Source organism: Albidovulum salinarum (assembly GCF_025673475.1).
GTDB classification, from domain to species: domain Bacteria; phylum Pseudomonadota; class Alphaproteobacteria; order Rhodobacterales; family Rhodobacteraceae; genus Albidovulum; species Albidovulum salinarum.
This window is the reverse complement of the sequence record NZ_JAOVQO010000022.1, coordinates 1-55,127: the sequence shown is the minus strand read 5'-3', so window position 1 is coordinate 55,127 and position 55,127 is coordinate 1. Positions and strand designations below refer to the sequence as shown.

At 67.9% G+C, this 55,127-nt stretch carries 55 protein-coding genes, 2 tRNA genes and 1 other RNA gene (1 of these 58 running past the window's edge); 41 read left to right on the top strand and 17 right to left on the bottom strand.

What is annotated here, in order from left to right:
- The 6 genes from OEZ60_RS19450 to OEZ60_RS19425 form a co-directional block, all read left to right on the top strand.
- Positions 1-224 carry the 3' portion of a trimethylamine methyltransferase family protein gene (locus OEZ60_RS19450; protein WP_263339868.1) on the top strand. Its footprint begins 1,324 nt before the window's first position, so the window shows 224 of its 1,548 coding nt (coding positions 1,325-1,548); the start codon falls outside the window, past its left edge; it ends in the stop codon at positions 222-224.
- Positions 225-255: 31 nt separating this feature from the next.
- Positions 256-2,673, top strand: coding sequence for a GcvT family protein (locus OEZ60_RS19445; RefSeq protein ID WP_263339865.1), 2,418 nt, complete (start codon positions 256-258; stop codon positions 2,671-2,673).
- 2 nt (positions 2,674-2,675) lie between these two features.
- Positions 2,676-4,655: an FAD-dependent oxidoreductase gene (locus tag OEZ60_RS19440; protein WP_263339863.1), complete on the top strand. Its 1,980-nt coding sequence runs from the start codon at positions 2,676-2,678 to the stop codon at positions 4,653-4,655.
- Between the two features lie 75 nt (positions 4,656-4,730).
- Positions 4,731-5,201, top strand: a complete 471-nt coding sequence (smpB, locus tag OEZ60_RS19435) for an SsrA-binding protein SmpB (protein WP_263339881.1) — start codon at positions 4,731-4,733, stop codon at positions 5,199-5,201.
- A 76-nt stretch (positions 5,202-5,277) separates the two neighbouring features.
- On the top strand, positions 5,278-6,129 hold the full coding sequence (sseA, locus tag OEZ60_RS19430) for a 3-mercaptopyruvate sulfurtransferase (protein WP_263339860.1): 852 nt from the start codon (positions 5,278-5,280) through the stop codon (positions 6,127-6,129).
- 13 nt (positions 6,130-6,142) lie between these two features.
- On the top strand, positions 6,143-7,324 hold the full coding sequence (locus OEZ60_RS19425) for an amino acid aminotransferase (RefSeq protein ID WP_263339858.1): 1,182 nt from the start codon (positions 6,143-6,145) through the stop codon (positions 7,322-7,324).
- Between the two features lie 90 nt (positions 7,325-7,414).
- On the opposite strand, the gene OEZ60_RS19420 is transcribed toward OEZ60_RS19425, so the two are convergent.
- A complete protein-coding gene (locus OEZ60_RS19420; protein ID WP_317852851.1) occupies positions 7,415-8,737 on the bottom strand; it encodes an ammonium transporter in 1,323 nt (440 codons plus the stop codon).
- Positions 8,738-8,763: 26 nt separating this feature from the next.
- The gene (locus OEZ60_RS19415) at positions 8,764-9,102 is read right to left on the bottom strand and encodes a P-II family nitrogen regulator (protein ID WP_263339855.1); all 339 of its coding nucleotides are present in this window, start codon (positions 9,100-9,102) and stop codon (positions 8,764-8,766) included.
- Between the two features lie 254 nt (positions 9,103-9,356).
- On the opposite strand from OEZ60_RS19415, the gene OEZ60_RS19410 reads away from it, so the two are divergent.
- Positions 9,357-11,549: a transglycosylase domain-containing protein gene (locus OEZ60_RS19410; protein WP_263339853.1), complete on the top strand. Its 2,193-nt coding sequence runs from the start codon at positions 9,357-9,359 to the stop codon at positions 11,547-11,549.
- Between the two features lie 20 nt (positions 11,550-11,569).
- Here OEZ60_RS19410 and OEZ60_RS19405 read toward each other — a convergent pair whose 3' ends face one another.
- Together OEZ60_RS19405 and OEZ60_RS19400 are read right to left on the bottom strand one after the other, a co-directional pair.
- Positions 11,570-12,175, bottom strand: a complete 606-nt coding sequence (locus tag OEZ60_RS19405) for an MlaC/ttg2D family ABC transporter substrate-binding protein (RefSeq protein ID WP_263339850.1) — start codon at positions 12,173-12,175, stop codon at positions 11,570-11,572.
- Positions 12,165-12,920, bottom strand: coding sequence for an MlaA family lipoprotein (locus OEZ60_RS19400; RefSeq protein WP_263339847.1), 756 nt, complete (start codon positions 12,918-12,920; stop codon positions 12,165-12,167). The genes OEZ60_RS19405 and OEZ60_RS19400 overlap by 11 nt, the downstream gene beginning before the upstream one ends.
- Positions 12,921-13,124: 204 nt before the next feature.
- On the opposite strand from OEZ60_RS19400, the gene OEZ60_RS19395 reads away from it, so the two are divergent.
- The 5 genes from OEZ60_RS19395 to OEZ60_RS19375 all read left to right on the top strand — a co-directional run bounded on the left by OEZ60_RS19395 (position 13,125) and on the right by OEZ60_RS19375 (position 16,677).
- On the top strand, positions 13,125-13,589 hold the full coding sequence (locus OEZ60_RS19395; RefSeq protein ID WP_263339844.1) for a RidA family protein: 465 nt from the start codon (positions 13,125-13,127) through the stop codon (positions 13,587-13,589).
- Positions 13,586-14,368: a glycerophosphodiester phosphodiesterase family protein gene (locus OEZ60_RS19390; RefSeq protein WP_263339842.1), complete on the top strand. Its 783-nt coding sequence runs from the start codon at positions 13,586-13,588 to the stop codon at positions 14,366-14,368. The genes OEZ60_RS19395 and OEZ60_RS19390 overlap by 4 nt, the downstream gene beginning before the upstream one ends.
- A 49-nt stretch (positions 14,369-14,417) precedes the next feature.
- Positions 14,418-15,596, top strand: coding sequence for a GNAT family N-acetyltransferase (locus tag OEZ60_RS19385; protein WP_263339839.1), 1,179 nt, complete (start codon positions 14,418-14,420; stop codon positions 15,594-15,596).
- 99 nt (positions 15,597-15,695) lie between these two features.
- Entirely contained in the window at positions 15,696-16,310 is a 615-nt protein-coding gene (locus tag OEZ60_RS19380) for a glutathione S-transferase family protein (RefSeq protein ID WP_263339836.1), read from the top strand.
- A 4-nt stretch (positions 16,311-16,314) separates the two neighbouring features.
- Positions 16,315-16,677: a 4a-hydroxytetrahydrobiopterin dehydratase gene (locus tag OEZ60_RS19375; RefSeq protein WP_317852850.1), complete on the top strand. Its 363-nt coding sequence runs from the start codon at positions 16,315-16,317 to the stop codon at positions 16,675-16,677.
- Between the two features lie 3 nt (positions 16,678-16,680).
- On the opposite strand, the gene OEZ60_RS19370 is transcribed toward OEZ60_RS19375, so the two are convergent.
- Both OEZ60_RS19370 and OEZ60_RS19365 read right to left on the bottom strand, forming a co-directional pair.
- Entirely contained in the window at positions 16,681-17,163 is a 483-nt protein-coding gene (locus OEZ60_RS19370; protein ID WP_263339833.1) for a peroxiredoxin, read from the bottom strand.
- 2 nt (positions 17,164-17,165) lie between these two features.
- Positions 17,166-17,651 carry a peroxiredoxin gene (locus OEZ60_RS19365; protein WP_263339831.1) on the bottom strand — a complete coding sequence of 162 codons (486 nt, stop codon included), beginning with the start codon at positions 17,649-17,651 and terminating at the stop codon, positions 17,166-17,168.
- Positions 17,652-17,730: 79 nt separating this feature from the next.
- Between OEZ60_RS19365 and OEZ60_RS19360 the strand changes: the two genes are divergently transcribed.
- The 5 genes from OEZ60_RS19360 (at position 17,731) to OEZ60_RS19340 (ending at position 24,100) form a co-directional block, all read left to right on the top strand.
- Positions 17,731-18,933 (top strand): NAD(P)/FAD-dependent oxidoreductase, encoded by a 1,203-nt coding sequence (locus OEZ60_RS19360; RefSeq protein WP_263339830.1) that lies wholly within the window; start codon positions 17,731-17,733, stop codon positions 18,931-18,933.
- Positions 18,934-19,497 (top strand): 16S rRNA (guanine(966)-N(2))-methyltransferase RsmD, encoded by a 564-nt coding sequence (rsmD, locus tag OEZ60_RS19355; protein WP_263339827.1) that lies wholly within the window; start codon positions 18,934-18,936, stop codon positions 19,495-19,497. It abuts the gene before it with no gap.
- Positions 19,498-19,619: 122 nt separating this feature from the next.
- Complete coding sequence (locus OEZ60_RS19350) at positions 19,620-20,609, top strand: LysR family transcriptional regulator (RefSeq protein WP_263339824.1); 990 nt, start codon at positions 19,620-19,622, stop codon at positions 20,607-20,609.
- Between the two features lie 127 nt (positions 20,610-20,736).
- On the top strand, positions 20,737-23,157 hold the full coding sequence (locus OEZ60_RS19345; RefSeq protein WP_263339822.1) for a GcvT family protein: 2,421 nt from the start codon (positions 20,737-20,739) through the stop codon (positions 23,155-23,157).
- Positions 23,150-24,100 carry a GlxA family transcriptional regulator gene (locus OEZ60_RS19340; RefSeq protein WP_263339819.1) on the top strand — a complete coding sequence of 317 codons (951 nt, stop codon included), beginning with the start codon at positions 23,150-23,152 and terminating at the stop codon, positions 24,098-24,100. Before OEZ60_RS19345 ends, OEZ60_RS19340 begins: the two co-directional genes overlap by 8 nt.
- A gap of 7 nt (positions 24,101-24,107) precedes the next feature.
- On the opposite strand, the gene OEZ60_RS19335 is transcribed toward OEZ60_RS19340, so the two are convergent.
- Both OEZ60_RS19335 and OEZ60_RS19330 read right to left on the bottom strand, forming a co-directional pair.
- Positions 24,108-25,466: an MmgE/PrpD family protein gene (locus tag OEZ60_RS19335; RefSeq protein ID WP_263339816.1), complete on the bottom strand. Its 1,359-nt coding sequence runs from the start codon at positions 25,464-25,466 to the stop codon at positions 24,108-24,110.
- A 208-nt stretch (positions 25,467-25,674) separates the two neighbouring features.
- A tRNA-Thr gene (locus OEZ60_RS19330) sits at positions 25,675-25,749 on the bottom strand.
- Between the two features lie 90 nt (positions 25,750-25,839).
- On the opposite strand from OEZ60_RS19330, the gene OEZ60_RS19325 reads away from it, so the two are divergent.
- From OEZ60_RS19325 to OEZ60_RS19295, 7 genes are all read left to right on the top strand, one after another.
- A complete protein-coding gene (locus OEZ60_RS19325) occupies positions 25,840-25,992 on the top strand; it encodes a hypothetical protein (RefSeq protein ID WP_263339813.1) in 153 nt (50 codons plus the stop codon).
- Between the two features lie 3 nt (positions 25,993-25,995).
- On the top strand, positions 25,996-27,264 hold the full coding sequence (gene murA, locus OEZ60_RS19320) for a UDP-N-acetylglucosamine 1-carboxyvinyltransferase (RefSeq protein WP_263339811.1): 1,269 nt from the start codon (positions 25,996-25,998) through the stop codon (positions 27,262-27,264).
- Positions 27,264-27,743: a DUF2948 family protein gene (locus OEZ60_RS19315; RefSeq protein WP_263339808.1), complete on the top strand. Its 480-nt coding sequence runs from the start codon at positions 27,264-27,266 to the stop codon at positions 27,741-27,743. The genes murA and OEZ60_RS19315 overlap by 1 nt, the downstream gene beginning before the upstream one ends.
- Positions 27,740-28,219: a GNAT family N-acetyltransferase gene (locus OEZ60_RS19310; RefSeq protein ID WP_263339806.1), complete on the top strand. Its 480-nt coding sequence runs from the start codon at positions 27,740-27,742 to the stop codon at positions 28,217-28,219. Before OEZ60_RS19315 ends, OEZ60_RS19310 begins: the two co-directional genes overlap by 4 nt.
- 63 nt (positions 28,220-28,282) lie before the next feature.
- Positions 28,283-30,250 (top strand): DNA primase, encoded by a 1,968-nt coding sequence (dnaG, locus tag OEZ60_RS19305; protein WP_263339804.1) that lies wholly within the window; start codon positions 28,283-28,285, stop codon positions 30,248-30,250.
- Between the two features lie 108 nt (positions 30,251-30,358).
- Positions 30,359-32,341: an RNA polymerase sigma factor RpoD gene (gene rpoD, locus OEZ60_RS19300; RefSeq protein ID WP_263339802.1), complete on the top strand. Its 1,983-nt coding sequence runs from the start codon at positions 30,359-30,361 to the stop codon at positions 32,339-32,341.
- Positions 32,342-33,267: 926 nt separating this feature from the next.
- Complete coding sequence (locus tag OEZ60_RS19295; RefSeq protein WP_263339800.1) at positions 33,268-33,660, top strand: hypothetical protein; 393 nt, start codon at positions 33,268-33,270, stop codon at positions 33,658-33,660.
- Positions 33,661-33,706: 46 nt separating this feature from the next.
- Here the strand turns inward: OEZ60_RS19295 and yghX are convergent, their stop codons facing one another.
- Positions 33,707-34,594, bottom strand: coding sequence for a YghX family hydrolase (gene yghX / locus OEZ60_RS19290; RefSeq protein WP_263339798.1), 888 nt, complete (start codon positions 34,592-34,594; stop codon positions 33,707-33,709).
- A gap of 164 nt (positions 34,595-34,758) precedes the next feature.
- Here yghX and ubiT point away from each other — a divergent pair, with 164 nt between their 5' ends.
- The 4 genes from ubiT to OEZ60_RS19270 all read left to right on the top strand — a co-directional run bounded on the left by ubiT (position 34,759) and on the right by OEZ60_RS19270 (position 37,678).
- Positions 34,759-35,241, top strand: coding sequence for a ubiquinone anaerobic biosynthesis accessory factor UbiT (ubiT, locus tag OEZ60_RS19285; RefSeq protein WP_263339796.1), 483 nt, complete (start codon positions 34,759-34,761; stop codon positions 35,239-35,241).
- Positions 35,238-36,236 (top strand): ubiquinone anaerobic biosynthesis protein UbiU, encoded by a 999-nt coding sequence (gene ubiU, locus OEZ60_RS19280; RefSeq protein ID WP_263339794.1) that lies wholly within the window; start codon positions 35,238-35,240, stop codon positions 36,234-36,236. Before ubiT ends, ubiU begins: the two co-directional genes overlap by 4 nt.
- Positions 36,227-37,156 carry a ubiquinone anaerobic biosynthesis protein UbiV gene (gene ubiV / locus OEZ60_RS19275; RefSeq protein ID WP_263339791.1) on the top strand — a complete coding sequence of 310 codons (930 nt, stop codon included), beginning with the start codon at positions 36,227-36,229 and terminating at the stop codon, positions 37,154-37,156. The genes ubiU and ubiV overlap by 10 nt, the downstream gene beginning before the upstream one ends.
- 102 nt (positions 37,157-37,258) lie before the next feature.
- Entirely contained in the window at positions 37,259-37,678 is a 420-nt protein-coding gene (locus OEZ60_RS19270) for a secondary thiamine-phosphate synthase enzyme YjbQ (RefSeq protein WP_263339786.1), read from the top strand.
- 1 nt (position 37,679) lies between these two features.
- Here the strand turns inward: OEZ60_RS19270 and OEZ60_RS19265 are convergent, their stop codons facing one another.
- Positions 37,680-37,883, bottom strand: a complete 204-nt coding sequence (locus OEZ60_RS19265) for a dodecin family protein (protein WP_263339783.1) — start codon at positions 37,881-37,883, stop codon at positions 37,680-37,682.
- 185 nt (positions 37,884-38,068) lie between these two features.
- Here OEZ60_RS19265 and nrdR point away from each other — a divergent pair, with 185 nt between their 5' ends.
- Entirely contained in the window at positions 38,069-38,536 is a 468-nt protein-coding gene (gene nrdR, locus OEZ60_RS19260) for a transcriptional regulator NrdR (protein ID WP_263339780.1), read from the top strand.
- Positions 38,537-38,556: 20 nt separating this feature from the next.
- Positions 38,557-39,627 carry a bifunctional diaminohydroxyphosphoribosylaminopyrimidine deaminase/5-amino-6-(5-phosphoribosylamino)uracil reductase RibD gene (gene ribD / locus OEZ60_RS19255; protein ID WP_263339876.1) on the top strand — a complete coding sequence of 357 codons (1,071 nt, stop codon included), beginning with the start codon at positions 38,557-38,559 and terminating at the stop codon, positions 39,625-39,627.
- Positions 39,628-39,690: 63 nt separating this feature from the next.
- Here the strand turns inward: ribD and OEZ60_RS19250 are convergent, their stop codons facing one another.
- The 3 genes from OEZ60_RS19250 to OEZ60_RS19240 form a co-directional block, all read right to left on the bottom strand.
- Entirely contained in the window at positions 39,691-41,751 is a 2,061-nt protein-coding gene (locus tag OEZ60_RS19250; protein WP_263339777.1) for a capsular polysaccharide biosynthesis protein, read from the bottom strand.
- Positions 41,751-42,884 (bottom strand): polysaccharide biosynthesis/export family protein, encoded by a 1,134-nt coding sequence (locus OEZ60_RS19245; RefSeq protein WP_411709818.1) that lies wholly within the window; start codon positions 42,882-42,884, stop codon positions 41,751-41,753. The genes OEZ60_RS19250 and OEZ60_RS19245 overlap by 1 nt, the downstream gene beginning before the upstream one ends.
- An 80-nt stretch (positions 42,885-42,964) precedes the next feature.
- Positions 42,965-44,218 (bottom strand): capsule biosynthesis protein, encoded by a 1,254-nt coding sequence (locus OEZ60_RS19240; protein ID WP_263339771.1) that lies wholly within the window; start codon positions 44,216-44,218, stop codon positions 42,965-42,967.
- Positions 44,219-44,456: 238 nt separating this feature from the next.
- On the opposite strand from OEZ60_RS19240, the gene OEZ60_RS19235 reads away from it, so the two are divergent.
- The 5 genes from OEZ60_RS19235 to nusB all read left to right on the top strand — a co-directional run bounded on the left by OEZ60_RS19235 (position 44,457) and on the right by nusB (position 48,015).
- Positions 44,457-45,059 (top strand): riboflavin synthase, encoded by a 603-nt coding sequence (locus OEZ60_RS19235; protein ID WP_263339769.1) that lies wholly within the window; start codon positions 44,457-44,459, stop codon positions 45,057-45,059.
- A 157-nt stretch (positions 45,060-45,216) separates the two neighbouring features.
- Positions 45,217-45,810 carry a hypothetical protein gene (locus tag OEZ60_RS19230; protein WP_263339766.1) on the top strand — a complete coding sequence of 198 codons (594 nt, stop codon included), beginning with the start codon at positions 45,217-45,219 and terminating at the stop codon, positions 45,808-45,810.
- Positions 45,811-45,886: 76 nt separating this feature from the next.
- A complete protein-coding gene (ribB, locus tag OEZ60_RS19225; RefSeq protein ID WP_263339762.1) occupies positions 45,887-46,981 on the top strand; it encodes a 3,4-dihydroxy-2-butanone-4-phosphate synthase in 1,095 nt (364 codons plus the stop codon).
- A 3-nt stretch (positions 46,982-46,984) separates the two neighbouring features.
- Positions 46,985-47,536 (top strand): 6,7-dimethyl-8-ribityllumazine synthase, encoded by a 552-nt coding sequence (locus tag OEZ60_RS19220; RefSeq protein WP_263339760.1) that lies wholly within the window; start codon positions 46,985-46,987, stop codon positions 47,534-47,536.
- Complete coding sequence (gene nusB, locus OEZ60_RS19215) at positions 47,533-48,015, top strand: transcription antitermination factor NusB (protein ID WP_263339757.1); 483 nt, start codon at positions 47,533-47,535, stop codon at positions 48,013-48,015. The genes OEZ60_RS19220 and nusB overlap by 4 nt, the downstream gene beginning before the upstream one ends.
- Before the next feature lie 3 nt (positions 48,016-48,018).
- Here nusB and OEZ60_RS19210 read toward each other — a convergent pair whose 3' ends face one another.
- Positions 48,019-49,050: an MBL fold metallo-hydrolase gene (locus tag OEZ60_RS19210; RefSeq protein WP_263339754.1), complete on the bottom strand. Its 1,032-nt coding sequence runs from the start codon at positions 49,048-49,050 to the stop codon at positions 48,019-48,021.
- A 139-nt stretch (positions 49,051-49,189) separates the two neighbouring features.
- Here OEZ60_RS19210 and OEZ60_RS19205 point away from each other — a divergent pair, with 139 nt between their 5' ends.
- Positions 49,190-49,495, top strand: coding sequence for a hypothetical protein (locus OEZ60_RS19205; protein ID WP_263339752.1), 306 nt, complete (start codon positions 49,190-49,192; stop codon positions 49,493-49,495).
- An 89-nt stretch (positions 49,496-49,584) separates the two neighbouring features.
- Here OEZ60_RS19205 and ssrS read toward each other — a convergent pair.
- Positions 49,585-49,742, bottom strand: a non-coding RNA gene (gene ssrS, locus OEZ60_RS19200) — 6S RNA.
- 104 nt (positions 49,743-49,846) lie between these two features.
- On the opposite strand from ssrS, the gene OEZ60_RS19195 reads away from it, so the two are divergent.
- On the top strand, positions 49,847-50,299 hold the full coding sequence (locus OEZ60_RS19195; protein ID WP_263339749.1) for an MmcB family DNA repair protein: 453 nt from the start codon (positions 49,847-49,849) through the stop codon (positions 50,297-50,299).
- Here the strand turns inward: OEZ60_RS19195 and OEZ60_RS19190 are convergent.
- A complete protein-coding gene (locus OEZ60_RS19190) occupies positions 50,274-50,489 on the bottom strand; it encodes a DUF6324 family protein (RefSeq protein WP_263339747.1) in 216 nt (71 codons plus the stop codon). The two genes, OEZ60_RS19195 and OEZ60_RS19190, sit on opposite strands and share 26 nt — an antisense overlap.
- 302 nt (positions 50,490-50,791) lie before the next feature.
- On the opposite strand from OEZ60_RS19190, the gene OEZ60_RS19185 reads away from it, so the two are divergent.
- Positions 50,792-50,868 (top strand) — tRNA-His (locus OEZ60_RS19185).
- Between the two features lie 556 nt (positions 50,869-51,424).
- Here the strand turns inward: OEZ60_RS19185 and OEZ60_RS19180 are convergent.
- Entirely contained in the window at positions 51,425-52,342 is a 918-nt protein-coding gene (locus tag OEZ60_RS19180; RefSeq protein ID WP_263339744.1) for a LysR family transcriptional regulator, read from the bottom strand.
- Positions 52,343-52,438: 96 nt separating this feature from the next.
- Here OEZ60_RS19180 and OEZ60_RS19175 point away from each other — a divergent pair, with 96 nt between their 5' ends.
- The 3 genes from OEZ60_RS19175 to sat all read left to right on the top strand — a co-directional run.
- On the top strand, positions 52,439-53,275 hold the full coding sequence (locus OEZ60_RS19175) for a hypothetical protein (protein ID WP_263339742.1): 837 nt from the start codon (positions 52,439-52,441) through the stop codon (positions 53,273-53,275).
- Between the two features lie 4 nt (positions 53,276-53,279).
- Complete coding sequence (locus tag OEZ60_RS19170) at positions 53,280-54,035, top strand: sulfotransferase-like domain-containing protein (protein ID WP_263339741.1); 756 nt, start codon at positions 53,280-53,282, stop codon at positions 54,033-54,035.
- 41 nt (positions 54,036-54,076) lie between these two features.
- A partial coding sequence (gene sat, locus OEZ60_RS19165) for a sulfate adenylyltransferase (RefSeq protein WP_263339739.1) occupies positions 54,077-55,127 on the top strand: 1,051 nt, incomplete at its 3' end.

Genomic DNA, 55,127 nt, shown 5'->3' with positions numbered 1-55,127 from the left:
TGGCGAATTACGAGACCGCCTTCTGGGACAGCGAGACCGCCGACAACGAGCCCTTCGAGAAATGGGAGGCGAACGGTTCGACCGATGCCGCGACCCGCGCCAACCGTCTCTGGAAGGAGAAGCTGCGCGAGTATCAGGCGCCGCATCTCGACGAGGGCATCGACGAGGCGCTGAAGGACTACATCGCCAAGAAGAAGGCCTCGATGCCGGACGCATGGTACTGAGACCGCAACCTCGCGAAGCAAGAGAATACCCATGGAAACTCACGCCCGTGTTGTCATCATCGGCGGCGGCGTCGTCGGCTGCTCGATCCTCTTCCACCTCGCCAAGTTCGGCTGGAAGGACGTCATCCTTCTCGAACGCGACGAGCTGACCTCCGGGTCGAGCTGGCACGCGGCCGGCCAGATCCACACGATCTCGTCCGACCCCAACATCAGCCGGCTTCAGGGCTACACGATCAACCTCTACAAGGAGATCGAGGAGACCTCGGGCCAGTCGGTGGGGATGCACAACACGGGCGGCTTCTACCTCGCCTCGAACGAGGTCTGGTACGACTACCTCAAGCGCGAGCGGTCGAAGGCCCGCTACATGGGCCTCGACCAGGAGTTCATCTCCGTCGAGGAGGCCGCGCGACGCCACCCGCTGATCGACCCCAAACACTACATCGCCGCCCTTTGGGACCCGCTTGACGGCGACGTGGACCCGTCGGGCGTCTGCTACGCCTATGCGAAGTCGGCCCGCGTGCACGGCGCGAAATATTATACCCATACCCCGGTGATCGAGACGCGCCAGCGCAAGGACGGGACCTGGGACGTCGTGACCGAGAAGGGCACGATCAACACCGAGCATGTCGTTAACGCGGCCGGCCTCTGGGCGCGCGAGGCGGGGCGGCTGGCTGGCGTCCACCTGCCGGTCCAGCCGATGGAGCACCACTACCTCGTTACCGAGGAGATCCCCGAGATCGCCGAGCGGATGAAGACGGGTGAGCGCCTGCCCGCAGGCATCGACTACGAGGCCAACATCTATTTCCGCCAGGAGCGGAACGGGATGCTCCTTGGCACCTACGAGCCGAAGTCGACCCCTTGGAAGGTGGGCGGCACGCCGATGGATTTCGGGCACGAGCTTCTTCAGCCCGATCTCGACCGGATCGCCGACCGGCTGGAGCTTGCCTTCGGCCGCATCCCTGCGCTCGGCCGCGCCGGCATCAAGAACGTCGTCAACGGCCCCTTCACCTTCGGCCCCGATGGCAACCCGATGATCGGGCCCGTGCCGGGGCTCACGAATTACTGGGCGGCGGTCGGTGTCATGGCGGGTTTCTGCCAGGGCGGCGGCGTCGGCAAGTGCCTTGCCGAATGGATGATCGAGGGCGAGCCCGAGATCGACGTCTGGGCCATGGACATCGCCCGCTTCGGCGATTTCGCCACCCCCGACTGGGGCACCGTGAAGTCGTCGGAGAACTACGAGCGCCGCTTCGTGATGACCTTCCCGAATGAGACCCTGCCCAAGGGCCGGCGCCAGAAGACCACCGCGCTTTTTGACAGGCTGGTCGGGCGCGGCGCGGTCATGGGCACCTCCTTCGGGCTCGAACACGCGCTCTGGTTCGCGAACGGCCCCGAGGATGCGCATGAGACGCCGACCTTCGACCGCAACCGCAGCCACGCCTATGTCGCGGCCGAGGTGAAGGCGGTGCGCGAGGCGGTCGGCATGATCGAGATCGCCAACTTCGGCAAGCACGAGGTCAAGGGGCCGGGCGCGCGCGCCTTCCTCGACCGGATGCTCGCCGGCAGGCTGCCGAAACCGGGGCGCGTCGCGCTCTCGCCGGTGCTGACCCACAAGGGCAAGCTCTACGGCGACCTCACGGTGACCTGCCTCGCCGAGGATCACTTCCTGCTGCTCGGCTCGGGTGCCGCGCAGGAGATGCACCGGCGTTGGTTCACCCGCCACCTGCCGGGGGAGGGCGTCAGCTACGCCAACATCACCGACAGCCTGCACGGTGTCGCCATCGCCGGGCCGAATGCGCGCAAGCTCCTCGAGCGTGTTACCCGCGACGACGTTTCCGCGAATGCGCTGAAGTTCCGCGATGTCCGCAAGACCTTCGTCGGCGGCGTGCCGGCGATTCTGATGCGGCTCTCCTTCTCGGGCGAGCTCGGCTACGAGATCTATGTGGCGCCCCAGTACCAGATGCGGCTCTGGGAGGCGCTGGAGGAGGCGGGCGATGATCTGGGGCTGAAGCCCTACGGCGCGCGGGCGCTGATGAGCCTGCGGCTGGAAAAGGGCTGGGGAGTCTGGACGATGGACTTCCGCCCCGACTACACGGCGGCGGAAAGCGGGCTCGACGCCTTCATCGACTGGAAGAAGGACTTCATCGGCAAGGCGGCGGCCGAGGCCGAGGCGAAGCGCGGCCCGAAGGCCAGGCTCGTTACCATGGTCATCGAGACCGACCGCGATGTGGTTGGCGACGAGGCGATTCTGCAAGACGGCGCCTGTATCGGCCATGTGACCTCGGGCGGTTATGCCCATCATGTGGGCCGCTCGGTGGCGCTCGGCTATGTGCCACCTGCGGCGGCCGCCGACGGCACCGCGCTTCAGGTCGAGATCAACGGTACCTTCTGCGCCGCCAAGGTCGTGGCCGAGCCGGTCTACGACGCGGCCGGCGAGCGCATAAGGGGCTGACCATGACCACCGCCCATCCCCGCCTCATGTCCCCGATCGAGCTTCGGGGACATACGCTCCGCAACCGCATCGTCTTCGGTGCCCATACCGCTAACATGAGCGTCGAGGGCCTGCCCGGAGAGCGGTTCGGCGCCTATCTCCTTGAACGCGCGCTGGGCGGCGCGGCGATGATCGTCGCCGAGCCGATGCCGGTGCACCGCACCGGCGTCCTCACGCGAGGCAACTTCCGCCACGGCACCGACGATGTGATCCCGCATTTCCGCAAAGTGACCGAGCCGGTGAAGGAGGCGGGCGCCGTCCTCCTCCAGCAGCTCTACCATGTCGGCTCGCACGGTGATTCCGACCTAAGCTTTTCGCCGCACTGGGGGCCGTCCGGGGGGCCGAGCTATCACGACTCGGACGGCTCGCACGCGATGACCGAGGCCGAGATCGAGGAGCTGATCGAGGCCCATATCGCCGCCGCCGTGCGCTGCCAGAATGGCGGTTTCCAAGGCGTCGAGGTCTGGGGCGCCTATCACTCGCTCCTCGACCAGTTCTGGACGCCGTGGTCGAACAAGCGGACCGACAAGTGGGGCGGGAGCCTCGAGAACCGCACCCGCATGTCGCGCACGATCATCGAGGGCATTCGAAAGCGGTGCGGCGAGGATTTCATCATCGGCCTCGCGATCAGCACATCCGACGCCTACGACGTGACGCTTCAGGGCGAGGCTTTGGCCGAGGTCGTGGCGGCGCATGACGCTACGGGGCATATCGACTATGTCACCTGCGGTCACGGCGGCTATCTCGACTTCCAGCGGCTGATGCCGACCTTCCTTTACGGCGAGAAGCTGACGGCCCCCTTCACCGAGGAGCTGAAGAAGATCGTCAAGCACGCCAAGGTCACCTCCGAGGCGCATATCCGCACGCCCGAGAATGCCGAGGCGGTGATCGCCTCCGGTCAGGCCGACATGGTCTCGATCGTGCGCGGCCAGATCGCCGACCCGCATCTGGCGCGCAAGACCTCCGAGGGCCGGGCCGAGGACGTGCGCGGCTGCATCTCCTGCAACCAGATGTGCTGGGGCAGGCGCTCGCGCGACTACTGGATCTCCTGCCTGATCAACCCCTCGGCGGGGCGCGAGTTCGAATGGGGCGGCGACCGTTTCACGCCCTCCGAGACGCCCCGCCGCGTGGTCGTCGTCGGCGCCGGCCCGGCCGGGCTGGAGGCGGCGCGTGTCGCCGCCGAACGCGGGCACAGGGTCGACATCTTCGAGGCGCAGGCCCGCATCGGCGGTCAGTTCCGGCTTGCCGGCGAGCAACCGCGCCGGGCGCAGATCCTTGAGCTGATGGACTGGTACGAACGCCAGCTCGAGAAGCTGCAGGTCCGGCTCCACTTGAACAGCTACGCAGAAGCCGAGGACATCCGCGCGCTGAACCCCGATGCCGTGGTGCTGGCGACCGGCTCGCTGCCGGACGAGGATGGCTTCCAGAGGTGGATGCCGGGCGACGACCGGCTTCCCGGCATTGACAAGGGTAATATCTACGCTCCCGAGGACGTCATGCGCCGCGAGGCGAAGCTCGGGGATCACGTCATCCTCTATGACGAGGGCGGCAACTGGCGCGGCCTCGGCACCGCCTGGGCGATGGCCGAGCGGGGGCTGAAGGTGACGATCGTCACGCCGGAGCCCTTCATCGGCAAGGAACTGGCGCGCACCTCGTCGGACATTCCGCTCCGCCCGAGGCTGGCGCAGCTCGGCGTGACCTTCCTGACCGAACACCTGATCGCCGAATGGCATGGCAACGGGGCGACAATCCGCAACATGCTCACCGGCAGCGACAGCAGGCTCGACGCCTCGGCCCTCGTCATGTCGACGACGAACCGCGCCTTTGATCCGCTGTCGGGCGACCTTGCCGGGATCGAGACCCACCTCATCGGCGACGCCGCGGCCCCCCGGCAGGCGCCCTACGCCTTCCACGAGGGCCGCAAGACCGGCCTGAGGCTGTAACCTCGGCGCCGGCGGGTAAGGATGCCCGCCGGCGCTCTGGACTTGGCCCGCGCGCTCGCCTATCTCGGGCGGATCATGGCCGAGAAATCAGACCCCAACTACAAGGTGATCGCCGAGAACCGCCGCGCTCGGTTCGACTATTTCATCGAGAGCGATCTCGAGGTCGGCATCGTGCTGACTGGATCGGAAGTGAAGTCGCTCCGCACCGGCCAGTCGAATATCGCCGACAGCTACGCCTCGGTCGAGGATGGCGAGCTCTGGCTGATCAACGGCTATATCGCGCCCTACAAACAGGCCGGCATCTTCGGCCACGAGGAACGGCGGCGGCGCAAGCTCCTGGTGTCGCGGAAGGAACTCGGGCGGCTCTGGCAGGCGGTGGGGCGCGAGGGCATGACGCTGGTGCCGCTCGTGATGTACTTCAACCACAAGGGTATCGTGAAGCTGAAAATCGGCGTCGCGAAGGGCAAGAAGGTCGCCGACAAGCGCGCGACCGAGGCCAAGCGCGACTGGAACCGGCAGAAGCAGCGGCTTCTGAAGCAGGGCTGAGCGGGCGCGGCCGAATGTGGCCTTGCGTCCGCCCTCGCGCGCCGGATAATGCAGGGCAGGCAGAGAGGGGATTTCCATGGCTGCGGACGATCCGAAGACGCTCGTTTCCACCGACTGGCTTGAGGCGCATCTGAAGGATCCGGACCTCAGGATCCTCGACGCGTCCTGGTATCTGCCGGACATGGGGCGCGACGCGCGGGCGGATTACGCCGCCGCCCATATCCCGAACGCCCGTTTCTTCGACATCGACGAGATTTCCGATCACCGCTCGCAGCTGCCGCATATGGCGCCACCGCCGGAGAAGTTCATCTCGCGCCTCCGGGCGATGGGCGTGGGCGACGGCCACCAGGTCGTCGTCTATGACGGGGCAGGGCTCTTCTCGGCGGCGCGGGTCTGGTGGCTCTTCCGCCTGATGGGCAAGACCGATGTCGCGGTGCTCGACGGCGGCTTCCCGAAATGGCAGTCCGAGGGACGCCCGATCGAGGACATGCCGCCGGTGCTCCGTGACCGCCACATCACCACGAGCCGCCAGGCGCATCTCGTGAAGGACGTGACCCAGGTCGCCGCCGCCGCCAAGCTTCGCGACCACGAGATCATCGACGCCCGCAGCGCGCCGCGCTTCCGCGGCGAGGAGGAAGAGCCGCGGCCGGGTCTCAGGTCCGGGCATATCCCGAATTCGAAGAACCTGCCGTATCGCGCGGTCCTGAACGGCGACGGCACGATGCTGGCGCCGGACGCGCTGCGCAGCGTGTTCGAGACCGCCGGCGTCGACCTTTCGAAACCCGCGATCACCACCTGCGGTTCGGGCGTCACCGCCGCGATCCTGAGCCTCGCGATGGAGCGGATGGGCAAGCGCGACCACGCGCTCTACGACGGGTCCTGGGCGGAATGGGGAATGTACGGCGACCTCAAGGTCGCTAAAGGCTGACAGGAGCATCGCCATGCTGGGCACTCTCAAACCGCAACCCGCGGACAAGATTCTGCAACTCATCGGCCAGTTCAAGGCAGATCCCCGGACCGACAAGATCGACCTCGGCGTCGGCGTCTACAAGGACGCGACCGGGCTCACGCCGGTCATGCGCGCGGTCAAGGCCGCCGAGAAGCAGCTCTGGGAGACCGAGAAGACCAAGACCTATACCGGCCTCGCGGGCGAGCCTGAATACAATGCGGCGATGGCGAAGCTCGTTCTCGGCGATGCCGCGGCGGCCGACCGTATCTCCTCGGTTGCCACACCCGGCGGCACCGGCGCCTGCCGGCAGGCCTTCGAGCTGATCCGGATGGCGAACCCCGAGGCGAGCGTCTGGGTCTCCGACCCGACCTGGCCCAACCACTTGTCGATCCTGAAATACCTCGGGATGAACGTGGAACCCTATCGCTATTTCGACAGCGACACGCGGGCGGTCGACTTCGAGGCGATGCTGGCCGATCTCGCCGCCGCGAAGCCCGGCGACGTCGTGCTGCTGCACGGCTGCTGCCACAACCCGACCGGGGCGAACCTGACTTTGCCGCAGTGGCAGGCGGTGGCCGAACTTCTGGAAAAGACCGGCGCGGTGCCGATGATCGACATCGCCTACCAGGGCTTCGGCGACGGGCTCGAGGAGGACGCGGCCGGGGTGCGGCTGATCGCGTCGCGGCGGCCCGAGGTGCTGATCGCCGCCTCCTGCTCGAAGAATTTCGGCATCTACCGCGAACGCACCGGCGCGCTGATCGCGCTGTCGGAGCCGGCGAACCGCGAGGTGACGCAAGGCACGCTCGCCTTCCTCAACCGGCAGAACTACTCCTTCCCGCCCGACCACGGCGCGCGGCTGGTGACGATGATCCTGACCGATCCGACGCTCCGCGCCGACTGGCAGGCGGAACTCGAGGAGGTGCGGCGCGGCATGCTCGGCCTGCGCGAGCAGCTCGCGAAGGAACTGCAGCGGCTCTCCGGCTCGGACCGTTTCGGCTTCATCGCCGAGCATCGCGGCATGTTCTCGCGCCTCGGCGCGAGCCCGGAGCAGGTGGAGCGGCTGAAGACCGAGCACGGGATCTACATGGTGGGCGATTCGCGGCTCAACATCGCCGGTCTCAACACGACGACCGTACCGATCCTTGCCCGCGCCATCCTCGACGTAGGGATCTGATCGCCGGGCGTCCGGGCGGGGCGCAGGCTCGCCGGAGCAAAAGAAAAGGCGGGGCAAATGCCCCGCCTTTTGTTCTTCCCGCGCCGCGGCTCAGGCGTGGTAGGCGCTCTCGCCATGCGCCGTGAGGTCGAGCCCCCGGCGCTCGTCGTCGCCGGCGACGCGGAGCCCGATGGTCTTGTCGACGATAAGGTAGAGCACCGTCGAGGCGAGGCCGCACCAGAGGATGGTGATCGCGACCGCCTGGATCTGGATCCAGGTCTGCGCGGCGATCGCGTAGTCCTCGCCGCCGGTGCCGCCAAGGCCGGGCGCGGTGAAGATACCGGTGCCGATCGCTCCGACGATGCCGCCGATTCCGTGGATGCCGAAGACGTCGAGGCTGTCGTCATACCCGAACTTGTTCTTCACCACCGCGACGAAGAAGTAGCAGACCGCCGAGGCGATGGCGCCGAGGACGATGGCGCCGACCGGGCCGACCGTGCCGGCCGCCGGCGTCACCGCGACGAGCCCGGCAATGAGGCCCGAAGCGGCGCCGAGCAGCGAGGCCTTGCCGCGCAGTAGGGCTTCGAGCCCGGCCCAGGCGAGGATCGCACCCGCCGTCGCCGTGAAGGTGTTGATCATGGCGAGCGTCGCGCCGCCATTGGCCTCGAGGTTGGACCCTGCGTTGAAACCGAACCAGCCGACCCAGAGGATGCCGGCGCCGACAAGCGTCAGCGTCATCGAATGCGGCGCCATCATGTCGCGGCCGTAGCCGACTCGCGGCCCAATGAAGAGCGCGCCGATCAGCGCCGCCACGCCTGCGTTGATGTGGACGACGGTGCCACCGGCGAAGTCGAGCGCCCCCATGTTGAAGATCAGCCCGGCGCCGTCCCAGACCATGTGGGCGACCGGAAAGTAGACCACCGTCACCCAGAGCGCCGAGAACAGCATCACCGCCCCGAACCTGATGCGTTCGGCGAAGGCGCCGACGATCAGCGCGGGCGTGATCGCCGCGAAGGTCATCTGAAAGGCGATGAAGACATATTCCGGGATCACCACGCCGTCGGTGAAGGTCGCGGACATGCTGTCAGGCGTGACGCCGGCGAGGAAGAGCTTACCGAAGCCTCCGAAGAACGGTCCCGTACCGCCGCCGAAGGCGAAGGAGTAGCCGTAGACGACCCAGATCACCATGACCAACGCGGTGATCATCGTGCACTGCATCAGCACCGAGAGCATGTTCTTCGACCGCACCAGCCCGCCATAGAAGAGCGCGAGCCCCGGTAGGATCATGAACAGCACCAGAAGCGTCGAGACCATCATCCAGGCGACGTCGCCCTTGTCCATCACCGGCGCGGCCTCGGCCGTCGCCTCCTGCGCCACCGCGGGCAGGGCGGCGAATCCGGCCGCGAGCGCGGCCCATCCAGCGAGTCTCGTCATTCCGTTCCCCCTATCCATGTGCCGACTCACAGCGCGTCCTCCCCGGTTTCCCCGGTCCGGACGCGCAAGGCGTCCTGAAGGTCGAGGACGAAGATCTTGCCGTCGCCGATCTTGTCGGTCCGCGCGATGCGGGCGATGACGTCGACGACGTCGTCGGCCAGCGCCGTGCTGACCGCGACCTCGATCTTCACCTTGGGCACGAAGTTCACCGCGTATTCGGCGCCGCGGTAGATCTCGGTATGGCCGGACTGCGTTCCGAAGCCCTTGATTTCACTCACCATCATGCCCCGGACGCCGACCGCGGTCAGCGCCTCGCGCACCTCGTCGAGCTTGTAGGGCTTGATTGCCGCTATGATGTATTTCACGTCCCGTTCCTCGCAAAACCAGCCCCCAGAGCGGGCCTCGGGGATGAGCCAAGACGCTGCGGTGCAGCATTTCAAGAAATGCAGCGGCGATGAGAGGGGCAAATCCGGGGATACGCACATCTTTCGCACGTTTTCCGCCGATTGCCTGTTTTTTAGGCGGTTGACGAAGCGAAACGTGAACGCGGACGGCTCCACATTCCCGGCGCGTGCCTGTATGGTCCCGGCCTGACAAAGAGGCATCGGGTTCGAGATCAATGAGCAGATCGGGCGGCAAGAAACCCCCCATGGTCGCCGAGAGGCGCTATTCGCAGAGCGCTGCGCCAAAATCGAAACCGGCGCAAAAGAAGACGCGCAAGCCGAAGGCGTCGAGACCGCGCCGGGCGGCGAGTGGATCAAGCTGGCCGGTAAGGCTGGTGACTGGGCTCGCCGGGCTGATCTGGCGCGTGGTCTGGGGCATCGGCTGGCGCGTCGGCGCGGTGGTCGCGATTCTCGTCGGCCTCGCGACGCTCTATTTCTATGCGCAACTGCCGCCGCTCGAACAGCTGATCGACGCCCGTACGCGCGGCTCGGTCACGATGCTCGACCGCGACGGCAAGGTCTTCGCCTGGCGCGGCGAGACCTTCGGCGGCACGATCACCGCCGACACGGTGTCGCCGCATCTGAAGAACGCGATCGTTGCGACCGAGGACAAGCGGTTCTACCGCCATCTCGGTGTCAGTCCGCGCGGCATCGCCAGCGCGATCCGCATCAACCTCGCCGAGGGGCGGGGGCCGCTCGAAGGCAACGGCGGCTCGACGATCACCCAGCAGGTCGCGAAGCTCCTCTGCCTCGGTGTCGCCTATGACCCGGCGACCTGGAAGTCCGAGGCCGATTACGAGGCCGACTGCCGCCGCGGCAGCCTCGTGCGCAAGATCAAGGAAGTCCCGTACTCCCTCGCGCTCGAGGCCAAGTATGGCAAGGACGACGTCCTCACGCTCTACATCAACCGCGCCTATCTCGGCGCAGGCGCGCGCGGCTTCGAGGCGGCGAGCCAGCGGTATTTCGGCAAGTCCGCGAACGAGGTCAGTCCGAGCGAGGCGGCGATGCTCGCTGGCCTCCTGAAGGCGCCCTCCTACTACGCGCCGACCAACGATCTCGGCCGGGCGCAGGACCGCGCGGCGGTGATCCTCGGCCTCATGCACGATCAGGGCTATCTGACCGACACCCAGTATGCCGAGGCCCGCGCCAACCCGGCGCGGCTGTCGCAGGCGGCCGAGGCTCGCGCCGGCGGCTATTTCGCCGACTGGGTGATGGAATCCGGTCCGGGCTTCCTGACCCAGGACACGACTGAGGACGTGATCGTCCGCACCACGCTCGACCAGCGGATGCAGACGGCGGCGGAAGAGGCGCTGGCCTTCGTCTTCGACACCAAGGTCAAGGAAGGCTCGCAGGCCCAGGCGGCAATCGTGGTGATGTCGGCCGACGGCGCCGTGCGGGCGATGGTGGGCGGGCGCAAGACCAAGGTCTCGGGCGCGTTCAACCGCGCGACGCAGGCGCTCCGGCAGGTCGGCTCCACCTTCAAGCCCTTCGTCTATGCCGCGGCCCTCGACATGGGCTTCACGATGAACTCGGTCGTCGAGGACGCGCCGATCACGCTTTACGTCAAGGGTTCGGGCGAGTGGTCTCCGCAGAACTACACCAAGGACTTCCGCGGGCCGATCACGCTGACCGAGGCCCTGACCAATTCGATCAACACCGCGACGGTGCGGGTCAGCCAGTGGGTCGGGCTCGAGGCGGTCCGTCAGGTGGCCGAGCATTTCGGGCTCGCCTCCGACCTCGCGGCCGGTCCGGCGGTGGCGCTGGGCGCGTCGGAATCGACGCTGATCGAGATGACCGGAGCCTATGCCGGGATCCTGAACGGCGGCTCCTCGGTCAAGCCCTACGGTCTGACCGAGCTGCGCATCCAGGGCGACGACACCGCGCTCATGGGCCAGGAGGGCGGCATGGGCGAGCGGGTGATCTCCGAGGAGGCCGCGCGCCAGCTCACCTACATGATGACCCAGGTGATCGAACGCGGTACCGGCGGGCGGGCGCGGCTTCCGGACCGCGATGCGGCCGGCAAGACCGGCACCACTTCGGATTACCGCGACGCCTGGTTTATCGGCTTCACCGCCGATTATGTCGCCGGCGTCTGGATGGGCAATGACGACAACTCGCCGCTTACCGGCGTGACCGGCGGCGGCCTGCCGGCCGAGATCTGGCACGAGGTGATGCTGCGGATCAACGAGGGCCTGCCGCCCGCGCCGCTGCCGATGATCCGGCCCGAGCAGCTGCCGGCCCCGGCCTGGGCCGGCCAGACCCAGCAGAGTGGCGGGTTTGCCCAGCAGGGCCAGCAGCCGCGCCGGGATCCGGTCGAAAGCGTTCTGCGGGATGTTCTCGGCGCGATTCTCGGCGGCGGCCGGAACTGATCCCGGCTGGCGCCCAGGCTTCAGCCCGCCCGCGTCAGGTCGGCGGTCAGGGCGCCGATATCGCCCTTGCGGCGGTCGAGCATCGCGCCGATCTCGGTGCGCTCGGCCGCGAGCATGTTCACGCCCTCGATGATGATGTTGAAGAAAAGATCGCGGCCGGACTTGTCGAAGACGTGCCAGTCGACGCGGAACGGCGCCTGGCCGCGCAGATGCGCGACCGAGCGCACCTCGTAGAAGCTCTTCAGCGGTCGCGCGTTGGAGACCTCGATCCTGCCACCGATGAACTCGCGGAAGCGGCGCCCGTACTTGCGCGCCATATAGCCCTGGAACGCCTTGATATAGGCCGCCATCTGCGCCTTGCTGGCGCGCCGCCCGGCCGGGCCGAGCGCGCTCTGGGCGATATAGCGGACATCGGCGTAACGCACGAAGATCGCCTCGAAAGAGCGCAGCATCGCGCTTTCGGACTTGCCGGAGTTGATCACGCCGTTGACCTCGTCCACGACCCGGTCGACCAGGGCCCGTGCCTCGCCGACGGTGAGCGCCCCGGCCACGCCCGGAAGGTGCGCCAGCGCGAGGCCTGCGGGAAGGGTTGCGAGCAGGTGACGGCGGGAGATGTTACTGGCCATAGGGATCCTCGTAGGGGTCGAAGACGTCGGTTTCGATGCCAAGCTCGAAGCGGCGGTTCTGCAGGTAGATGAGCCGCATCTGCGCGTAGCTGTCCGCGCTTTCATATAGGATCGAGTCGATCGTCTCGCCATAGAGCTGGCGGTCGGCTGCCCGTCCGCCCAGCCGCGCCGCGACGATGTAATAGGCTTCGGGCGCGCCGACGAGGATGCTGACCGGGTCGACGAAGAGATCGGCGACCCAGCCGATCGCGTCGCGCTCCGTCGTGGGGCCGGCGAAGGGCACGACCAGGTAAGCGCCTTCCGGCGCGCCCCAGACATGCAGCGTCTCGCCGAAATCGGTACTCTCGGCATGGATGCCCATCGCGGTCGCCGGGTCCAGCAGGCCGCCGACGCCGATCGTCGTATTGATCGCGAAGCGCAGCGTGTTCTGCAATGCCGGTCCCGGGCGCACCTGCAGCACGCTGTTCACCGCCGAGCCGGGCATGTCGAGGTTGCTCGCGAAGTTGCTGAGCGAGGTCGCGACCGGCTCCGGCAGGAACGGCTTCCTGTCTGGCTTGCCGCCGCCGAAGAGCGCCCGGTCCATTGCCAGGTTCTCCTCGTGAACGGCCCGGTTCTGCGCCTCGTGGGGATCGTTGAACTCTACGCCGGGGGGCGGCGCGGCGCAGCCCGCGAGAAGCCAGGTTAAAGCGAGGACCGGTCCGAGCGACCGGCCGCGGATCGCGGAATCAATAGAAGTGTCCGACATCTGCCCCTTACGCCCTCGCTATAGCGACGTTGCGTGACCCTGCCCCGATTCAAGGCTTAGAAGCCATGACCGCCGGAGGCAAGCCGCAAGCGGAGCAGATCGGCTCGGGCCGGTGTTTTGCCGTGACCGACCGCCGCGTCCGGGCTTTCGTTCGGCGCGCGCCGGGGGTAACTTCCGCCGAAACTGGAATCGGGAGATTGCGACATGGCCGGAAAGATCGACGCACGCTTGGCAGACCTTGGCATCACCCTGCCGGACGCCCCCGCGCCGGCGGCGAATTACGTGCCCTATGTGCGGACGGGCGACCTCGTCTTCGTTTCTGGCCAGATCAGCCAGGGCCCGGACGGCCTGATCAAGGGTAGGCTCGGCGCCGACATGGCGGTCGCGGACGGGGCCGAGGCCGCGCGGCGCTGCGGGCTCAGCCTTCTGGCGCAGGCCCGCGCCGCGCTCGGCGGCGATCTCGACCGGATCGTGCGGGTGGTCAAGCTCACCGGCTTCGTGAACTCGACGCCGGACTTCACCGACCAGCCGAAGGTGATCAACGGCTGCTCCGACCTCATGGTCGAGGTGCTCGGCGATGCCGGCCGCCATGCCCGCGCCGCGGTCTCGGCGCCGGCGTTGCCGCTCGGCGTCGCGGTCGAGATCGAGGCCGTGTTCCAGGTCGCATGATGGCGCCGCGGCCGGTTTCGCTGCCCGCCGCCTTCCTGACCGCCCCCATCGCCCATCGCGGGCTCCACGACCGCAGCGCGGGCCGGCCGGAGAATTCTCTGGCCGCGTTCCGCGCGGCGGTCGCGGCGGGCGTCGGGATCGAGTGCGACATCCAGCCTTCGGCCGACGGCGTGCCGATGGTGTTCCACGATTACGACCTGCGGCGCCTGACCGGGGTGCCGGGCCGGGTCGGCAGCCGTACGGCGGCGGAGCTGGGCACGCTGAAGCTCCTTGGCGGTGCGGACTGCGTGCCGACGCTCGCCGAGATGCTCGCGCTCGTCGCGGGCCGGGTGCCGCTTCTCATCGAGATCAAGGACCAGGACGGCGCGATGGGGCCCGATGTCGGCCCGCTGGAACGGGCGGTGGCCGCGGCGCTCCGCGACTATGCCGGGCCGGTGGCGCTGATGTCCTTCAATCCCCATTCCGTGGCCGCGCTCGCCGCGGCCGCGCCCGACCGTCCGCGCGGGCTCGTCACCTCGTCCTACACGGCGGCCGACTGGCCGCTCCTGCCCGCCGCGGTGCGCGACCGGCTGCGCGATATACCGGATTACGACGAGGTCGGCGCGAGCTTCATCTCGCACGAGGCCGCCGATCTCGGCCGCGACCGCGTGGCCGAGTTGAAGCGGGCGGGCGCGGTGGTGCTGTGCTGGACCGTGCGCTCGCCCGAGGCCGAGGCCAAGGCGCGCCGGGTCGCCGCGAACGTCACCTTCGAGGGCTATGCCGCGCCGGTTCCGGCTTGACGCGGGCGGGGGCGCCTCCCCAAGTCAGGGGGGAGGAACCCGCCCGCCCATGGACCAGACCGCCATCGAGATCACCGTCCTCTCCGGCCTCGGCGACATCGCCGCCGCCGACTGGGACGCCTGCGCCTGCCCTGAGGCGGCGGTGGGCCGGCCGCGAGACCCCTTCACCACGCACCGGTTCCTCGCCGCGCTCGAACGCTCGGGCTCGGTCGGCGCCGGGACCGGCTGGCAGCCGCACCACCTTGTCGCCCGCGTCGAGGGCGAGGTCATCGCCGCGATGCCGCTCTATGCCAAGAGCCACAGCCAGGGCGAGTACATCTTCGACCACGGCTGGGCCGATGCGCTGGAGCGGGCGGGGGGACGGTACTACCCGAAACTGCAGGCGGCGGTGCCCTTCACGCCCGTGACCGGCCGCCGCTACCTCACCCGCCCCGGTTGGGAGGTGGCGGGCCGCGCCGCGCTGACCCAGGCGATGGTACAGATCGCCGCCGACAATGCGCTTTCGTCGGCCCATGTCACCTTCTGTACCGCCGAGGAGGCCGAGGCGGGCCGCGCGATGGGACTCTTGCACCGCGTCACCCAGCAGTTCCACTGGGAGAACCGCGGCTATGCCGGGTTCGAGGCCTTCCTCGGCCAACTCTCCTCGCGCAAGCGCAAGGCGATCCGGCGCGAACGGGCCGGCGCCGCGGCCTTCGGCGGCACGATCCGCCGGCTTTCCGGCGCCGCGATCCGGCCCGAGCACTGGGAGGCGTTCTGGGCTTTCTACCAGGACACCGGCAGCCGCAAATGGGGCCGGCCCTACCTCACGCGGGAATTTTTCGACGAGATCCACGAGACGATGTGCGACGACGTTCTGCTCATCCTCGCTGAGCGCGACGGCCGCCCGGTCGCCGGGGCGCTGAACTTCCTCGGTTCCGACACGCTCTACGGCCGCTACTGGGGCGCGCTCGAGGACCACCCGTTCCTGCATTTCGAATGCTGCTACTACCAGGCGATTGACCACGCGATCGCTCACGGCCTGTCCCGCGTCGAGGCCGGCGCGCAGGGCGAGCACAAGCTCGCCCGCGGCTACCTGCCGGTCGAGACGCACTCGCTGCACTGGATCGCCGAGCCATCATTTCGCGCTGCCATCGCCCGCTACCTCGAAGCCGAACGACATGCCGTCGGCAGCGAGATCGCGGTGCTGACCGATTATGGCCCCTTCCGCAAGACGGAAAGTGGCGACTGATCCTGCCTTCATCTTGCTGCAAATATCCCCGCCGGAGGCATTGAAGTTTTTCTCCTCCGGCGGGAGTATTCGCGGCGAGATGCAAGGGAGTGCCACGTCATGGCCGCCGACCTCATCCTCTATTCGAACCCGATGTCGCGCGGTCGGATCGCGCGCTGGATGCTGGAGGAGGTGGGCCAGCCCTACGAGGTGCGCTACCTCGACTACGGCGAGGCGATGAAGGCGCCGGACTATCTCGCGATCAACCCGATGGGCAAGGTGCCGGCGCTGGTCCACAAGGGCCGCATCGTCACCGAATATGCCGCGATCTGCGCCTATCTCGCCGACGCCTTCCCCGAGGCCGGGCTCGCGCCGGAGGACCGCTCGGCCTATTACCGCTGGCTGTTTTTCGGGGCCGGGCCGTTCGAGGCGGCGGTGATCGCCAAGATCTGCGGCTGGATCGTTCCGGACGAGCAACGCGGGCGGGTCGGCTTCGGCCCGCTCGACATCGCGCTCGACGCGCTCGAACGCGCGGTGAGCGCGCATCCTTACCTGGCGGGCGACAGATTCTCCGCCGCCGATGTCGCGACCGGGTCGCAGATCGGCTTCGGGATGCATTTCGGCACGATCGAGAAGCGCCCAGCGCTCGAAGCCTACTGGGCGCGGATCAGCGAGCGCCCGGCGCTGATGCGCGCAAGCGCGGCCGATGACGCGGCGCGAAGCGAAAAGGAGTGACGCAATGGCGGACCTTTTGACCGAAGCCGAACGCAAGGCCGAGCTGCCCGCGCTGGGCGACGCCGGATGGGGGGCGGTCGAGGGCCGCGACGCGATCCGCAAGATCTGGAAGTTCCGCAACTTCTCCGAAGCCTGGGGCTTCATGTCCCGCGCGGCGCTCCAGGCCGAGAAACTGAACCACCACCCGGAATGGTCGAACGTCTACAACGTGGTCGACGTGACGCTGACCACGCATGATTGCGGCGGTCTGTCGGCGCTCGACCTCACGCTCGCGAAGCGGATGGACAAGATCGCCGGCGCCGCCGAGGTGCAGCGCGACCATTCCGAGCCCGTCACCTGCCTTTGCGAGATCCACGCCCGCAAGTAGGGCTCAGAGCTTCTCCAGCAGCGCCTCGCCGGTCGAAAGGCTGCACTGGCCGATTGGGTCAAGCTCGAAGGCGGTCACAACCCCGTCCTCCACCACCATCGCGTAGCGGCGCGAGCGGCCGAACATGCCGGCGGCGGGATTGTCGTAGGTGAGCCCCAGCGCGCGGGCGAAGGCGCCGTCGGCATCGGCCAGAAGCGTGATACCCGCCGCCGTCGCGCCCGTGGTATCGCCCCAGTAGCGCATCACATGGGCGTCGTTGACCGAAACGCAGATGATCTCCTCGACGCCTCTCGCGCGAAGCGCGGGGGCGCTGCGGATGAAGCCCGGCAGATGCGCCGAATCGCAGGTCGGCGTAAACGCCCCCGGCACCGCGAAGAGCACCACCTTGCGGCCCGCAAGACGCTCCGACAGGCGGACCGTCTCCGGTCCGCCCGCGCCGATCCTGAGAAGCTCCGCCTCCGGCAGGCGCCCGCCCGCGGCGATCACGCTCAGATCTCCGCCAGCAGGTGTTCGCCGGTCGAGATGTCGCAGACCCCCGGCTTGTCGACCCTCGCGGCGGTGATCACCCCGTCGTCGAGCACCAGCGCATAGCGGTTCGAGCGCCCGATCAGGCCGAGATGCGGCGCGGTGAACTCCATGCCGAGCGTCTTGGTGAAGCTGCCGTCGGCATCGCCCAGAAAGCTGATCCCGGCCGCCGTGGCACCGGTCGATTCGCCCCAGGCCTTGAGCACGAAGGGATCGTTGACGGCGATGCAGATGATCTCGTCCACGCCCTTCGCCCGGAAGGCGTCGGCGGTCTTGACGAAGCTCGGGATGTGAATGCCGGTGCAGGGGCCGGTATAAGCGCCGGGCAGTCCAAAAACCACGACTTTTCGGCCCTTCAGCCGCTCGGAAAGCTTAACTTCCTGCGGCCCCTCGGTGCCCATTTCCACGAATGTCGCCTCCGGCAGCCGGTCGCCCTTGGAAAGTGCCATTCTCTCATCCTCTCGCGTTGCGTTTTCCCGAACCCACGATATAGGCTCCCCGCGACCGGCGACCAGAGGGAGAATGGGCATGGGCGGGATCGTTATCATCGGCGCGGGCCAGGCCGGCGCCTCTCTTGCGGCGAAGCTGCGCGCCCTTGGCTATGACGGGGAGGTCACGATGATCGGCGAGGAGCCGGCGCCGCCCTACCAGCGCCCGCCGCTGTCGAAGGGCTACCTGCTCGGCGACATGGAACTGGAGCGGCTCTATCTCCGCGCGCCGGCCTTCTGGGAGGAGCAGGGCATCACGCTGAAGCTCGGCGCGCCGGTGACCGCGATCGACCGCACCGCGAAGACCGTGCGGGTGAACGGCGAGACGATCTCCTACGACCAGCTCGCGCTGACCACCGGCTCGCGCCCAAGGCGGCTGCCGGCGGCGGTGGGCGGCGATCTGAAGGGCGTCTACACCGTCCGCACGCTCGCCGATGTCGACGCGATGGCCCCGGAATTCGAGGCCGGGCGCAAGCTCCTCATCGTCGGCGGCGGCTATATCGGGCTCGAGGCGGCGGCGGTGGGCGCCAAGCTGGGGCTTTCCGTCACGCTGATCGAGATGGCGCCGCGCATCCTCCAGCGCGTGGCCGCGCCCGAGACCTCGGACTATTTCCGCAAGGCCCATGCCGACCACGGCGTGACGATCCTCGAGAACACCGGTCTCGACCGGCTGACGGGCGAGGGGCGGGTGTCCGGCGCGGTCCTCTCCGATGGCCGCGAGATCGCCGTCGACTTCGTCATCGTCGGCGTCGGCATCACGCCGCTCACGATCCTCGCCGAGGAGGCGGGGCTGGAGATCGAGAACGGCATCCGCACCGATGCGTTCGGCCGCACCTCCGATCCGGCGATCTGGGCGGCGGGCGATTGCGCCTCGTTCCCGCACGAGGGCGGGCGGATCCGGCTCGAAAGCGTCGGCAACGCCATCGACCAGGCCGAGATCGTCGCCGAGAACATGCTCGGCGCCGAAAAGCCCTATGCGGCCAAGCCGTGGTTCTGGTCCGACCAGTACGACGTGAAGCTTCAGATCGCCGGGCTCAACACCGGTTACGACCGGATCGTGACCCGGGGCGAGGGCGCCTCGGTCAGCTTCTGGTACTACAGGGGCGACAAGCTCCTCGCAATCGATGCGATGAACGACGCCCGCGCCTACATGATCGGAAAGCGCCTGATCGAGGCGGGGAAGTCGCCCGATCCGGCGGTGATCGCGGACCCCGCTTCCGATCTCAAGGCGCTCCTGAAGTAGATGCGGATCATCGGCGGAGCGCGGCGCGGGCTGAAGCTCGCCGAGGTCGGCGCGGGCGATGCGGCGGCGCATCTCCGGCCGACGTCGGACCGGGTCCGCGAGGCGATCTTCAACCTCCTGATCAACGGCCCCTACGGCAATCCGGTCGAGGGCGCGCGGGTGCTCGACCTCTTCGCCGGGACCGGCGCGCTCGGGCTCGAGGCGCTCTCGCGCGGCGCGGCGCGGGTGGCTTTCGTCGATGACGGCACAGCGGCGCGGGCGCTTTTGCGGCAGAACATCGAGAAGATGCAGGCGATGGGCGTCACCGATGTCTGGCGCCGCGACGCGACCCGGATGGGGCCGAACCGGGGGCCGGGCTACGACCTCGTCTTCCTCGATCCGCCCTATGGCAAGGGCATGGGCGAAGCGGCGCTCGCCTCCTGCATCGAGGGTGGCTGGCTCGCCCCCGGCGCGATCGTCGTCTGGGAGGAGAGCGCCGCACCGGTCCCGCCCGAGGGGGTCGAGGTCCTTGACCAGCGCCGCTACGGCGACACCCTGATCACGATCCTCCGCACCCCGGCCTGACGCCGGGGCCGAAGCGTCGCAAACAGACGGCCAATTCCGAAAAATTTCCGCTATGGCGCAGAATGCGGCCGTTGGCCGCCGTTTTGGCGACTGGATTCGGAAAACCTGAAAGGGCGCGTGCGATGACCGAGTCAATCAGCAAGGTGATCACGCTGCGCGGCCTGGAGGTTTTCGACGAACTCGCGCGCACGGGATCGCTGCAGGAGACCGCCCGCAAGCTCGGCCTCAGCCCGCCGGCGGCCTCGCAGCAGCTGAGAAACCTCGAAGCCGCGCTGGGCGTCGATCTCGTCGATCACGCCCGCCGCCCGCTGGAGCCGACACGGGCGGGTCGCGCCTACCTCTCGCATGCCCGTGCCGCACTCGCGCATCTGCGGCAGGGCGCGGCGGAGCTGTCGCTGATGGACCTCAGGCGGCTCCGCAGCCTCAGGCTCGGCATCATCGACGATTTCGACGGCGAGGTGACGCCGAAGCTCGCGGTCGCGCTCGCGGCGATGCTGACGCCTTGCGATCTTTCGCTGCGAACCGCTCTGAGCCACACGATCCTCGCCGATGTCGCCGAGCGGCGGATCGACCTCGGGGTGGCGGCGCGCGCCCATGACCTGCCCGAGGGGGTGGTGGAGACGCCGCTCCTGCGCGATCCCTTCGTTCTCGCGGTTCCGCACGGCCGCCTTCCGGGGCCGCCCGACTCGATCGCGGCGCTCGGGTCGCTGCCGTTCCTGCGCTACGAGAAGAGCCAGATCATCGGCCGGCAGATCGCCACCCATCTCGCGCGGTTGAAGCTGGCGCCGCAGGGGCGGATCGAGCTTGACAGCAACCAGGCGCTGTTCGGCCTCGTCGCGAATGGCGCGGGCTGGGCGATCACGACGCCGCTCGGCTATCTCCGGGCGCGGCGCTTCCACGGCCAGGTCGATCTCTATCCGCTGCCCTTCGCCGGATTTTCGCGGGTGATCTCGCTCTTTCACAAGTCGGACTGGACCGACGAGGTCTCCGGCGTCATCGGCGGCACGCTGCGCGGCATCCTGCGCCGGCAGGTGGTGGAGCCGGGCGTGTCGGCGCTGCCCTGGCTCGAAGGCGGGCTCGCGCTCCTGCCGACCGAACCGGCGCCGGACTGATCGGGCAGGGCGGGAGTTTCGGTTTCCCCGACCCGCCGAAACCGTTTTTCGAAATCGGGCCGCGCCGGATTGACCGGAGGCTGGGGTTCCGCGCTCATGCTCCGAAGGCTGCAATCGGAGGCGTGCTATGAAGACCCAGACCCGTGTCGTCGTGATCGGCGGCGGCATCGCCGGATGCTCGACGCTTTATCATCTGACGCAGGAGGGCTGGACCGATGTCGTCCTCGTCGAGCGCAACGAGCTGACCTCGGGCACGACCTGGCATTCGGCCGCACAGGTGACGAACTTCGGCATGACCCAGACGATGGTCGGGCTGAAAAGCCACTCGATTCGGCTCTACAAGGAACTGGCCGAGGATCCTGAGTATCCGATCAACTACCACCATGCCGACGGCGGCATCCGGCTGGCCAATACCGAGCGGGTGATGGAGGGCTATCGCCATTTCGCGAGCATGGCCAAGGGTATGGACGTCGATTTTGAAGTGATCGACGCCGCCGAATGTGCCCGCCGACATCCGCTGATCTCGACCGACAACCTCATCGGCGGGCTCTGGGACCCCTTGGACGGCGACATCGACCCCGCCCAGCTTTGCCAGGCGCTCGCGCGCCGTGCGCGCAAGGCCGGTGCCGAGGTCTACCGCAACACCCCCGTCATCGGGCTCACGCAGCATCAGGACGACAGTTGGACCGTGCACACCACTCACGGGGACATCCGCTGCGAGATCGTCGTGAATGCCTGCGGCTACCGCGTCAACGAGGTCGGCGCGATGATGGGGGTGCACCACCCGGTCGCCTCGATGGAGCACCAGTACTTCCTGACCGAGGAGATCCCCGCGATCCGCGAGGCGGGTCACCGGATGCCGCTCCTGCGCTGCCCGATCAGCGATTACTACTGCCGGCAGGAGAAGTTCGGGCTCCTGGTCGGGTTCTACGAACAGGGCTGCAAGACCTGGGGCATGGACGGGATCGACCCGAACTTCGTCAACGCACTCTGCCCCGATGACCTCGACCGCGTGACCGACGTGCTGGAAGGCGCCTTTGCGCGGATGCCGGCGCTGACCGAGGTCGGCATCCACACCGTCGTCAACGGCCCGATCACCTACACGATCGATGGCGCGCCGCTGGTCGGCCCGATCCCCGGCAAGCGCAACGGCTTCTGCATCATCGGGCTCCGCGCCGGGCTTGGCGAGGGCGGCGGTCACGGCTGGCTCCTGGCGCAGCAGATCGTCCACGGCGAGGCCTGCTACGACACCTGGGTCATCGACCCGCGCCGCTTCACCGGGCATGCCAATGTGGAGCTGACCGCGCTGAAGGCGGTGGAGGACTACCAGAACGAGTTCCGCTTCCACTTCCCGCACGAACATCGCCCCGCCGGGCGGCCGATGAAGACCACGCCGCTGACCCCGATCCTCGCCGCCGAGGGCGCCGAGTTCGGCACGGTGAACGGCTGGGAACGGGTGGCCTACATCAAGCCCGCGCCCGATTTCCACGAGACCCATTCGTTCCGCTTCACCGAGGCCTTCGACGTGGTCGCGGCCGAGGTCAAGGCCGTGCAGGAGGGCGTCGGCCTGACCGAGGTCAACGGCTTCAACCGCATCGAGATCACCGGGCCAGGTGCACGCGACTGGCTCGACCGGATGGTCTGCGGGCGGATTCCGCGTAAAGAGGGCAAGGTCGGGCTCGGCTATCTCCTCAACCACCATGGCTGCGTGAAGGCCGAGGCGACGCTCGCCAATCTCGACGAGGGTACGATCTGGTACGGCTCGGCGGCGGCGTCTGAATATCACGACATGGACTGGCTCACGGCGCATCTGCCGAAGGACGGCAGCGTCAAGCTCCGCTCGCTCACCAATGACTGGACGATCCTCGTCCTCGCCGGGCCGAAGGCGCGCGAGGTGCTGCAGGCCGCCTCGCGCGGCGACTGGTCTGCGGCGGCCTTCCCCTGGCTCTCGGTCCGCCGCGCCTTCGTCGGCATCGCGCCGGCCGTCGTGATGTCGGTGAGCTTCTCGGGCGAGCTTGCCTACGAGATCCACGTCCCCAATGCCTCGCTCTATGCCGCGTATCTCGCGCTGCGGCGCGCGGGCGAGGCGCACGGTCTGAGGCTCTTCGGCTCCTACGCGGTGGAATCGATGCGGCTCGAGAAGGGCTACCTGCACTGGAAGGCCGACCTCGTGACCGAATTCACCCCGTTCGAGACCGGCCTCGACCGCTTCGTGGCGATGGCGAAGCCCGATTTCACCGGCAAGCCGGCGCTGGAGCGGATGGTCGCGGCCGGTGCGCGGCGGGCCTTCGTGAGCCTCGTGCTCGACTGCACCCACGCGCCCGCGCATGGCGGGGACAGCATCATCCACGAGGGCCGCGCCGTCGGCACCGTCACCTCGGCGGGGTGGGGGCATCGCATCGGCAGGAACATCGCCATGGGCTTCGTCGAGTCCGGCTTCGCCGCGCCCGGAACCCGGCTCTCGGTCGAGGTGATCGGCGCGCCGGTCGCGGCCGAGGTGGTGGAGGGCTGCCTCTACGATCCCGAAAACGTCCGCGTCCGTGCCTGAGCCGCTGCGCACGGAAATACTGATCGCGCCGGGGTTCGTTCCGACCGAACTGGCCGCGGCGCTCGACTGCCTGCGCATCGCGAACCGCGTTTCAGGGCGCGAGCATTTCAAGTGGGCGATCGTCTCCGCCAATGGGAAAAGCAGCGTCACGTCGCTTGGAGGCATGGAGGTGACGGCGGTCCCGGTCGCGAAAGCGGCGACCTCGCCCGACCTTCTGATCATTCCGGGCGGAAGCGGAATTTCCGATTGCCTGCGGGACGTTCTGCCGCGACTGCACCGGGTGAACCATCGCGGCGGCTGCGCGCTCGCGATGTCGGATGCCGCGCGGGCCCTGCTGGTCGCCGGAATGACCGAGCGCGCGGCCGTTCATTGGGAAACACGCGCCGTTCTGGAAGAAGAAGGCCTTGCCCCGAACTGCGTGCCGGTCATTTTCCTCCGAGAGGGCAAGCTTGTCACCAGCGCGGGCATGGCGTCCGCCTATGACGCGCTGATCACCCTGATCGCGGAGTTCTGTTCGCCACAGGTCGCCGGAACCGTGGCGCGGATTTTGCTGCTCGAACGCTTTCGGATCGGAAGCGCCGAACAGCCGCAAGGTGTCAGCAACATGCCCAACCTGCCGGACGGGCCGCTGCGGGCCGCGCTGGCGCTCATGGAGATGAACACCGAAGAGCCGATCTCGACCCATACGATCGCGCGCAGCATCATGGTCTCGACCCGGCAGATGGAGCGCCTGTTCGCCCGGTACCTCGGAACATCGCCCAACAAGTACTATCGCCAGATCCGGCTTCACAAGGCGCGCATCCTGATCGAAGGGAGCAAGCTCTCGCTAAGTCAGGTCGCCCTGGCCTGCGGCTTCGAGTCCCATTCGCATTTCTCGCGCGTCTTCAAGAACCGCTATGGCGTCACCCCCTACGACGTGCGTTCGCGACTTCTGCACCAGTAACGACCCGCTATGCCTCCGTCCGGGTCAGGACCAGATCGGACAGCGCGGCGAAGCCGTCCGCGCCCAGCGTGTCGAACCTGCTCGCCAGCCGTTCCATCTCCGCGGCGCGCTCGGCGCCGAGGACCGGATCGGCGAAGCCGTGGAACTTGGCGCGGATCTCGTCGTCGCCGAGCGGCTGGTCGGTGTCGCCGCGCGGCGTGCATGGCGGCGCCTCGAAGCGGCGGCCGTCGGTGGTGATCAGCGTGACCGCCGCCCAGCGCTGGGCGACGCTCCGGGCGGTCAGTTCGGGATCGTCGATGAGCGTGGTGGCGCGGCTGATCCGCAGGATCTCGGGGTCGCGGAGCGTCTCCTCGGTCAGCTCCCCGACGCCGATCCGGCCACGCACGATCATCGCCGCGACCGGGAAGGCGATCGCGTAGCTGAACTCGTCGAGCGATTTCGGTTCGTGCCCGGCAAGGCGGGTCGCGTAGTGGAAGGTGCGGATCTCCACGCCCGCGATCCGGTCGTGGGTGAGGCCGTTCTCGCGCATCAGGTCGCGCGCTGCGTCGATCGAGGGATGCGCCCAGCGGCAGCAGGGATAGGCCTTGTAATGGGTGTGATCGAGCGTCAGCCAGCTTTCCCCGAGCCCTTGCCAGAAGGGCTCGGCCGCCGCGCCCTCGCAGGTCAGGGCCGGGGCGCCGGTGAAGCCCTCGCGCGCGAGATAGGCGGCGGTGACGCCCGAGGGCGCGCCCCAGCCGACGCCGTCGCGGACCATGGTCGGGAAGTCGATGCAGCGCATCATCTGGCTGCGCGGCCCGTGGTATTCGCCGATCCCGGCGGCGTGGCGGATCTGCTCGCGGTCGCAGCCGAGCATCCGCGCCGCGGCCGCGGCGACGCCGACCGCGGTCCAGGCACCCGAGGTGTGGTAATCGGGGCAGGTCGCGTGCTGGACCTGCCCGGCGCGGTAGCTGATCTCGTAGGCGAGCGCGAGCCAGAGCGCGAAGTCGCGCCCGGTGATCGCGCGTCCCCGGGCGCGCTCGGCATCGGCGACGGCGAGGAGGGCGGGGAAGATCGCCGATCCGGCATGGCCCTTGTTGGGCGTGGTGCCGTCATGGGCGTCGATGCTGTCGACCATGAACGCCCCGGCCATCGCCGCCCCGGCCGGGCTCACCCGGCGCCCGTCCATCAGCATCCGCGCCGCGCCAGCCTCGCCCGGCCCGAAGAGCGCAAGCGCACCCTTGCGGGCGATCCGCGACAGCCCCGTCGTGGAGCCGATCGCCGCCACGCCCATCGTGTCGAGAAAGCTGCGCCTGAGAAGCGCGAGCAGCGCCTCGGGCAGATCGCCATAGCCGAGCGTGACAGCGAATCCGGCCATATCCCTGGTCATAACGAACTCCCGAAATCGGGCCCGCACGGCGGTGCCCCGTCGCGCGTATCAAGCATCGTGGCACGGCCGGGCGCAATCGCGTTCTCCGGTCGGACAATAGAACGAGGACTGGGGATGCAGATCGCCAAGGGGGCGGGACGGTCGCGGCCTGCACGGGCCTTGCCCGCACGGGAGGTCGCCGTAAAGTGCTGTTACTTCGGATGTTTGATGGTGCTGCGAGAGAGGATTGAACTCTCGACCTCTCCCTTACCAAGGGAGTGCTCTACCACTGAGCTACCGCAGCCCGTTTGCGTGGGGCGGGTGTTAGACGCAATTTTCGCCCCGCGCAAGGGCAATCTGGACGCTTTCTGCAGTCCGCTGTAGAGAGGGCGCCATGGACAGGAAATCCCCGAAATCCCCGCCCCCGAAAGGCGAGGAGACGCGCGAGGCGCGGCTCAAGGCGGCGCTCAAGGCCAATCTCGCCCGCCGCAAGGCGCAGGCGCGCGCCCGCGCCGCCAAGCCCGACGGGAATGAAAAGGAAAGCTGAGGCATGGATTCGATCATCGTCACCGGCGGCACCGAGCTCAGGGGCCAGATCCCGATCGCCGGCGCCAAGAACGCCTGCCTCGCGCTGATGCCGGCCACGCTCCTGAGCGACGAGCCGCTGACGCTCACCAACGCGCCGAGGCTCTCGGACATCAAGACGATGACGACGCTTCTCGAATCGCTCGGCGCCGAGGTCCGCTCGATGCAGGAGGGCCGGGTGCTGGCGATGTCGAGCCATGACCTCGACAACCTCACCGCTGACTATGACATCGTCCGCAAGATGCGCGCCTCGAACCTCGTGCTCGGGCCGCTTCTGGCGCGTGCCGGGCGGGCGGTCGTGTCCTTGCCTGGCGGCTGCGCCATCGGGGCGCGGCCGATGGATATCCACATCGCCGGGCTCGAGGCGCTCGGTGCCGAGATCGAGCTGAGGGACGGCTATCTGCACGCGGTGGCGCCGCGCGGCCTGAAGGGTGCGGTGATCGAGCAGCGGTTCGCCTCGGTCGGCGCGACCGAGAACGTGGTGATGGCGGCAACGCTCGCCAAGGGCACGACGGTCCTCAGGAATGCCGCGCGCGAGCCCGAGATCGTCGATCTGGTGAAGTGCTTGCACTCGATGGGCGCCCATATCGAGGGCGAGGGCACCGACACGATCACCATCGAGGGCGTCGACCGGCTTCATGGCGCCACCCATCCGGTCGTCGCCGACCGGATCGAGCTTGGCACCTACATGATCGCGCCCGCGATCGCCGGCGGAGAGGTCGAGCTGATCGGCGGCCGCATGGACCTCTTGCCCGCCTTCTGCGAGAAGCTCCACGGCGCCGGGATCGAGGTCAGCGAGACCAAGCTGGGCCTCAAGGTCGCGCGGTCGAACGGCCGGGCGCGCGCGGTCGACGTGAAGACCGAGGTCTTCCCCGGCTTCCCGACCGATCTTCAGGCGCAGATGATGGCGCTTCTGGCCACTGCGAAGGGCACCAGCGTGCTCGAGGAGACGATCTTCGAGAACCGTTTCATGCATGCCCCGGAACTGATGCGCATGGGCGCCGAGATCGAGGTTCACGGCGGCCATGCGACCGTGCACGGGGTCGAGCGGCTGAAGGGCGCGCCGGTGATGGCGACGGATCTGCGCGCCTCGGTCTCGCTGATCCTCGCCGGGCTCGGCGCCGAGGGCGAGACCGTGGTCAGCCGGGTCTATCACCTCGACCGCGGCTACGAACGGGTCGAGGAGAAGCTCTCGGCCTGCGGCGCGCGGATCGAACGGGTGAAGGGCGAGTGATGGGCGAAGACGCACGGTTCGAGGACGCGGCCGAGCGCCCGCTCCATCTCAAGGCCGAAGCCGCCGAAGACGTGCCGGTGATTTCGGCGCTGGTGCAGGATGCGGTTTTCGCAATCACCGACATGAGCTGGCAGCCGAAGGCGCGCCGTCTTGCGCTGCTCGTCAACCGCTTCCGCTGGGAGGACCGCAGCGCCGCCGAGGCGCGCGGCCGGCCCTACGAGCGGGTGCGGGCGCTTCTGGTGATCGGCGGCGTGACCGGGGTCGCCTCGCAGGGCATCGACCGCACCGACAAGTCGACCGTTCTGTCGCTTCTCTCCATCGCCTGGCATCCCGGCGCGGACGGCGCGGGACGAGTCGAACTCACGCTCGCGGGCGACGGCGCGATCGCGGCCGAGGTCGAATGTCTCGACCTCACGCTGAAGGACGTGACCCGCCCCTATGTCGCGCCCTCGCACAAGGCGCCTGTTCACCCGGAATGACGGTGCGGCGGATCACCCCGGAGGAGGCCGCACTCTGGCGCCGGATCCGGCTTCTCGCGCTCGCCACAGCGCCCGAGGCGTTTTCGACCCGGCATGCCGAGTGGGAAAGCCGGCCGCTCGCCGATTTCGCCGCGCAGATCGCGGCCAACCCGGTCTTCCTTGCCTTCGACAACGCGGAGCCGGTCGGCTCGGCCAGCTGGTCCCGCGACACCGAACTTCAGACCCGCGGCTGGCTCACCTCGGTCTTCGTGGCACCCTCCGCGCGCGGGCGCGGCCATGCGCCGGCGCTGATCGTCGCCACGCTGGCGGATGCGGCGGCGGCCGGGATCCGCGAGATGCGGCTCGAGGTCGGCGCGGCGAACCGGGTGGCACAGGAGGTCTACGCGAAGGTCGGATTCGCGCCGGTTCCGGCCAGCGAAGCGCAGGGCCCGTCCTGCGGCCGCTGCGAGATCATGCTCGCGCGCGCGCTGCCGTGACCTCCCGGTGCGGATGGCCAAGTCTCTTGCCCCGGCGACCCGCAATGCCGATATAGTCGGCCCATGAGTCTCCCTCCCGGCTTCCTCGATGAACTGCGCACCCGCACGTCGCTCTCGCGCGTGGTCGGGCGCAAGGTCACCTGGGACATGCGCAAGTCGAACCAGGCCAAGGGCGATCTCTGGGCGCCATGCCCTTTCCACCAGGAAAAATCCGCCTCGTTCCATGTCGACGACCAGAAGGGCTATTACTACTGCTTCGGCTGCCACGCGAAGGGCGACGCGGTCTCCTTCCTGCGCGAGACCGAGAACATGGGCTTCATGGAAGCGATTGACGCGCTGGCCCGCGATGCCGGGATGCAGATGCCGGCGCGGGATCCGAAGGCCGCCGAACGCGCCGACCGCCGCACCGAACTCGCGCAGGTGATGGAGGAGGCGGTCCGCCACTACCGGCTGCAACTGAAGACCGCCGCCGGCGCCGAAGCGCGCGACTACCTCACCCGCCGCAAGCTTTCGGAGGCGGCGCAGGACCGCTTCGAGATCGGCTTCGCGCCCGAGGGCTGGCAGGGGCTCTGGGATGCGCTCAGGGCCCGCGGCATCGCCGAGGACCTGATCCTCGGCGCCGGCCTCGCCCGGCCGAGCACCAAGGGCAAGGCGCCCTACGACACGTTCCGCAACCGGATCATGTTCCCGATCCGCGACGCGCGCGGCCGCTGCATCGCCTTCGGCGGCCGGGCGATGGACCCGAACGACAACGCCAAGTACCTGAACTCGCCCGAGACCGAACTCTTCGACAAGGGCCGCAGCCTCTACAACCACGGCCCCGCGCGCGAGGCCGCGGGGAAGGGCCAGCCCTTGATCGTGGCCGAGGGCTACATGGACGTGATCGCGCTGGTCGGCGCCGGGTTCGAGGCCGCGGTGGCCCCGCTCGGCACCGCGATCACCGAGGACCAGCTCCGGCTCCTCTGGCGGCTCTCGCCCGAGCCCCTGATCATGCTCGACGGCGACGCCGCCGGGATCCGTGCCGCCACCCGTCTCGTCGATCTGGCGCTTCCTCTGCTTGAAGCGGGGCAGGGGCTCAGGTTCGTGATCCTGCCCGAGGGGATGGACCCCGACGACCTCATCAAGCTCCGCGGCCGCGAGGCGATGGCGGGCCTCGTCGCCGAGGCGCAGCCGATGGTGAACCTCCTCTGGCGGCGCGAGACCGAAGGCCGCGTCTTCGACAGCCCCGAACGCAAGGCCACCCTCGACAAGTCCCTGCGCGCCGCGATCAAGCGTATCGCCGATCCCTCGATCCGCGCCCATTACGGCGAAGAGATCAAGCGTCTGCGCTGGGAGCTTTTCGGCACCGCGCGCCGAGGGGACCGCGCCGGATCCGGCTTCCGCCCCGGCGGCGGTCCGGGCGGCAAGTGGCGGCCCGCCACGGCCGAGCCGTTGCCCGCGACCCGCGCCTCGCTGCTCGCCGCCGCGCCCGGCGACGAGGTCGAGGATTACCTCCGCGAGGCGATGATCCTTGCCATCGCCATCACTCACCCCGCCTGCGTCGCCCGCTTCGAGAGCCAGCTCGAGACCGTCGAAATGCGCGACCCCGGCCACGAGCGCCTCCTGAACGCGCTCATCGCCGCCGCCCACGAGGGCGCGGCGGCTGCGGACAGCGCGATTATTCGCAGAAAAATCGAGGACACAGCCGGGCCCGACCTTGAAAAGCTCATGGGCCTCGCCCACGTCCAGAGCGCCCCTCCCGTGCGCAACGCCGCCAATTCCGAACTGGCCACCATGTGCCTCGCCGAGGAGCTTGCCAAACTCGAGGCGCGCCGTGGCGCGGCAGCCGAGATCGAGGATGCGATGGAGGACCTGACCGGCCTTGTCGATGAGGGCCTGACCTGGCGTTTGAGCCAGGCTGCCGAGGCGCGGCACCGCGCCGACCGCTCCAAGCTCGACGATACCAGCGACATGGGCGAGGACCGCGCCGCCCTGTCGGCCCAGCTCCAGCGCCTGATCGACGGCGCCGCCTGGGAGAAGAAGAAACGCTGAGCCCGACGCGTTGGGCGCGGCCGCGCCCCCTGTGATTCGCGCTCACGATTCGCTACAACCCGGGAACCGATTCGTCCACCGAGTCGCCCGACCTCTGAAGGAGCCCCTATGGCCGCCAAGGACACCGACGAGCAGAAGCCCGACACCGACGAAAGCGAACACTCGCTCGACATGAGCCAGGCCGCGGTCAAGAAGATGATCGCCGACGCGCGCGAGCGCGGCTACATCACCTATGACCAGCTCAACCAGGTGCTTCCGCCCGAACAGGTCTCCTCCGAGCAGATCGAGGACGTGATGTCGATGCTCTCCGAGATGGGCATCAACGTCATCGAGGACGATGAGGCCGAGGAGGGCGAGGGCGGCAGCAGCGGCGCCGTGGTGGAAGCCTCGACCTCGCGCGAGGTGGCGATCGCCACCTCCTCGGGCGAGACGCTCGACCGCACCGACGACCCGGTACGGATGTACCTGCGCGAGATGGGCACGGTGGAGCTGCTCTCCCGCGAGGGCGAGATCGCCATCGCCAAGCGCATCGAGGCGGGCCGCAACACGATGATCGCGGGGCTCTGCGAAAGCCCGCTGACCTTCCAGGCCATCACCATCTGGCGCGACGAGCTTCTGAGCGAGGACATTCTCCTGCGCGACGTGATCGACCTCGAGACCACGTTCGGCCGTTCGCTCGACGACGATGACGAGGAGATGGAGGCGCCGGTTGTCGACGGGGGCGACGCCCAGCCGCAGCGCAAGGCCGAAGCGGAGCCCGAACTCGATGCCGACGGCAACCCGATCAGCCGTGACGACGACGACGAAGACGACGCCTCCAACATGTCGCTCGCGGCGATGGAGGCGGCGCTGAAGCCGCGCGTGCTCGAGATCCTCGAGAACATCGCCCACGACTACGTCACGCTGTCCGAGATGCAGGACCTGCGCATGTCGGCGACCCTGAACGAGGACGACAGCTTCTCGATCGCCGACGAGACCGCCTATCAGAAACTGCGCTCGGAAATCGTGGTGCTGGTGAACGAGCTTCACCTGCACAACAACCGCATCGAGGCGCTGATCGACCAGCTCTACGGCATCAACCGCAAGATCATGTCGATCGATTCGAACATGGTGAAGCTTGCCGATGCCGCCCGCATCAACCGCCGCGAGTTCATCGACGAATACCGCGGCTACGAGCTCGATCCGACCTGGCTCGACCGCATGGCCGAGAAGTCGGGCCGCGGCTGGCAGACGCTGATCGAGAAGTCGAGCGACAAGGTCGAGGGGCTTCGCAACGAGATGGCGACGGTCGGCCAGTATGTCGGCGTCGACATCTCCGAGTTCCGCCGCATCGTGAACCAGGTCCAGAAGGGCGAGAAGGAAGCCCGCCAGGCCAAGAAGGAAATGGTCGAAGCGAACCTGCGCCTCGTCATCTCCATCGCCAAGAAGTACACGAACCGCGGGCTGCAATTCCTTGATCTCATTCAGGAAGGCAACATCGGCTTGATGAAGGCCGTGGACAAGTTCGAGTACCGCCGCGGCTACAAGTTTTCCACATATGCGACATGGTGGATCCGTCAGGCTATCACCCGCTCGATCGCCGACCAGGCCCGCACGATCCGCATCCCGGTCCACATGATCGAGACAATCAACAAGCTGGTGCGGACCGGCCGCCAGATGCTGCACGAGATCGGCCGTGAGCCGACGCCCGAGGAACTGGCCGAGAAGCTGCAGATGCCGCTCGAGAAGGTCCGCAAGGTGATGAAGATCGCCAAGGAGCCGATCTCGCTCGAGACGCCGATCGGCGACGAGGAGGACAGCCAGCTCGGCGATTTCATCGAGGACAAGAACGCGATCCTGCCGCTCGACTCCGCCATTCAGGAGAACTTGAAGGAGACGACGACACGGGTGCTTGCGTCGCTGACGCCGCGCGAGGAGCGGGTGCTCCGGATGCGCTTCGGCATCGGCATGAACACCGACCACACGCTCGAGGAGGTGGGTCAGCAGTTCTCGGTCACCCGCGAACGGATCCGCCAGATCGAGGCGAAGGCGCTCAGGAAACTGAAACATCCAAGCCGCAGCCGGAAGCTCAGGAGCTTCCTCGATCAGTGAGGGTAGGCGGGATCGAACGGCGCTGCGCGGAAATGAAGAACGCCGGATGTCACGACCGCAGTGACGCTTGATGATGTTGTCGCCTCGCATCTGACGCCATTGCTCGAAAGCAGGGGATTCACTGCGAGGCGACGACGGTTCCGCCGGGAGCGTCCCGACTTCTCCGACTTCCTTTGTATCGGGGGGGGGCAGGGGCTGTATGAGGGAAAGTTCTGTATAGAACTTTTCACGCAACCTCATCTCAACTTGCCGCTTCCCGAGGGGCGTGTGGAGCCCGAGACCTGCTGGTTTCGTACGAAACTTGCACCGGGCGGGCTTGAGGACAAATGGTGGCCGACCAAGGAGATTTCTGCCTCCGACGTCGCTGAGTTGCACCTTCTGATCGGTTTGACGGCGGAGTCTTGGTTCGAGCAATTCCCGTCTATGTCGGGAGCTTTCGTAGAGCGATGGCCGACTTTGGAAGCCGGAATCCGTGACGGATCCGCTGGCAGGAGATATGGCGCGCCACATGCGCGCATTGCGTTCGTATCCGCCCTGTCGCATCGTTTGGCGGGACTTCAAGACTGAAGCCGAGCGATTGCACAGCTTGCGCGTGAAACCGCATCTCCCGCCGCGACCAACTTCCTGCGGTGGTTGGATGATCTTGAGGCCGGCGCCTTCGACCGCGACGACTAGGTTGGCGGCTGGTTCCTGCGCGGAGAGCGGGCGCGCTCGCGAGAACCTGCGTCGTCAGCCCTTCGGGTGCGTCCCTCCCGAAGTGCCCGGCCCCATTGTGAATGCGGGAAATCCACGCCGCTCTCGCCGAGCCGAGACCCACGCCGCTCATTTCGCGGCCCGGCACGGGATATTGGCGCCAAAACACGCGAGCATGATCGACCCCGCCCGCCGTCCATGCCAATATCCGCGGGACGACACGGAGAGAAACGATGCGCCTGACTCTAACCGCCTATGCCACTGTCATCGCCCTCGCGGCGACGCCTGCCTCGGCCTTTATCTCCCAGAACGGGCTCGTCGTTCAGCCCGAGGGGCCCGACAGCTTCTTCGTGCCCTGGCGCGGCCGGGGCGGCCCGTCGGATTTCTGGTGCGCCGCGGGCGATTACGCGATCCGGGTGCTGAAGCTCAATCCGACGCAACTGATCTACCGCGCCTCCGAACCGCCGCGCCGTGCCGGCGAGGGGATCCGGTTCACGTTGAGATCCGATGCGGCGGCAAGTTCCACCGGCCTCGCGGTGCTCGGCGCCACAGGCGCGGGGATTACGGCGGGCCATGCCCTGGGTCTCTGCGAGTTCCGCCGCAAGCTGCGCGAGCGGCGGCGCTGAGGCCGGATGGCAGGCTAGGCCCCGCGTCAGCGGGGCGAGCCCATCTTCAGCCGAGTTTTTCCCCGAAGAAGGCGAGCGTGCGCTCCCAGGCGAGTTCGGCCGCCGCCTGGTCGTAGCGCGGGGTCGAATCGTTGTGGAAGCCGTGGTTGACGCCCTCGTAGATGAACGCCTGGTAGTCCGTCCCGGCCGCCTTCAGCGCCGCCTCGTAATCCGGCCAGCCCGCGTTGATCCGCTCGTCGAGCCCGGCGTAGTGCAGCATCAGCGCGGCCTTGATCTTCGGCACGTCCTCCGCCGCCACCTGGCGGCCGTAGAACGGCACCGCCGCCTTAAGTTCGGGATAGGCCACCGCGGCCGCGTTGCAGACCCCGCCGCCATAGCAGAAGCCGACGATGCCGACATTGCCGGTCGAGCCCTCGTGCGCCATCAGATGCTCGATGGCGGCGAAGAAGTCGTTCATCAGCTTCGTTCCATCCACGGATTTCTGCAGCGCGCGTCCCTCGTCGTCGTTGCCGGGATAGCCGCCGACCGAGGTCAGCCCGTCGGGCGCGAGCGCCATGTAGCCCGCCTTGGCGAGGCGGCGCGCGACGTCCTCGATATAGGGGTTGAGCCCGCGATTCTCGTGCACGACCACGACCGAGGGCAGCTTGCCCTCCGCGGCGGAAGGCCGCACCAGATAGCCGCGCACGTCGCCGTGGCCGTTCGGCGAGGGGTAGGTGACATAGTCGGCCCGGATCTCGGGATCGTTGAAGCTGACCTGTTCGGCCAGCGCGTAATCCGGGCTCATCATCGACAGGAGCGCCGCCGCGGTGAGGCCGCCGACGGCGTATTTCCCTGCCCGATCAAGGAATTCGCGCTTGGTAATCATGCCATGTGCGTAAAAGTCGTAAAGCTCGAGAAGTTCGGGGCTGAAATCCTGTGCGGTCAGTCGGGTCATCTGATGCTCCGTTCCGGCTTGCCAAAACTGCAGCCTAGCATGAAGCCGCCGGGGGCAGGGTCACTATTGCCGGAGCGGCGAACTTGACAAACATCAAGTCGGCGCCGCGCCATCCATGATACCCGGGCCCCATGAACGCCCCCGAGTCCGGTCGCCCCGCCCGCATGATCCCGCTTCCGCTGCCTTTGTTCCCTCTGCAGCCGATCCTATCGCGGATCGTGCGCCGGGTCGCAGCCGAGAACCCGTCGATGTTCAACCGCCTCGGCCCCTGGGTCGGGGCGGACTACATCATCGACCCCATCAACCTTCCCTTCGCGCTGCACCTGCGCCCCGACCGCGAGCAGCCGATCCTGCGCGCCGTGTCGCGCCGCGCGCTGCCGCCCCACGCCGCGCATATCTCGGGCAAGTTCCTCGACCTTCTGGAACTGATCGACGCCGATCTCGACGGCGATGCGCTGTTTTTCTCGCGCGCGCTGGTGATCGAGGGCAATACCGAGGCGGTGGTCTCCTTGCGCAACGCGCTCGACGACATCGACGGCTCGATCGCCGAGCGGGTCGCGGGCATGTTCGGCGCGCCGGGCCGAGCGGCGCTGACGGCGATGCGCCGGGCCGGAGAACGGGCGCGCCATAAGGAGGCACGGGCATGACCACCGCCGAACTCGTCTGTCCCGCCGGGACGCCGGCCGCTCTGCGCACCGCCGTCGACGCCGGCGCCGACGCGGTCTATTGCGGCTTTCAGAACGCCACCAATGCGCGCAACTTCCCGGGGCTGAACTTCACGCCCGACGAGATGGCCGAAGGCGTCGCCTATGCCCACCGGAAGGGCGCGAAAGTGCTCCTCGCGCTCAACACCTTCCCGCCGGCCGGCAAGTTCGGCCTCTGGCAGGAGGCGGCCGATCTCGGCGCGAAATACGGTGTCGACGCGATGATCGTCGCCGATATGGGCGTCGCCGACTGGATCCGCCGCACCCATCCCGGCCAGCGCCTGCACCTCTCGGTCCAGGCCGCGGCCTCCAGCCCAGAGGCGATCCGCTACTATGTCGAGGCTTTCGATATCAAGCGCGTCGTGCTGCCGCGGATCCTGACCGTGCCGGAGATCCGCGCGCTCGCCGCCGAAATCCCCTGCGAGATCGAGACTTTCATCTTCGGCAACCACGGGCTCATGGTGGAGGGGCGCTGTTCCTTGACGAACTACGCGACCGGGCTCTCGACCAACATGGACGGCGTCTGCTCGCCCGCGAACGATGTCGAGTACCGGCGCGAGGCCGACGGCTCGATGTCGACGAGGCTCGGCGCCTTCACCATCGACCGTTTCGCGCCCGACGAGACGGCGGGCTACCCGACGATCTGCAAGGGCCGCTACCGCGCCCCCTGCCGGCCCGACGGCTACTACGCCTTCGAGGAGCCGATCAGCCTCAACCTCTCTCGGCTGCTGCCGGAACTGATGGCGGCCGGTGTCCACGCCTTCAAGATCGAGGGCCGCCAGCGGTCGCGCGCCTATGTGCGCCAGGTCGTCGCGGCCTTCCGTGCCGCGGTCGACGCGATCCGCGCCGGGCGCGAACCCGAGCTTGCCAACCTTCTGGCGCTCACCGAGGGCCAGAAGGAGACCCAGGGCGCCTTCAAGACCAAGACATGGCGGTGAACATGGAACTGACGCTGGGGCCGATCCCCTTCCACTGGTCCGCCGAGGCCCGGCGCGACTTCTACGCTCGGATCGCCGACGAGGCGCCGGTCGATACCGTCTATCTCGGCGAGGTGATCTGCTCGAAACGCGCGCCGTTCTTCGAGGCCGACCTGCCCGAGATCGCAGACCGGCTGGAACGCGCGGGCAAGCGCGTTGTCTTTTCCTCGCTCGCCGAGATCATGCTGAAGCGGGAGCGGAAGGCGACCGAGGGGCTCTGCGCCGGCGAGGACGGGCGCGAGGTCGAGGCCAACAACGCCGCGGCACTCCTCCATCTCAGCGGCAGGCCGCACCGGGTCGGGCCCTACATGAACGTCTACAACGAGGAGACGATGGCCTTCCTCGCAGGTAGGGGGGCCACCCATTTCGCGCTGCCCGCGGAACTGCCGCGCGCCTCGGTCGCCGTACTGGCCGCGCGCTCAAAGGCGCTCGGCGTCGGGACGGAGGTCCAGGTCTTCGGCCGCGCCTCGCTCGCGCTCTCGGCGCGCTGCTACCACGCCCGCGCGCATGGCCGGACCAAGGACAACTGCCAGTTCGTCTGCGAGGAGGATCCTGACGGCATGGAGCTCGACACGATGGACGGCAAGGCCTTCCTGATCGTGAACGGCATCCAGACCATGTCGCGGAGTTATGTGAACCTCTCCGGGGCGGTGCCCGACATGGTCACGCTCGGGGTGACGGCGCTGAGGCTCGGGCCGCAGAAGCAGGACATGGTGGCGGTGGCCAAGGTGTTCCGCTTGCTTGCCGATGGCGAGATCGGCCCCGACGACGCCGGGGCCCGGCTCGACGCGCTGGAACTCGGCGTGCCGTTTTCGGACGGGTTCTGGCATGGTGAGGCCGGTTACCGCCGGATCGCTCACGCAGCGGCGGCCGGGGCATAGCCACGGCGCTGGCAACCCCCGGGACGGGCGCTATAGTGCGGGCATGACCCGACGCTCCGCCCGCATCCCCGCTCGTCCCGCGCGTCGCCCGAGCCCCGCGCGATGAGCCGGCACGAGACCTTCACGATCGCCACCCGCGGCCCCGGCCTCTACGAGTTCACCGACCGCGTGCGCGGCTTCTGTGCCGGGCAAGGCGACGGGCTGCTCACGCTCTTCGTGCGCCACACCTCCTGCTCGCTCGCGATCCAGGAAAACGCCGACCCCGAGGTCCGGCGCGACCTCACCGAGTTCTTCCGCCGGCTGGTGCCGCCCTCCGACCATCCGGCGATGGCCTACCTGACGCACACCTACGAGGGGCCGGACGACATGCCGGCCCATATCAAGGCCGCGCTCCTGCCGGTCAGCCTGTCGATCCCGGTCCTGTCCGGAAGCCCGGCGCTCGGTACCTGGCAGGGCGTCTACCTCTTCGAGCACCGCCGCGCGCCGCATGCGCGCGAGGTCGTGGCCTGGCTCGGCCGCTAGCTCAGTCGTCGAGAACGAAGCTCACCATCATGTTGACCTGGTAGCTGGCGATAGACCCGCCGGAGACGGTGACCTTCTGCTCCTTGATCCAGGCGCCGGTGACGCCGCGCAGCGTCTTTGAGGCGCGGTCGATGCCCTGGTTGACGGCATCCTCGAAGCTCTTGTCGGAGGTGGCGGAGATTTCGGTGACGCGGGCGACGGTCATTGTGTCCTCCATCCTTGACCCTGCGACTCTCACGCTGGAGCGCGGGGAAGGGACACAGCTTGCGCCTCTTTGCGGTAAAGGTCCAATTTCCGGTATCTGGTGGCGCCAATTGCCCCCTACCCAAATCCTAGAGGTACGCCTATAGTACCTGTGGATAAGAAGGGATCTGGGCCGAGGGGAAGGGAATGCGCTGTCCGTTTTGCGGAAATGTCGATACGCAGGTTAAGGATTCACGGCCTGCCGAAGATCACGTCGCGATCCGCCGCCGCCGCTTCTGCCCGGCCTGCGGCGGGCGCTTCACCACCTACGAGAGGGTCCAGCTCCGCGACCTCGTGGTGATCAAGTCCTCCGGCAAGCGCGAGGATTTCGACCGCGACAAGCTTGAGCGTTCGATCCGGATCGCAATGCAGAAGCGCCCGATCGACCCCGAGCGCATCGACCAGATGATCTCCGGCATCGTGCGGCGGCTCGAAAGCATGGGCGAGACCGACATCCCGTCGAAGACGATCGGCGAGATCGTGATGGAGACGCTGGCGCGGATCGACACCGTCGCCTATGTGCGTTTTGCTAGCGTTTACAAGAACTTCCAGGCTGCCGACGATTTCGACAAGTTCGTCTCCGAACTGCGCCCGGCCGGCGCGGCGGAAGAGTGAGCGCCGACGACCTGCGGCACATGGCCCATGCCCTCGGCCTCGCCCGGCGCGGGCTTGGCCGGGTCTGGCCCAATCCCGCGGTGGGCTGCGTCATCGTCAAGGAAGGCCGCGTCCTCGGGCGCGGCTGGACCCAGCCCGGCGGCCGGCCACATGCCGAGACAGTGGCGCTGGCCGAGGCTGGCGCCGCAGCGCGGGGCGCCACCGTCTATGTCAGCCTCGAACCCTGCGCCCATCATGGCAAGACCCCGCCCTGCGTGGAGGCGTTGATCGCTGCCGGTGTCGCGCGCGTCGTCTCGGCGCTTGAAGATCCGGACGCCCGCGTCGCGGGGCGCGGCCATGCGATGCTGAGGGCGGCGGGGACCGCCATAACGACCGGTGTGATGGCGGCCGAGGCGGCCGCGCTGCAGAAAGGCTTCCTGAACCGCGTCCGGCTCGGCCGTCCGATGGTGACGCTGAAACTCGCGACCAGCCTCGACGGGCGGATCGCCACGGCGTCCGGCGAAAGCCAGTGGATCACCGGCCCCGAGGCGCGGGCGAAGGTTCATGCAATGCGCGCGGCCCACGACGCGGTGCTCGTCGGTGCGGGCACCGCGCGGGTCGACGATCCGACGCTTACCGTGCGTGGCCTCGGCGTGACGCATCAGCCGGTCCGCATCGTCGCCGCCCGCACCCTCGACCTGCCCGCGGACGGCAATCTCGCCCGCACCGCGCGCGAGGTGCCGCTCTGGTTGCTGCACGGCCCCGTCGCCCCCGAGGCGCGGCGCGCACATTGGGCATCTGTCGGCGCCCGGCTCATCGAATGCGCCGAGACGCCCGACGGGCTCGATCCGGCGGTGATGCTCGCCACACTCGGACTGACGGGCCTCACGCGCGTCTTCTGCGAAGGCGGCGGCCAGCTCGCCGCGGCGCTCCTCAAGGCCGATCTCGTGGACGAGCTCGCGCTCTTCTCCGCCGGCCTCGCGCTCGGCGCCGACGGCCGCGCCGCGATCGGCGGGCTCGGCCTCGCCCGGCTTGCCTCCGCGCCGCGCCTGCGCCTCGTCTCGACCTCGGCACATGGCCCGGACCTTCTCAGCCTTTGGTCCAGGGACTGATCCCCTTCATCTTGCCCGAAATATCCCTACCGAAGGCATCCACCGCCCGCCATTCTCGGCCGGTCACCGCCAGAGCCAAGACTGGCTCGCGAAGAGCCCCTGGAGCTTCGAGAGGATCCGGTTCGCCGGCCCCGGCAGCGGGATGTCGTTCGCCGCGAGACGCTCGGCGATCACCTCGGGCGGGCAGGGCAGGCCCGAGACGGGATCGACATAGCGCGGATAGGCGATCAGCGCCGCATGGGCGAGGTCCGCGAGGCTCGGCCGGGCGGTGCGGCGGGCTGGCACCTCGAAGAGATCACGAGTCAGCCCCCAACCGGCATAGAAGGGCATGCCGAGGCAGGTGACTCTGCGGCCGCGGATGAGTGCTTCGAATCCCAAAAGCGAAGTGATCGTCCAGACTTCGTCGACCGCGTCGATCAGGCTGACGGGATCGGCCCCTGACAGCACAATGTTGGCAAGCCCGAGCGCCTCGGCCTCTGCCTTCGACACCGCGCCCGCGCGCAGCCCGGCCTCGACATCGGGATGGGGTTTGTAAAGGATCACCGCCTCCGGATTCTCCGACCGGACGCGGGAAAGCAGGGCGATATTGGTGCGCTCCCGTCCGGCGCCGAGCCGGATCGAGGCGTCGTCCTCGACCTGGCCCGGCACCAGAATGCGGTGCCCCTCGGGCAGGTCCGGCAATGGCGCTGCAGCGAGGTTGTACTTGGTCAGGCGCGCGGCGACGAGCCGGGCTACCAGCCGTTCCGCCCGCATCTCGCCGCCGGCCGGCGGGCCGTCCGCGATCAGCTTCTCGAGGTCGCTCTCGCGCGAGGGGTCGTAGTAGATCCCGCTCCGGTCGGCGACCAGCGACAGGGGCGGGACCAGTTCGGCGCCGAGTCCGCGCGAGCGCAGGAAACCGTCCTCGACGCGGACAAGCGCATGATCTCCCGCCAGTTCCTGGAACCTGTCGTTTTCCTTGCCGGCCCAGACCAGGAGCCCGCGGCCTTCCGCTTTCGCCCGTGCCGTGGCCCGGCCGGGATCGTCCTCGAAGACCAGCCGCCGCTCGCGCCCGAAGGCGGATTGCAGATGCCGGCGCTTCCAGAGCCGCATGCCGACCGCGACATGGCCGGCACGATCCTCGCGGAAAGCCCGCACCGCCACTTCGAGATGGTCGACCGCCTCCTCGAAGCTGCAGAGCCGGTCGCGGCAGGGATCGTACCAGGTCGGGGCGAGGATCATCGCCGCGGCGAAGAGTTGGGCCCGGGTCAGCCGGCGCTCGCGTCGCGCGACCGGGTTCTCGTCCTCGGTCAGACCCCAGCCGGCATAGAAGGGCTGACCGAAGACCCGTGGCCGGTGTCCGGCCATGATCGCCTCGAAGCCAAGCTGCGAGGAGACCGTGTAGACCGCGATGGCGCCCTCCATCAGCGCCCAGGGCGAGACCGGATCGGACAGGACCGAGATCCGGCCGTGGGCATGGCCTTCGGTATAATGGCCGGGGCGGCGGCCGGCGGCGGTCTCGGGATGGGTCTTGATGACGACGCGGGCGCCGGGATGTTCCTCCTGGGCGAAGACCAGCATCTCGCGGAAGCTCGCGGCATTCGCGCCGCCATGCTCGATCGAGGCGTCGCCCCGGGTCTGGTCGAGGACAAGGACATAGCCCGGTTCCGGAACCGGCAGCGCGGGGTCGAAATTGTTGTATTTCGACAAGTGGAGCGCCTTCAGCCGCTCGATCCCGTCGCGCGCGCGCTGGAGAACGGCGCCGTCGTCGAGAGGGTCGGTCGTGAGGATATGTTCGATTTGCGACGGTGCCGAGCTGTCGAAATGCACCCCCCTGGGGTCGATCAGGAGGCCGAGCGGCGGTTCGCCGCCCTCGCGTCCGGGCCGGATCGAGCGCAGGAAGGCGTCCTCGATCCGCACGACCGGAGTTCCAGTCCAATCCGCGACCGCCTCGCCGCGCGGCGCGGTCGGGCTCTTGCCCCAGACGCCGATCAGGTCGCTCTCCGCGCGCGGTTTGCCGATCCGGATGTCGTAGCCCGCGAGCGTCAGGATCCGGCGGATCCGCGGCTGGGTCAGGAAGCCGCCGGAAAAGACGAACAGCCGCCGGGCCTGCGCTCCGGCGGCTGGGTCTGCAGGTTGAGCGATCATCAGTTCCCGGTGAGCGAGGCGATCGAGTTGACCGGAGACAGGCTGCCGTTCACGGCCGCGAAGGTCTTGGTCCACTGCACATAGGGCGCCTCGGTCACATAGACCGTGTCGTCGTCGCGGATCATGAAGTCGCGGGCGTTGAACAGGCCGTTCGGCTTGGTCAGGTCAAGAACATAGATGATGCGTTGCGGCTCGGCGATGTCGGCGCGGCCGAGCACCGCGTTCGCCACCGCCGGCGTTTCGTCGCGCAGTACGAAGACGCCGGTCGCATCGGCGAAATTCGTGGAAAGACCGCCAACCTGGGCAAGCGCTTCCACCGCCGAGAGCGACTGGGTCTCGAACTGGACGCGGCTCTGCGCGCCGGTCGCGCCGATGGCGGTGAAGCTGCGCTGGTCCTTTTCCACCAGGATCACGTCGCCGGGGCGGAGCGCGATGTCCATGCGGGGATTGGAGTAGAGATCCTTGAGCCAGACCCGGCCGGTCTGGCCGCCGCGGGTGACGACGACCTGCGCGACCTCCGGCTCGATCACCACGCCGCCGGCCTTGGCGAGCATAGCCGACAGCGTCCTGGTCGGCCGTTCGAGCGGATAGACGCCCTGGCCGCCGATCTTGCCCAGCACCGTGACGGTGGCGCCGTCGCCCGCGATTCGGGAAACGGTTACCTGCGGGTCCGGCGTCTGGGGGTCGAGCTTGCCGGTGATGAGCTGGCGCAGAGCCTCGGGCGTGTTTCCGGCGGCCCGGACGCGGCCGGCATAGGGCACGAAGATGAAGCCGTCGCCGTCGACCTGCACTTCGGTGAGCGCGGTCGAGTTCATGCCCTGGCTGACGAGAAGGCCGTTGTCCACGTTCTCCCAGACCGAGAGGCCGAGCACATCGCCGGGGCGGATGTCGTCGGATCCGACGATGCCCGCCGACTGGAAATCCTTCGAAAAGCCGAGCGCCGGCGTCATGGAAGCGGCCCGCGCGATCCGCCTGTCGACTGGCACGACGACGGCGTTGTCGCCCGGTGTGGCATCGGTTTCGAGCAGTTCGCCCCTGGTCGGGCCGGAGCGCGGGAGGCCGCAACCGGCGAGACTCGCCACTGCAACGACAAGGGTCACGGATCTGGCCCAACGGGCTGCGACGAAATTCACTGCTCGGGGCTCCTCTTGCGGGGATGAGTCTGAAGAATGCGCGAGAACCTAGCCAACCGGAGCGGTGAAGGCCAGTGCAACTATTCGACGGCTACCAACTGTTGTCGGGGCGCCGCCGTGCCGGAGACCAGCGCGTCATAGGGGTCGTCGGCGGCAAGCATCATGTCGACGACCTGCCTGAGCAGGCGGCGCCGGCTGCGCGAGGAGTAAAAGCCGCCGGGCACCTGCGAGGTTTCGAGCAGATAATGCCGGTAGTCGCGATAGGCGCGCCCATCGGGGCGCTGCGGTTCGGCGAAGAACGCGGTCAGCGGCTGGGCGGAGACGAACTCCGGCTGGTTGTAGACCGCCCGCCCGAAAGCCTTGAGCGGCAGGCCGCGCCACAGCACCTGCTGCGCGGCGGTCGAGTTCACGGTCACCGCGCTCCGCGCCGCATCGAGAAGCTGGGCGAGCTTTCCGCCGCGGACGAAATGCACGCGCCCGGAAATGCCGAGCCGGCGCGCGGTGTCGCGAATCGTGCGGCCCACCGCGGCGCGCTCGTCCTCGAGCGGATGGGCCTTGAAGACGATATGGTGATGACGCGGCGCCCCGGTCGCGAAGGAGTCGAGACAGAGCGTCAGGAACTCGGTCATCGAGGCGAAGTCGGAGTGCTCGCGGAAGCTCGCGTCATGTTCGAGCTGCATCAGCACAAGATGATAAGGAAAGCCACCGGAGCGGATCCGCCAGGTGGCGATCCGGCGCTGGAGCCGGTGCCAGGGCATGGCGAGGAGGCGTTTCAGATGCAGACGGAACTCGGCCGCGACCGTGATGCCGCGATGGGGCCGGAAGCCGCGGTAGCGGCGATTGAGCGCGAGCACCATGAAATGGTAGAGCGCGCCGTAGAAGATATGCTCGCGCATGTCGCCCCAATGGGCCGGCGCCTTCGGCAGCTCCATGTCGGAGCGCGCGAGCGCCGTGCGCATGTCGGCCACCGACATCGCCATCAGACGCGAATTGCCGTTTGATCCGCCGCGCTCGTAGGTCGCCCAGTAGGGCCGCAGGTAGCCCTCCTCGAAGACATGGACGGTAAGGCCGCGCTCACGCGCCGCGGCGACGGCGGCGGCATGGACCGGGCGGCCGTCGCCATAGAGCACGATGTCGGTGATCGAAAGATCGTCGAGGAGGCTGGCGCAGGTCGCCGACCAACCCTCGGCCCGGCCGGTGAAGGGGATGTAGCCCTTCCGGCCCCAGAAGACCTCGTCGCCCTTGTTGAAGCCGACGCGCCAGACCTCCGCGCCGGCGGCACGGAGCATGTCGCCCAAACGGCGGAAGAACGGCCCGTGCGGTCCCTGAAGCATCAGAAACCGTCGCGTCCTGTCCCCATGTAACGGCGTTGATTGCAAGCCTGCTCCGTTGTGATCCTGACGGCCTGTCTGCCCCGGAATGGGTCGCCTGTCACGGCCTTTCCGCTTCTGGCAGGGCGTCGCGGCGAGACTATGGCGGAGCCGCGACATTCCCGCTGCACCTATGGGGCCGCGCCCGGCCCTTGCGGCGCGACCGGCGCGGCGCTAGGCAGGGGGCAAAGGGAGAGCTCCGATGTTCACAGGGATCGTCACCGATATCGGCGAGGTCGTCGCGCTGGAAAAGAAGGGCGACCTGCGCGCCCGGATCGCCACCGCCTACCGCGTAGACGGGATCGACATCGGCGCCTCGATCGCCTGCGACGGCTGTTGTCTGACCGTCGTCGCCACCGGCGAAGAACCGCGCGGCTGGTTCGACGTCGACATCTCGGCCGAGAGCGTCGCCAAGACCAATATCGGCGCGTGGACCGTTGGCCACCGGATCAACCTCGAACGTGCGCTGAAAGTGGGCGACGAGCTTGGCGGCCACATCGTCTCGGGCCATGTCGACGGCGTCGCCGAGATCGTCGCGATGAAGGTTGAGGGCGATTCGACGCGCTTCACCTTCCGCGCCCCCGAGGCGCTGGCGGGCTTCATCGCGCCGAAGGGCTCGGTGGCGCTGAACGGCACCTCGCTGACGGTGAACGAGGTCGACGGCGCCGAGTTCGGCGTCAACATCATCCCGCATACCAAGGAGGTCACCACCTGGGGGCGGGCCAAGGTCGGCGACAGGATCAATCTCGAGATCGACACGCTCGCGCGCTACGTCGCGCGCCTCCGGGACTGGTCGGCACGCTGAAAGCCGTTCCGGGCCTGCTGCGTTTTCGACCGGACGGAGGGGCGCGTGCCGGTTAATCGGGCAATCCGGGTCTGGGTCAGCGGGGCGCGGCGCGCGCGGCTTGCCAGAGCGGCCGGCGGATGCAAGCCTGACCGAACGGCATCAATGGCGGTTGCAGATGAATTATCCCGGCCACAACGGCGGTCCGACGCTTGAGCCCGGAGCAAGCTGGCGCCGGCATTGCTGGAGCGCGGCGCGGTCCGCGCTGTTGCCGACGCTGCCGGTAGAGATCGTGCGGCTCCGCGTGAGACGCGCCGCCGAGCTTGGGCTCGATTACCGGACCTATGCCGGTTTTCGTGCCACTTCGGGCCACGATATCGTGGCTTTTCTCTTCTCGACGAATGCGCTCCGCCTGATCCGGGAAGGCGACCGGATGGCCCCGGCGGATGCCGCGAAGCTCGCCGCGCTCGGCGGCGTGTCGCGGCTTCTCGCGGCGCAGCCGCCGCTCGATCCGGGCCGCGTGCGCGAAGGGCTTGCGGGGCAGGGCGTCGCGATCGGGGCGGCGGCCCGCGCGCCGGGCCTCGCCCAGACTTGGTCGGAGACCCGCGCGGCGCTCCGCACCCTCCTGGCGGAGGGCGGTCAACCGGCCGGCGCCGTGGTGGTAATCGGAGAGACGGCGCTGGAGCGCGACTGGGTCGCGGCGGCGCGGATGGCGGGGTTCCTGACCGCCGCGCGCTATTTCGGCGGCCAAACGGCGGTGGGCGGCATCTGAGCGTCGCCTCCGGGCTGGCCAAAGCTCCGGCATTGGGCTATCGCCACCGTTGGATGACAAGAGCGGGGCGGATGCGATGACGGCCGATCTCAAAGACGCGATTTCGCCCATCGAGGCGATCATCGAGGATGCGCGCAACGGGCGCATGTTCATTCTCGTCGATCACGAGGACCGCGAGAACGAGGGCGACCTCGTGATCCCGGCGCAGATGTGCACGCCCGACGCGATCAACTTCATGGCCACGCATGGCCGCGGCCTGATCTGCCTGACGCTGACCTCGGCGCGGATCGAGGCGCTGGGCTTGCAGCTCATGTCGGCCAAGAACTCCTCGCGCCACGAGACCGCCTTCACCACCTCGATCGAGGCGCGCGAGGGCGTGTCGACGGGCATCTCGGCCCATGACCGCGCGCTGACCGTCTCGGTTGCGATCGACCCCTCGAAGGGGCCGGCCGACATCGCGACGCCGGGCCACATCTTCCCCTTGCGTGCCCGCGACGGTGGCGTGCTGGTCCGCGCCGGCCATACCGAGGCTGCCGTCGACGTGGCGCGGCTCGCCGGTCTCAACCCCTCGGGCGTGATCTGCGAGATCATGAACGAGGACGGGACCATGGCGCGGCTGCCGGACCTCGTGAAATACGCCGCCAGGCACAAGCTCAAGATCGGCACGATCTCCGACCTCATCGCCTATCGCCGCCGCCACGACAACCTCGTGCGCGAGACGAGCCGCAAGACCGTCACCTCCGCCTATGGCGGCGACTGGACGATGCGGATCTTCACAGACCAGACCGAGGGGACGGAACATGTCGTCCTGACCAAGGGCGACATCACCACGCCCGAGCCGGTGTTGGTGCGGACCCATGCGCTCAACGTGCTCGAGGACGTGCTGGCGCTCGGCCCTTCGCCCGAGGGCGAGCTCGCGCGCGCGATGAAGATCATCGCGGCAGAGGGCAGGGGCGCGGTCTGCCTCTTCCGCGATCCGAAGTCGAAACTCGTGGTCGAGGCGGATGAGGGACCGCGCACCGTCAAGCAGACCGGGCTTGGCGCGCAGATCCTCTCGGCCATGGGGCTGAAGCAGTTGATCCTGCTCACGGATTCGCCACTGACCCGGTATCTCGGGCTCGACGCCTACGACCTCCACATCGCGGGCACGCGGCCCATCAGCGAGGACTGATCCATGGCCGGACAGGAAATCCACCACACGCTCGACCTGCCGACATTCGACAAGCGGGTGAAACTCCTGATCGTCGTCGCGCCCTATTACAAGGATATCGCCGACAATCTCATCGCCGGGGCGAAGGCGGTCGCGGCCGAGGCCGGGGCCGAGGTCGACCTCGTCGAGGTGCCGGGCGCGCTGGAGATCCCGACCGCAATCGGCATGGCGAGCCGGATGGCCGACTACGACGGCTTCGTGGCCTTGGGCTGCATCATCCGCGGTGAGACCACGCATTACGACACGGTCTGCAACGATTCGTCGCGCGGGCTGACGCTCTTGGGCTTGAACGGGGTGGCGATCGGCAACGGCATCCTCACGGTCGAGAACCGCCGCCAGGCCGAGGTCCGCGCCGATCCGGCCGACCAGAACAAGGGCGGCGGTGCCGCAGCGGCGGCCTTGCATCTGGTCGCACTTTCCCGCAAATGGGCGCGCCAGACGAAAGGCATCGGATTCAAGCCCGCGGGCGAGGAATTCCGCATCGCCGGAGAACCCGAAGGACCGACCCGCGCATGAGCGCCGAAGACCCCAAACCGACCGCCGCCGACAAACGCCAGATGAAATCGGCCGCGCGGCTCTATGCCGTGCAGGCGCTCTTCCAGATGGAGGCCGCCGGCCAGACCGTCGACAAGGTGCGCCGCGAATTCGAGACGCACCGCTTCGGCGCGACCTACGAAGAGGACGAGATGGCCGAGGGCGATCCGCATCTCTTCCGCCAGATCATCGAGGAGGCGGTGAACCTCCAGGCCCGGATCGACCAGATGACCGACCGGGCGCTGGTGGCGAAATGGCCGATCGGCCGGATCGACCCGGTGCTGCGGGCGCTCTTCCGCGCCGCCGGGGCGGAACTCCTCCTGCCCGCGACCCCGCCGAAGGTCGTGATCACCGAATTCGTCGACGTCGCCCGCGCCTTCTTCCCCGAAGGCAAGGAGCCGAAATTCGTCAACGCCGTTCTCGACCACATGGCGCGCGAGGCGCGGCCCGAGGCGTTCTGAGCCTCAGACCCGCTCCACCGCGCCGCCCGCCCGACTCCATGCGCTGAACCCGCCGGGGATATGGGCGACGTTTCTCAGCCCGAGTTCCCCGGCGATCTCGACCGCCAGTGTCGAGCGTTCGCCCACCGCGCAGTAAAGCACGATCCGCCCGTCCTTCGCGAGCCCGGCAAGCGGGCCGGAGCGGCCGCAGTACTGGTCGAACTGCCCATAGGGTGCGTGGATCGACCCGGGAATCACCCCGAACCGCGCGCGCTCCCCCTCTTCGCGGATATCGACAAGCGTGACACCCTCGGGCGGCCACGTCGCCAAGAGCTCCTCGACCTCGATCGCCGGCACCCGGTGCTGCGCCTCCAGCCGGAGCCCGAGCCTGAGGTTCTCCGGCACTGCGACATCCATCATCGCTGGGTTGGGCAGGTTGAGATTGTTCATGATCTCGGCATATTCCTCGACCGATTTGACCTGAAGTCGCGGATTGTAGCGTCTTTCCTCGCCAATCGTGCTGACCGTGTCGCCCTTGTAGTCATGCGCGGGGAAGACGAAGGTCTGCTCGGGCAGCGTCAGGAGCCGCTCGAAGAGCGAATGATACTGGGCATAGGGATCGCCGTTCTGGAAATCGGTGCGCCCCGTGCCGCGGATCAGCAGCGTGTCGCCGGTGAAAACCCGGTCGTCCATCAGGAAGCTGTAGCTTTCGCTCGTATGGCCCGGCGTATGCAGCGCGGTGAGCGTGATCCCCTCGATCGTCAGCGCATCCATGTCGCGGACCCGGAGCGAGACGATGTCGGCGGGCGACTGCTCGCCCATCACCGTGACGCAGCGGGTGGCGTCACGGAGCTTGCCCATCGCGCTGACATGGTCGGCATGGACATGAGTGTCGACGACCTTCACGAGCCTGAGGTCGAGCTCCTCCAGGAGCTTCAGGTAGCGTTCGGTCTGCTCGTAGACCGGGTCGATCAAGAGCGCCTCGGCGCCGACGCGGCTGGCGAGCAGATAGGTATAGGTGCTGGAGGTCTTGTCGAAGAGCTGGCGGAACAGCATGGCATCACCCTTGATCGCCGGTACCGGCGCAGGATAGCACGGTTCCCTGCGAATCAAGCCCGCAGGGCGGTGGGGCGACCGCTTGCCCCTCACATCCGTCGCGGATCGGCGTTAGACTGAAAGGAAAGGGAGACTCGCCATGCCTGCACTCGTGCGCCTCTACATCCGCCATGTCGCCATCGGTTTCGTGCTCGGGCTCGCATTCACCGGGCTCCTCCTGTGGCTTAACGTCGCCAATCTCTGGCACCTCGTGCGCGCGACCGAGGAGGGCTGGATCGCCGTGATCATGCTCGTGGTGTTCAACGGGATCGTATTTTCCGGCGTGCAGTTCGGCATCGCGGTGATGCGGTTGGCCGAGGACGAGGATGGCGGAGGCAAGCCAGACCGCGTTCCCGCATCGTCGGCGACGCCCGTCGCCGCCCCGGTCCCCGCCGGACGCCGCTGACCGGTCTTCATATTGCTGCAAGCATCCCCGCCGGAGGCAGGCGCCGCCTGCGGCGCCCTGAGGCTCAGGGGCCTCGGTGAACGAAGGTGGCGGGAACCGCGGCAACCGTGAAGGCGTGTTTTTCCCGAGAGCCTGGTTCAACCAGGTGGGCGCCAGGTATCAAGACCACGGTCCTGACAGAGCCAGCTCCCTCGGAAATGATTATCGGCCACTGGAAAAGGGCCTCGCACGAGAGGGGCAGAACCCGCCAGCGCCAGAGATAGGGCGAAGTCCACACCACGGCAAGGGGGCTGATGCGGCCCCGGCTCCGCCGCACTGGACAGATGTTCACGTTGCGTTCATATTTGGGCGATGCCAGACGATCTTCAACCCGGCCAGCTCCTGGCCCGCGGCGTGTGCCGCCACCTTCTCCACCACGGCTTCGCGACCGTGGAAGAACTGGTGCCCGCGCCGGGGCTCCGGGTCGATGTCATGGCGCTCGGCCCGAAGGGCGAGATCTGGATCGTCGAATGCAAGTCGAGCCGGACGGATTTCACCTCCGATCGCAAGTGGCACAACTACCTCGAATGGGGCGACCGCTTCTTCTGGGCGGTGGACGCCGACTTCCCGACCGAGCTCCTGCCCGACGGGACCGGGCTGATCCTCGCGGATGCCTATGACGCCGAGATCCTGCGGATCGGTCCCGAGGCGCCGCTCGCGGGCGCGCGGCGCAAGGTGATGGTGCAGAAATTCGCCCGCCACGCCGCGCTCCGGCTGCAGGGCTACCGCGACCCCGGTGTCACCGCTTCGGGGATTTTCCCTTGACCGATCCGCCCATGTCGCGCGCGGCCTCGGCAGCGGCGCGCAGTTCCTCGGCGATCTCCTCGGCCTCCTCGGGATCGAAGTCGAGCGGCAGTTCCATGCCCTCGGCCTCGACATAGATCCGGACCATGCCGAGCGAGGTCGGCCCGATCTGCAGATTGGCGGCGATGTCGCTTTCCTTGTCGATGCCCATGGCTGGCCTCCGTCAGTGATCCGCCCCCGCTAGCGCGAATGGCCGGCCGAGACAAGGTGGCTGTAGGGCGGCGAAGCATGCCCGCGATCATCCTGCGAGACAGAAGGGCGTATGGACCGGATCGAGCAGCCGCGCGCTCAGTGCCGCGCACGGCTTCCGCGTCATCGGATCGGCCACCGGACCAGCCGGCGAGGGAGAGAAGATGACCTGCTCCCAGAGCTTTCGTTGACGCTCCGAGTTGGCGGAGCTTGCGCAATCTGCCCTTGCAATCGCGCGGGCGGGGAGCTAAATCCCCCTCGAGTGCCGCCTTAGCTCAGTTGGTTAGAGCACCAGATTGTGGATCTGGGGGTCCCCCGTTCGAGCCGGGGAGGCGGTACCATCCTTCCCGTTGAAATCACTTCTTTTTCTGCGACGCCTCGACCGTCTCGTGGTCTGGATTGGAGGCGTTCTGTAAAAGGCGTTGCGGTGAGCGGTGACACCTTCAACGCCTGCGGCTGCGGAAGCCAGCGCGGATGGTGGTGGGCGTCACAAGCAGGTCAAGGCGGGGTTGCGGGATGGCGCGGGCGGTTCGATCCGCGAGCGATCGCGTTTGCAGGCAGACCGCCTGCCGGCGCCGGTCAGCCGTTACACGCGCCCCGCAGGACGCGAAGCCGTGCAAGGCCCGTCACGGCACCGATGCCCATCACCGGCGAGCCGGCGCTTGCGCCGAAGCCGGTCGCCGCTCGACCTCAGGCCTCTGCGATCATTGGCCCGATGGCGGGTGCGGGCACTGCGTTTGCGGTGCCTGCGCCCGCGCTTGTCCAAGGGAGCCCGAAAGGTGCCTCTCTGCGTCAGGTGCCGCTGGCGCGCGCCCATCGGTACATGACCGGTGCGGCCGTCGGGCACTCCCGCCTTGAAAGGACGGTGTCAGGGCCCGGCCCGCGGCGGAGCGATGTTCAGGTGCGTCGGTTGCTCAGAAGCCGAGACAGGAGCGGCAGAAACCGCACGGCGTTGCGGTTGCGTTCGCCCCGGCGTGTCAGCCGCGCCACGAGCTTCGGGGGACGGGTGATCCAACGTCCGCTGACCGCGACCAGCGCCTCGGACTGCAGGTACCGGTCGACGAAGCCTCTCCAGCCCAGTGCCAGCCCCGCTCCGGCCGCGGCCGCCTCGAGCAGGTAGACATAGTTGTCGTGGGTCTCGACCTCGGTCGCCGGCGCGTCCGTACCGATGGCGGCGAACCAGTCCTCCCACGTGGCCCAGCCGAGATTGGCCTTCGTGAGCGCGAGTCGCGGCACCCCCCGCCAGGCCCCGGGCTGTTGCGCCAATATCCCGGCATGCATCGCCAAAAAAGACGGCGAGGCAACGGGAACGATCTCTTCCGGAAGGATCTCGATGCAGCCGGTTTCCGGCACATCCTCAACATATTCGAACGTCAGGTCGGCGCCGGCATTCACCATCAGCGGGACCGTCTCGTATTCGCAGGTAAGGATCCGGATCCGGGCGCCGCGGCCGAGCGATTCACGCAATCTTGCGAAATGCGGCATCAGCAGGAGGTGCGACACCTCGTGCGTGCAGGCGATCGTCACGTCCTCGTCCGCCGCCCGAAGGGCGCTTCCGGCGGCGTTGAGACTTTCGAGCGCGGTGGTCACGACACGCAGATATGCCTCGCCTGCGCGGGTGATGACGATTCCCCTTCCGGACTTCTCGGTCAACCGCGTGCCGAACTCATCCTCGATATGCTTGATGTGCCGGCTGACGGCCGATTGCGAGGTGTTCAGCTCGTCGGCCGCTCGACCGATGCCGCCAAGGCGCGCGACGCTTTCGAAGGCGACGAGAGCACTCGTGGAGGGTATCCGGTATCGCCTTTGTCCCATATCCGAATTGATATGGAATGGCACGCACAAAGCAATGGAAATCGGCGCGGTCAGCGGCGAACCTTGGCGCATTCCAACCGAGAGGCAGGACGCGCGATGCCGGACTACGTCAAACCCGCCCACTGGGCCGATCCGAAGAACAAGCTCTTCCCCCATCAGGTGGGATTCACCTGTCCGCCGCAGGACTGGGACGCGGCGCCCTCTGATTTCCTCCGCATGGCGCCGGAGACCGTGGGCGTCCATGGCTGGATGCTGCATGTGCCCGAATATCGGCACCAGCTCGACCAGCGTAAGCAGAAGTTCGACATGCTTGAGGACTTCGTCCACTGCATGGCCAACAATGGCGCCGATGTCTGCGGCCAGGTTGGCTCGAACTGGGTGCATGCCTCGGGGCTGGGCGTCGAGGGTGTCCGCCAGCATTGCGAGATGCTCAGCGAGAAGTACCAGACCCCCTTCCACATGGCGGGCTACGCGATGGTCGAGGCGCTCCGCGCGATGAATGTCGAGAAGGTCGCGCTCAACGGCGCCTATCATTGGCCGGGCTGGTGGCAGGGCACGGTGGCGTTCTGGAAGGAGGCCGGTTTCGACGTGATCTGGGCCGGCAACTTCGTCGACCAGGGCTGGTTCGAGACGCAGGAGGAGGTGAACGACTGCATCTGGTGTTTCGACGGTGATCTGGCGCGCAAGAGCTTCGAATACGTCGCCGACAAGGCACCCGATGCGGATGCCTATCTTATCAACGGCATGTGCAACTTCCGGCGCGCGGGCGACGGCCTCGCGCAACGCCCGGTGCATCTCGAGGTCGAGTTGGAGGAGATGCTCGGCAAGCCCGTCATCGGCCACGATACGGCCCTCTACTGGCGGATCTTCAAGACCCTCGGCCTCGCGCCCACGACCCGGCAGGGCAAGCTTCTCTCCTCGCTGAAAGGATGACCTCATGCACAAGATCGTAGCGCTCTGGGCCGTGCCGAGGTCCACCTCCACCGCCTTCGAATGGATGATGCGCCAGCGCGGCGACCTCGCCTGCTTCCACGAGCCGTTCGGCGAGGCCTGGTACCAGGGCGAAGCGCCGCTCTGGCAGCGCTGGAAGGAGGGCGACCGGACGACGCCGGGCCTGACACTCGAAAGCGTGTGGGAAGACCTCAAGGCCGCGGCGAAGGAAAAGCCGGTCTTCATCAAGGACTTCCCGCATTACATCAACCACATGTGGGATGCGGATTTCCTGTCGCACTTCACCCATGCCTTCCTGATCCGTGACCCGGCCAAGACGATCACCTCGATCTACGACAAATGGCCGGACTTCGACGAGGGCGAGGTCGGCTTTCCCGAGCAGCGCGCCCTCTTCGACCTTCTCACCGCGCTGAACGGCACGCCGCCGCCGGTCGTGGACAGCGACGACCTGCTCGAGAACCCCTACGAGATGACCGAGGCCTTCTGCGCGGCGGTCGGCATCCCGTTCATCCCCGAGGCGCTGACTTGGGCGCCCGGCGCCGATACCGGCCAGTACAGCTGGTGGGACGGCGGATCGTTCCACGAAAACCTGAAGAACTCGACCGGGCTCAAGCCGCAGGCGCGCAAGTACGTCACGCTCGAGGACACGCCTTCCCGCGTGAAGCAGGTGCACCGCCGGATGAAGCCGCATTACGATCGGCTTCACGAACACCGGATCCGGGTGGGAGCGTTCGCGGCATGAAGGACGGTAGCGAGAGTGCGCAAAGGAAGCCGGCCGGGCTCATGGCCCGGCACGCTCCGATCCCGGAGCTATACGTCTCGTACGAGTCTGCCCAGAAGCTGAAGCACGAGGCCGGCGCGCTGCCGTCCTGGGACCTCACCCAGCGCCAGGTCTGCGACCTGGAGCTTCTGATGAACGGCGGCTTCCACCCCTTGAAGGGCTTCATGACCGAGGCCGATTATGACGGCGTGGTCGCGGACATGCGGCTCGCCGACGGCTCGCTCTGGCCGATGCCGGTGACGCTCGACGTCTCGGAAGCCTTCGCCGAGAAGGTCGAGCCCGGCCAGGACATCGCGCTCAGGGACGCCGAGGGCGTGATCCTCGCGATCCTCTCGGTCACCGACAAGTGGGTGCCGAACAAGGCGCGCGAGGCGGAGGGCGTCTTCGGCGCCGACGACCTCGCCCATCCGGCGGTCAACTACCTGCACAACACCGCGGGCTCGGTCTATCTCGGCGGCCCGATCACCGGCATCCAGCCGCCGGTGCATTACGATTTCAAGGCCCGCCGCGACACGCCGAACGAGCTCCGCGCCTATTTCCGCAAGCTCGGCTGGCGCAAGGTCGTGGCCTTCCAGACCCGCAATCCCCTGCACCGCGCGCATCAGGAACTGACCTTCCGCGCCGCCAAGGAGGCGCAGGCCAACCTCCTCATCCACCCGGTCGTCGGCATGACCAAGCCCGGCGATGTCGACCACTTCACCCGGGTGCGCTGCTACGAGGCGGTCCTCGACAAGTACCCGGCCGCGACCACGCATCTCAGCCTTCTCAACCTCGCGATGCGCATGGGCGGCCCGCGCGAGGCGCTGTGGCACGCGATCATCCGCAGGAACCACGGGCTCACGCATTTCATCGTCGGGCGCGACCATGCGGGCCCCGGCAAGAACAGCCAGGGCAAGGATTTCTACGACCCCTATGCGGCGCAGGAACTGGTCAGGAAGCACCAGGAGGAGATCGGCATCGAGATGCTCGATTTCAAACAGATGGTCTATGTGCAGGAAAAGGCGCAGTATTTCCCGGTGGACGAGATCCCCGAGGGCGCGACCGTCCTCGACA

Bases quoted from the DNA above. Each gene is read 5' to 3' on its own strand.
- OEZ60_RS19265 (WP_263339783.1), bottom strand. From the start codon at position 37,883: ATGACCGTCGCCCGCGTCACCGAAATCTCCGCCACCTCCGACAAGAGC.
- ubiT (WP_263339796.1), top strand. From the start codon at position 34,759: ATGATCCCGCTTCCGCTGCCTTTGTTCCCTCTGCAGCCGATCCTATCG.
- OEZ60_RS19335 (WP_263339816.1), bottom strand. From the start codon at position 25,466: ATGACCAGGGATATGGCCGGATTCGCTGTCACGCTCGGCTATGGCGAT.
- OEZ60_RS19420 (WP_317852851.1), bottom strand. From the start codon at position 8,737: ATGACGAGACTCGCTGGATGGGCCGCGCTCGCGGCCGGATTCGCCGCC.
- OEZ60_RS19175 (WP_263339742.1), top strand. From the start codon at position 52,439: ATGCCGGACTACGTCAAACCCGCCCACTGGGCCGATCCGAAGAACAAG.
- OEZ60_RS19390 (WP_263339842.1), top strand. From the start codon at position 13,586: ATGATGGCGCCGCGGCCGGTTTCGCTGCCCGCCGCCTTCCTGACCGCC.
- OEZ60_RS19195 (WP_263339749.1), top strand. From the start codon at position 49,847: ATGCCAGACGATCTTCAACCCGGCCAGCTCCTGGCCCGCGGCGTGTGC.
- OEZ60_RS19240 (WP_263339771.1), bottom strand. From the start codon at position 44,218: ATGCTTCAGGGACCGCACGGGCCGTTCTTCCGCCGTTTGGGCGACATG.
- ribD (WP_263339876.1), top strand. From the start codon at position 38,557: ATGGCCCATGCCCTCGGCCTCGCCCGGCGCGGGCTTGGCCGGGTCTGG.
- OEZ60_RS19385 (WP_263339839.1), top strand. From the start codon at position 14,418: ATGGACCAGACCGCCATCGAGATCACCGTCCTCTCCGGCCTCGGCGAC.
- OEZ60_RS19190 (WP_263339747.1), bottom strand. From the start codon at position 50,489: ATGGGCATCGACAAGGAAAGCGACATCGCCGCCAATCTGCAGATCGGG.
- rsmD (WP_263339827.1), top strand. From the start codon at position 18,934: ATGCGGATCATCGGCGGAGCGCGGCGCGGGCTGAAGCTCGCCGAGGTC.
- ubiU (WP_263339794.1), top strand. From the start codon at position 35,238: ATGACCACCGCCGAACTCGTCTGTCCCGCCGGGACGCCGGCCGCTCTG.
- dnaG (WP_263339804.1), top strand. From the start codon at position 28,283: ATGAGTCTCCCTCCCGGCTTCCTCGATGAACTGCGCACCCGCACGTCG.
- murA (WP_263339811.1), top strand. From the start codon at position 25,996: ATGGATTCGATCATCGTCACCGGCGGCACCGAGCTCAGGGGCCAGATC.
- OEZ60_RS19380 (WP_263339836.1), top strand. From the start codon at position 15,696: ATGGCCGCCGACCTCATCCTCTATTCGAACCCGATGTCGCGCGGTCGG.
- OEZ60_RS19270 (WP_263339786.1), top strand. From the start codon at position 37,259: ATGAGCCGGCACGAGACCTTCACGATCGCCACCCGCGGCCCCGGCCTC.
- yghX (WP_263339798.1), bottom strand. From the start codon at position 34,594: ATGACCCGACTGACCGCACAGGATTTCAGCCCCGAACTTCTCGAGCTT.
- OEZ60_RS19395 (WP_263339844.1), top strand. From the start codon at position 13,125: ATGGCCGGAAAGATCGACGCACGCTTGGCAGACCTTGGCATCACCCTG.
- OEZ60_RS19210 (WP_263339754.1), bottom strand. From the start codon at position 49,050: ATGCTGTTCCGCCAGCTCTTCGACAAGACCTCCAGCACCTATACCTAT.
- OEZ60_RS19325 (WP_263339813.1), top strand. From the start codon at position 25,840: ATGGACAGGAAATCCCCGAAATCCCCGCCCCCGAAAGGCGAGGAGACG.
- OEZ60_RS19205 (WP_263339752.1), top strand. From the start codon at position 49,190: ATGCCTGCACTCGTGCGCCTCTACATCCGCCATGTCGCCATCGGTTTC.
- sseA (WP_263339860.1), top strand. From the start codon at position 5,278: ATGGCTGCGGACGATCCGAAGACGCTCGTTTCCACCGACTGGCTTGAG.
- OEZ60_RS19400 (WP_263339847.1), bottom strand. From the start codon at position 12,920: ATGTCGGACACTTCTATTGATTCCGCGATCCGCGGCCGGTCGCTCGGA.
- OEZ60_RS19345 (WP_263339822.1), top strand. From the start codon at position 20,737: ATGAAGACCCAGACCCGTGTCGTCGTGATCGGCGGCGGCATCGCCGGA.
- ubiV (WP_263339791.1), top strand. From the start codon at position 36,227: ATGGCGGTGAACATGGAACTGACGCTGGGGCCGATCCCCTTCCACTGG.
- OEZ60_RS19235 (WP_263339769.1), top strand. From the start codon at position 44,457: ATGTTCACAGGGATCGTCACCGATATCGGCGAGGTCGTCGCGCTGGAA.
- ribB (WP_263339762.1), top strand. From the start codon at position 45,887: ATGACGGCCGATCTCAAAGACGCGATTTCGCCCATCGAGGCGATCATC.
- OEZ60_RS19405 (WP_263339850.1), bottom strand. From the start codon at position 12,175: ATGGCCAGTAACATCTCCCGCCGTCACCTGCTCGCAACCCTTCCCGCA.
- OEZ60_RS19360 (WP_263339830.1), top strand. From the start codon at position 17,731: ATGGGCGGGATCGTTATCATCGGCGCGGGCCAGGCCGGCGCCTCTCTT.
- smpB (WP_263339881.1), top strand. From the start codon at position 4,731: ATGGCCGAGAAATCAGACCCCAACTACAAGGTGATCGCCGAGAACCGC.
- OEZ60_RS19410 (WP_263339853.1), top strand. From the start codon at position 9,357: ATGAGCAGATCGGGCGGCAAGAAACCCCCCATGGTCGCCGAGAGGCGC.
- nrdR (WP_263339780.1), top strand. From the start codon at position 38,069: ATGCGCTGTCCGTTTTGCGGAAATGTCGATACGCAGGTTAAGGATTCA.
- OEZ60_RS19230 (WP_263339766.1), top strand. From the start codon at position 45,217: ATGAATTATCCCGGCCACAACGGCGGTCCGACGCTTGAGCCCGGAGCA.
- OEZ60_RS19180 (WP_263339744.1), bottom strand. From the start codon at position 52,342: ATGGGACAAAGGCGATACCGGATACCCTCCACGAGTGCTCTCGTCGCC.
- OEZ60_RS19445 (WP_263339865.1), top strand. From the start codon at position 256: ATGGAAACTCACGCCCGTGTTGTCATCATCGGCGGCGGCGTCGTCGGC.
- OEZ60_RS19375 (WP_317852850.1), top strand. From the start codon at position 16,315: ATGGCGGACCTTTTGACCGAAGCCGAACGCAAGGCCGAGCTGCCCGCG.
- OEZ60_RS19440 (WP_263339863.1), top strand. From the start codon at position 2,676: ATGACCACCGCCCATCCCCGCCTCATGTCCCCGATCGAGCTTCGGGGA.
- OEZ60_RS19425 (WP_263339858.1), top strand. From the start codon at position 6,143: ATGCTGGGCACTCTCAAACCGCAACCCGCGGACAAGATTCTGCAACTC.
- OEZ60_RS19350 (WP_263339824.1), top strand. From the start codon at position 19,620: ATGACCGAGTCAATCAGCAAGGTGATCACGCTGCGCGGCCTGGAGGTT.
- OEZ60_RS19295 (WP_263339800.1), top strand. From the start codon at position 33,268: ATGCGCCTGACTCTAACCGCCTATGCCACTGTCATCGCCCTCGCGGCG.
- nusB (WP_263339757.1), top strand. From the start codon at position 47,533: ATGAGCGCCGAAGACCCCAAACCGACCGCCGCCGACAAACGCCAGATG.
- OEZ60_RS19310 (WP_263339806.1), top strand. From the start codon at position 27,740: ATGACGGTGCGGCGGATCACCCCGGAGGAGGCCGCACTCTGGCGCCGG.
- OEZ60_RS19220 (WP_263339760.1), top strand. From the start codon at position 46,985: ATGGCCGGACAGGAAATCCACCACACGCTCGACCTGCCGACATTCGAC.
- OEZ60_RS19170 (WP_263339741.1), top strand. From the start codon at position 53,280: ATGCACAAGATCGTAGCGCTCTGGGCCGTGCCGAGGTCCACCTCCACC.
- OEZ60_RS19315 (WP_263339808.1), top strand. From the start codon at position 27,264: ATGGGCGAAGACGCACGGTTCGAGGACGCGGCCGAGCGCCCGCTCCAT.
- OEZ60_RS19250 (WP_263339777.1), bottom strand. From the start codon at position 41,751: ATGATCGCTCAACCTGCAGACCCAGCCGCCGGAGCGCAGGCCCGGCGG.
- rpoD (WP_263339802.1), top strand. From the start codon at position 30,359: ATGGCCGCCAAGGACACCGACGAGCAGAAGCCCGACACCGACGAAAGC.
- OEZ60_RS19365 (WP_263339831.1), bottom strand. From the start codon at position 17,651: ATGGCACTTTCCAAGGGCGACCGGCTGCCGGAGGCGACATTCGTGGAA.